This is a genomic window from Pseudomonas sp. NFACC39-1 (genome assembly GCF_900110355.1).
Taxonomy (GTDB): domain Bacteria; phylum Pseudomonadota; class Gammaproteobacteria; order Pseudomonadales; family Pseudomonadaceae; genus Aquipseudomonas; species Aquipseudomonas tehranensis.
On the sequence record NZ_FODL01000002.1, the window covers coordinates 279,484 to 336,806 of the forward strand.

Below are 57,323 nucleotides of genomic sequence, written 5' to 3' on the forward strand. Positions count from 1 at the left end.
CTTGCGCAACGTGGCGGTGGCTGTAGCGGGGTCGGCGGTAATCACCAAGACCATCGAGATGGACGCCGGACTTTCCGACGACGACATGGAAAACCAGCTCAAGATCGAAGCCGATCAATACATTCCTTATCCGCTGGACGAGGTGGCCATCGACTTCGAGGTTCTGGGCGTTTCACCGCGCAGCGCCGAGCGGGTCGAGGTCCTGTTGGCCGCCTGTCGCAAGGAAAACGTCGAAGTTCGCGAGGCTGCGCTGGCGCTCGCGGGGCTGACGGCCAAGGTGGTCGATGTGGAGGCCTACGCGCTGGAGCGCGCCTTTGGCCTGCTCGCGACGCAACTGGCCGCGTCCCAGGAGCGGTTGACGGTGGCGGTGATCGACATCGGCGCCACCATGACCACCCTGAGCGTGCTGCATAACGGGCGCATCATCTATACCCGCGAACAGTTGTTCGGCGGTCGCCAGCTCACCGAGGAAATCCAGCGCCGCTATGGCCTGTCACCCGAGCAGGCCGGGCAGGCCAAGAAACAGGGTGGCCTGCCGGATGATTACCTCGGTGAAGTCCTGCAACCTTTTCGCGAGGCCCTGGTGCAACAGGTATCGCGGTCCTTGCAGTTTTTCTTCGCCTCGGGCCAGTACAGTGCGGTGGACCACATCCTTTTGGCCGGAGGCACCGCCTCGGTCGCGGGCCTGGACCGGCTGATCGAACAGCGCCTGGGCACCCCAACCCAGGTGGCCAATCCGTTTTCCAACATGGCCCTGGGCAGCAAGGTCAATGCCGGTGCCCTGGCCAGTGACGCACCGGCCTTGATGATTGCCTGCGGGCTGGCCCTCAGGAGCTTTGACTGATGGCGCGGATCAACCTTCTTCCCTGGCGAGAGGAGCTGCGTGAGGAGCGGCGCAAACGCTTTTTGCTGGCATTGGTAGGCGCATTGGTCGGTGCGACGGGCCTGACGCTGATTGCGGTCCGCTACCTGGACAGTGCCATTGACCACCAGGTGGCCCGCAACAGTCATATCAGCGAGCAGATTGCCGTGCTGGACGAGCGCATCAAGCAGATCAGCGAACTCAAGGCCCGCCGCCAGCAACTGCTGGAGCGCATGCGCATCATCCAGGACTTGCAGGGTAACCGGCCGGTGAGTGGGCGCATCTTCGATCAACTGGCCCGCACCCTACCTGATGGGGTGTATTTCACCGAAGTGAAGATGGAAGACAAGACCCTCTCCATCAAGGGCGCGGCGGAGTCGAACAACCGGGTCTCGGACCTGATGCGTAACCTGGACTCATCGGACCTGTTCGATGCGCCCAGCCTGACGGAAGTCAAGGCCACCACGGCCGGTCAGCTCGATCAGGCCAACGTCTTCCAGCTGACGGTTCGCCAGACCCGTCCGGCCACTGTCGAGGACGCCCAATGAAGCCGGGAGAGTGGTTCGAAGCGCTGCGCAAGATCGACATCAGTGACCTGGATACCAACAACATTGGCTCCTGGCCGATGCCGGTCAAATGGTTGACCGGCATCCTGCTGGTCATCCTGGTGTTGGGATTGGGCTATAACTTTGCCTTGAGTGACCTGGAGAACCAGCTGCAACAAGTACGCGGGGAAGAAAGTACCCTCAAGGCACAGTTTGCGGGCAAAGCTCACATGGCCGCTAACCTGGAGCGTTACACCGAACAAATGAAGCAGATGGAAGCCTCCTTCGGCGTGCTGTTGCGGCAATTGCCCAGTGACACCGAAGTGCCAGGCCTGCTGGAGGACATCACCCGCACCGGTCTGGGCAGTGGCCTGGAGTTCGAGGAGATCAAGCTGTTACCGGAGGTCACCCAGCCGTTTTACATTGAACTGCCGATCCAGATCACCGTGACCGGCGACTACCATGACCTGGCAACCTTCGTCAGCGGCGTTGCCGGACTGCCACGGATCGTCACGCTGCACGATTTCGACATCGCCCCGATGGAGCCCGACGCAGGGGCGAAACTGCGCATGAGCATCCAGGCCAAGACCTACCGGTACAACGAGCAGGAGGTGCAGCCATGAACCCGGCCTGTCGCATTTTCCTGCTGGCAGGGCTGGTCGTGCTGGCGGGCTGCAACAACGATAACGGTTTCAGCGACCTGGACGCCTACATGAACGAAGTGCGGCTGCGCCCGCCCGGCAAGATCGAGCCAACGCCGACGTTCCGGCCCTACGAAACCTTCACTTACCGCGCCGCGGACCTGCGCAGCCCGTTTTCACGGCAGGTCAGGGTGGATCAGGCCGGTCGCCAGAAGGGTACACGCAACGTCCGGCCCGACCCGACCCGGGTCAAGCAATACCTGGAAGGCTTCAACATTGAGCAGTTTGAAATGGTCGGGACGATTTCCAACGTCAGCGGCTCCTTCGCGCTGCTGCGCGGCGCGGGCGGGGTGCACCGGCTCAAGGTCGGTGACTATCTGGGACGCAACGACGGGCGGATCGTCGGCATTAGCGCCACCCAGGTCGATGTGGTCGAAATCGTTCCTGATGGCGAGGGCGCCTGGCTGGAACGGCCACGGACCATTCCTCTGAAAGAGCACTCAATAGTGGAACTCGAACAATGAACAGGTTTTTTTCAGCCCTCGGTATTTCGCTATGGATAGCGCTGCTGTCGCCGATGGTTCATGCGGCCAATCTGAAAACGCTGGATGTCGCGGCGCTGCCGGGGGACCGCATCGAGTTGAAACTCACCTTCGACGGGCCGCCCCCCGCGCCTCGGGGCTACACGACCGAGCAGCCGGCCCGGATCGCTCTGGATCTGCCGGGGGTGACCAGCCAGCTGGCCCGCAAGAGGCATGATCTTGGTGCTGGCAATGCGCGAAGCGCCACGGTGGTCGAGGCGGCTGATCGTACCCGTCTGATCATCGGCCTTACCCAGCTTGCGCCCTATACCGCGCGGGTCGAGGGCAACAGCCTGCTCGTGGTGGTCGGCAAGGGAGCTGTTGCCAGCGCTACTGCCCAGGCGCCACGCCCGGCGGCTCCCAGCGCTGTGCCCGCCAGAGCCAGTGCACCGGTGGGCAAGGCGATCCGCGGGGTAGATTTCCAGCGCGGCACCCAGGGCGAAGGCAACGTGGTGATCGATCTGTCGGACCCCTCGATCGCCCCGGACATCCAGGAGCGTGAAGGCAAGATCATCCTCAACTTCGCCAAGACCCAGTTACCCGAACCGCTGCGAGTGCGCCTGGACGTCAAGGACTTCGCCACCCCGGTGCAGTTCGTCAATGCCAGTGCCGGCGCCGACCGGGCCACCATCAGCATCGAACCCAGCGGTACTTTCGATTACTCCACCTATCAGACGGACAACAAACTGACCGTCAGTGTCCGCCCCATGACTGTCGAGGATCTGCAAAAACGCGATGCCAGCCGCGAGGCCTACAGCGGTGAAAAGCTGTCCCTCAACTTTCAGGACATCGAGGTGCGCTCGGTCCTGCAACTGATTGCCGATTTCACCAATCTCAACCTGGTGGCCAGTGACACCGTGCAGGGCGGCATTACCCTGCGCCTGCAAAATGTGCCTTGGGACCAGGCGCTGGACCTGGTGCTCAAGACCAAGGGGCTGGACAAGCGCAAGGTCGGCAATGTGCTGCTGGTCGCCCCCGCCGACGAAATCGCAGCCCGTGAGCGCCAGGAACTCGAATCCCAGAAGCAGATTGCCGACCTGGCGCCGCTACGGCGTGAGCTGTTGCAGGTCAACTATGCGAAGGCTGCGGACATTGCCAAGCTGTTCCAGTCGGTGACCAGTGCCGAAGCCAAGGCCGATGAGCGCGGCACGATCACGGTGGATGAGCGAACCAACAACATCATTGCCTATCAGACCCAGGACCGGCTCGACGAACTGCGCCGGATCGTGGCGCAGTTGGATATCCCGGTGCGGCAGGTCATGATCGAGGCGCGGATTGTCGAGGCCAACGTCGACTACGACAAGAGCCTGGGCGTGCGCTGGGGTGGGTCGATACAGAAGGGCAACTGGAACTCCTCCGGGGTCACCAGCGGCGACTCCACCACCATCGGCACGCCGGGCAGCACCAGCACCAACCAGCCGTTTGTCGATCTGGGCGCGTCGGGCAATACCTCCGGCATCGGCATCGCCTTCATCACCGACAATGTACTGCTGGACCTGGAATTGACGGCCATGGAGAAAACCGGCAACGGGGAAATCGTCTCCCAGCCCAAGGTGGTGACGTCCGACAAAGAGACGGCAAAAATCCTCAAGGGCACGGAGATTCCTTATCAGGAAGCCAGTTCCAGTGGTGCCACCTCGGTGTCGTTCAAGGAAGCCTCGCTGTCCCTGGAGGTGACCCCGCAGATCACGCCGGACAACCGCATCATCATGGAGGTCAAGGTCACCAAGGATGAGCCGGACTACCTGAACAAGGTGCAGGATGTGCCGCCGATCAAGAAAAACGAAGTCAACGCCAAGGTGCTGGTCAATGACGGCGAGACCATTGTGATTGGCGGGGTTTTCTCAAATACTCAGAGCAAGGTCGTAGATAAGGTGCCATTTCTTGGCGATGTGCCGTATCTTGGCCGCCTTTTCCGGCGTGATGTGGTTTCGGAGAAAAAATCCGAGCTGCTGGTGTTCCTCACTCCGCGTATCATGAATAACCAGGCGATTGCTGTGAGTCGTTGATTCTGTGCGAAATTTGATTCTTGTTGGGCCGATGGGCGCTGGAAAAAGCACCATCGGCCGTTTGCTGGCCAAAGAGTTGCGCCTGCCATTCAAAGATTCCGACAAGGAAATTGAATTGCGCACGGGTGCCAATATCCCATGGATCTTCGATAAGGAAGGCGAGCCCGGCTTTCGTGACCGCGAGCAGGCGATGATCGCCGAATTGTGCGCGTTCGACGGTGTGGTGCTGGCCACCGGTGGCGGCGCGGTGATGCGCGAGGCCAATCGTCGGGCATTGCATGCCGGTGGACGAGTGGTCTATCTGCATGCCTCCGTCGAGCAGCAGGTGGGTCGCACCGCCCGGGATCGTAACCGTCCGCTGTTGCGCACCGCCGACCCGGCCAAGACCCTGCGCGACCTGCTGGAGCTGCGTGACCCGCTGTACCGGGAGATCGCTGATCTGGTGGTGGAAACCGACGAGCGGCCGCCGCGGATGGTGGTGCTGGACATTCTTGATCGCCTCCAGCAACTGCCACCCCGTTAATGCGTCGCGGGAAATGCGCTATCCTCGGCGTCCCGTCATGGCCCGCCGGGACGTGGCTGATGGCCATCGATTGACATCACAACAGGCACCGTGGACTTTCGTTAATTGCAGGCAGGACGCCTGATTCCATCTTCACTGTGGGGACACATGCAGACACTTAAGGTCGACCTGGGCGAGCGCAGCTACCCGATTCACATTGGCGAAGGTTTGCTGGACCGGCCCGACTTGCTGGCGCCGCATATCGCCGGACGGCAAGTGGCGATTATCTCCAACGAGACCGTCGCACCTTTGTATCTGGAGCGTCTGACCCGCAGCCTGTCGGCTTTCTCGGTCATTTCCGTGGTGCTGCCTGACGGCGAAGCCTTCAAGAATTGGGAAACCCTGCAGCTTATTTTCGATGGCCTGCTGACCGCGCGGCACGACCGCCGCACCACGGTGGTGGCCCTGGGCGGCGGGGTGATCGGCGACATGGCCGGTTTCGCCGCCGCTTGCTATCAGCGCGGTGTTGATTTCATCCAGATCCCCACAACCCTGTTGTCCCAGGTGGACTCGTCGGTGGGCGGCAAGACCGGGATCAACCATCCGTTGGGCAAAAACATGGTGGGCGCTTTCTACCAGCCCAACGTGGTGCTGATCGACACCGCGACCCTCAATACATTGCCCGCCCGCGAGCTGTCTGCTGGGCTGGCTGAAGTCATCAAGTACGGGCTGATCTGCGACGAACCGTTCCTGGGCTGGCTGGAAGAAAACGTCGACCGCCTGCGTGGGCTGGATCAGGCTGCGCTGACCTACGCTATCGAACGTTCCTGTGCGGCCAAGGCTGCGGTGGTCGGTGCCGATGAGCGCGAGTCGGGCGTGCGCGCCACGCTCAACCTGGGCCATACCTTCGGCCACGCCATCGAAACCCACATGGGCTATGGTGTCTGGCTCCATGGCGAAGCGGTTGCGGCCGGTACGGTCATGGCCCTGGAGATGTCCGCGCGTTTGGGCTGGATCAGTGAACAGGAGCGCGATCGCGGTATTGCTCTGTTCCAGCGCGCCGGGTTGCCGGTGATCCCGCCCGAAGAAATGACCGAAGCCGATTTTCTCGAACACATGGCAATCGACAAAAAAGTGATCGACGGTCGCCTGCGTCTGGTGCTGCTGCGCCGCATGGGCGAAGCTGTGGTGACCGACGATTATCCGAAAGAGGTTCTACAGGCCACGCTGGGAGCGGATTATCGCGCCCTGGCTCAGCTTAAAGGTTAATAAGATTCCGATGACTAGTTTGCATGCCGACGAGGCTTTCCTCGGCCATTTCCAGTTGAGTCATGACCCTTTCGCGCCACGGGTTCCAGGCTTCAAGTTTTTCCCCGCCCAACGCAAACCGGTTCTGGGCCAGTTGCATCACCTGGCGCGTTACAGCCAGTTGTTGCTGGTGGTCACCGGCCCGCAAGGCAGCGGCAAGACCTTGCTGCGTCAGGCCCTGGTGGCCAGCACCAACAAACAGTCGGTGCAAAGCGTGGTGGTGTCGGCCCGCGGCGCTGGTGATGCAGCCGGTGTGTTGCGTCAGGTGGCCCAGGCACTGAATGTCGCCCAGGCTGAAGTCGGTGCGATTCTGGATCAGATCGTGCAACTGGCGCTGACCGGGCAGGAAGTTTATCTGCTGGTGGACGATGCCGAGCAACTCGACGAGTCGGCCCTGGAAGCCTTGCTAGCCTTGGCTGCCGGTGCGCCGGAAGGCCGTCCCCACGTCTTCCTGTTTGGTGAGTCGTCGCTGATCGCCGATCTGGAGCAGCTGAATCTTGAGCAAGAGCGCTTCCACGTCATTGAGCTGGCGCCCTACACCGAAGAAGAAACCCGTGAATACCTGGCCCAACGCCTTGAAGGCGCCGGTCGGGGCATCGAACTTTTCACCGCGGATCAGATCTCTGAGATTCACGAAAGCTCCGATGGCTGGCCTGGAAATATCAACCAGGTGGCCCGCGACGCTCTCATCGAAGTCATGATTGCCAGCCGCTCAGCGGTAAAGCGTCCAAGTATGGGGTTCAACATGCCGAAGAAACACGTATTGGCGATTTCCGCCGTCGTCGTGGTCGCGATTGCCGCCGCCTGGCTGATGCCGGGTCGCAGCAAGGCGCCGACCACCGGCGCACCCGCTAACGAGCAGGCACAACTGCCTCTGGGCCAGGACGCAGCGCAGCCCAATGGCGGCGCTCCGGAGGTGGAGTTCGCCGGTAACACCCAGCCGATGCCGCTGCCGCTGGTCGGCCAGTCGCAACCGGTCATGCGCAGTCCCTTGGCGGAGGCCGCTGGCGGTATCACCGAGGGTGACGACGGCGCGCCACCACCGATCGATGACACCAGCGATACGCCGCCAACCGTGACCACCAGCGCCCCACCGGCGGGTGTGCCGGCTGGCCCGGCACCAACTCCAGCGCCAACCCCGGCGCCCGCTCCGGCTGCCAAGCCTGCGCCGGCCCCCGCCCAGGTGGCCACGGCCAAGCCTGCTCCAGCCCCGGCAACCAAGCCGGCCACCCAGGCCGCTGGCGGTAGCTGGTACGCCGGTCAGGCTCCAGGCAGCTACGTGGTACAGATCCTCGGCACCAGCTCCGAAGCGTCTGCGCAAAAATTCGTCAAGGAGCAGGGCGGCGAGTACCGTTATTTCAAGAAAATGCTTAACGGCAAACCGCTTTATGTCATCACCTACGGCAATTTCGCCAACCGTGATGCAGCCGTTTCCGCCATCAAGGCCTTGCCAGCGAAGGTTCAGGCTGGTAAACCTTGGCCTCGCACTGTCGCCAGCGTCCAACAGGAACTGGCAGCAACTCGCTGAAGATTCGGCGGCCTTACCCAGGCCGCCTCTCCCGGCACCTCAAAATTTCCGCAAGGGCGAGCGACCTTTCAGGCCGCGCGCCTTGTGGTGTCTGCGTCACAGTAGCGTTTGAGTCGCAGCGGTCGAACCCAAAAAAGTTTTGACTAGCACAGCGTATAGCTTTAAACCTTTCACAAATGCGACATGGATTTGCGACGTTTCGTCGTCAAATTTGTGAGCCCTTGTGTCGGTGTGTACAATGACCTCCCTTTTGCCCCCGCAAAGCTGGCGTACGTTCGGCGCGGCACGCAACTGGCTGAATTGAAAAGAAATTTGCCTCGATAAGAGGCAGCCTGGTGAGAAAGTGTCTATGAAAGCAGGTCTGTACCAACCAGATGAATTCAAGGATAACTGCGGTTTCGGCCTGATTGCTCATATGCAGGGCGAACCCAGCCATACCCTTTTACAAACGGCCATTGAGGCCCTGACCTGCATGACCCACCGCGGTGGGATCAACGCCGACGGCAAGACCGGTGACGGTTGTGGCTTGCTGATTCAAAAGCCTGACGAGTTCCTGCGTGCCGTTGCCCAGGAAACGTTTGGTGTGACCCTGCCCAAGCAGTACGCGGTGGGCATGGTGTTCTTCAATCAGGACCCGGTGAAGGCCCAAGCGGCTCGCGAAAACATGAATCGCGAGATCCTGGCCGCCGGCCTGCAATTGGTGGGCTGGCGCAAGGTGCCGATCGACACCAGCGTCCTCGGCCGCCTGGCCCTTGAGCGTCTGCCGCAGATCGATCAAGTGTTCATCGCGGGCGAAGGCCTGAGCGATCAGGACATGTCGATCAAGCTGTTCAGCTCCCGTCGTCGTTCGTCCGTGGCCAACGCCGCCGACACCGATCACTACATCTGCAGCTTTTCCCACAAGACCATCATTTATAAAGGCCTGATGATGCCGGCGGACCTGACCGCCTTCTATCCGGACCTGAGCGACGAGCGCCTGAAAACCGCGATCTGCGTGTTCCACCAGCGCTTCTCCACCAACACCCTGCCGAAATGGCCGCTGGCCCAGCCATTCCGCTTCCTCGCCCACAACGGCGAGATCAACACCATCACCGGCAACCGCAACTGGGCGCTGGCCCGTCGCACCAAGTTCGCCAACGATCTGATGCCGGATCTGGAAGAGCTCGGCCCGCTGGTCAACCGTGTGGGCTCGGACTCCTCAAGCATGGACAACATGCTGGAACTGATGGTCACCGGTGGCATCGACCTGTTCCGTGGCGTGCGCATGCTGGTGCCGCCGGCCTGGCAGAACGTCGAGACCATGGACCCGGACCTGCGTGCGTTTTACGAATACAACTCCATGCACATGGAACCGTGGGACGGCCCGGCCGGTATCGTCATGACCGACGGCCGCTACGCCGTGTGCCTGCTCGACCGTAACGGTCTGCGTCCGGCGCGCTGGGTGACCACCACCAACGGGTTCATCACCCTGGCTTCGGAAATCGGTGTCTGGAACTACCAGCCCGAAGATGTTATCGCCAAGGGCCGCGTGGGGCCGGGCCAGATCTTTGCCGTGGACACCGAAACCGGCCAGATCCTCGACACCGACGCCATCGACAACCGTCTCAAGTCTCGTCATCCGTACAAGCAATGGCTGCGCAAGAACGCCCTGCGCATTCAGGCGACCATGGAGGACAACGATCACGGTTCGGCTTTTTACGACGTCGATCAGCTCAAGCAGTACATGAAGATGTACCAGGTGACGTTCGAAGAGCGTGACCAGGTGCTGCGTCCGTTGGGTGAGCAGGGCTACGAAGCGGTCGGCTCCATGGGCGACGACACGCCGATGGCCGTGCTGTCCCGGCGCGTGCGCACACCGTATGACTATTTCCGCCAGCAGTTCGCTCAGGTGACCAACCCTCCGATCGACCCGCTGCGCGAAGCGATCGTGATGTCCCTGGAAATCTGCCTCGGTGCCGAGCGCAACATCTTCCAGGAGTCGCCGGAACACGCCTCGCGTGTGATCCTCAGTTCGCCGGTCATTTCCCCGGCCAAATGGCGCTCGCTGACCAACCTCGACCGCCCGGGCTTCCAGCGTCAGGTCATCGACCTGAACTACGACGAAAGCGTCGGCCTTGAAGCGGCGATCCGCAACGTGGCCGATCAGGCTGAAGAAGCCGCGCGCGCCGGTCGCACCCAGATCGTGCTGACCGACCGTCACATTGCCCCGGGCAAGTTGCCGATCCACGCTTCGCTGGCCACCGGTGCGGTGCACCATCGCCTGACCGAAAAAGGCCTGCGTTGCGACTCCAACATCCTGGTGGAAACCGCCACCGCTCGCGATCCGCATCACTTTGCGGTGCTGATCGGTTTCGGTGCCTCGGCGGTGTATCCGTTCCTGGCCTATGAAGTGCTGGGTGACCTGATCCGTACCGGTGAAGTGCTGGGCGACCTCTATGAGGTGTTCAAGAACTACCGCAAAGGTATCACCAAGGGCCTGCTCAAGATCCTCTCGAAGATGGGAATCTCGACCATCGCTTCGTACCGCGGTGCGCAACTGTTCGAGGCCATCGGTCTGTCCGAAGAAGTCTGCGAGCTGAGCTTCCGTGGCGTGCCGAGCCGCATCAAGGGTGCGCGTTTCGTCGACATCGAAGCCGAACAGAAAGCCCTGGCGGCCGAAGCCTGGAGCCCGCGCAAGCCGATCCAGCAGGGCGGCCTGCTGAAGTTCGTCCACGGTGGCGAATACCACGCCTACAACCCGGACGTGGTCAACACCTTGCAAGCCGCCGTGCAGCAGGGCGACTACGGCAAGTTCAAGGAATACACCTCGCTGGTGGACAACCGTCCGGTGTCGATGATTCGCGACCTGCTCAAGGTCAAGACCCTGGATACGCCGCTGGACATCAGCGAAATCGAGCCGCTGGAATCGGTGCTCAAACGCTTCGATTCCGCCGGTATCTCCTTGGGCGCCCTGTCTCCGGAAGCCCATGAAGCCCTGGCTGAAGCCATGAACCGCCTCGGCGCGCGTTCCAACTCCGGCGAAGGTGGTGAAGACCCGGCGCGCTACGGCACCATCAAGAGTTCAAAAATCAAGCAGGTGGCTACCGGCCGCTTCGGTGTGACGCCGGAGTACCTGGTCAACGCCGAAGTGCTGCAGATCAAGGTTGCCCAAGGCGCCAAGCCCGGCGAAGGCGGTCAACTGCCCGGCGGCAAGGTCAACGGCCTGATCGCCAAACTGCGCTACGCAGTACCCGGCGTGACTCTGATCTCACCGCCGCCTCACCACGACATCTACTCGATCGAAGACTTGTCGCAACTGATCTTCGACCTCAAGCAGGTGAACCCGAAGGCGCTGGTCTCGGTGAAACTGGTGGCAGAAGCCGGCGTTGGCACCATCGCCGCCGGTGTGGCCAAGGCCTATGCCGACCTGATCACCATCTCCGGCTATGACGGCGGCACTGGTGCATCGCCGCTGACCTCGATCAAATACGCCGGCGCGCCGTGGGAACTGGGCCTGGCCGAGACCCACCAGACCCTGCGCGGCAACGACCTGCGCGGCAAGGTCCGGGTACAGACCGATGGCGGCCTGAAAACCGGCCTGGACGTGATCAAGGCGGCCATCCTCGGCGCCGAGAGCTTCGGCTTCGGCACCGCGCCGATGATCGCCCTGGGTTGCAAGTACCTGCGTATCTGCCACCTGAACAACTGCGCTACCGGCGTGGCGACCCAGAACGAAAAGCTGCGCAAGGACCACTACATCGGCACCGTCGACATGGTGGTGAACTTCTTCACCTACGTCGCCGAGGAAACCCGCGAGTGGCTGGCGAAGCTGGGCGTGCGCTCGCTCGAAGAGCTGATCGGCCGTACCGACCTGCTGGAAGTGCTCGAGGGCCAGACCGCCAAGCAGCATCATCTGGACCTGACGCCGTTGCTGGGTAGCGATCTCATCCCAGCGGACAAACCACAGTTCTGCCAGGTTGATCGCAACCCACCGTTCGACAAGGGCGAGCTGGCCGAGAAGATGGTCGACATGGCCGCCTCGGCGATCAACGACCTGAGCGGTGCCGAGTTCGATCTGGCTATCTGCAACTGCGACCGTTCCATCGGCGCGCGGATCTCCGGTGAAATCGCGCGCAAGCACGGCAACCAGGGCATGGCCAAGGCGCCGATCACTTTCCGCTTCAAGGGCACCGCAGGCCAGAGCTTCGGCGTCTGGAACGCCGGTGGCCTGAACATGTACCTGGAAGGCGATGCCAACGACTACGTGGGCAAGGGCATGACCGGCGGCAAACTGGTCATCGTTCCGCCCAAGGCCAGTGTCTACAAGACTCAGGACAGTGCGATCATCGGCAATACCTGCCTGTACGGCGCCACTGGCGGCAAGCTGTTCGCCGCCGGCACCGCGGGCGAGCGTTTCGCCGTGCGTAACTCCGGGGCCCACACTGTGGTGGAAGGCACCGGTGATCATTGCTGCGAGTACATGACCGGTGGTTTCGTCTGTGTCTTGGGCAAGACCGGTTACAACTTCGGCTCTGGCATGACCGGCGGTTTCGCCTACGTGCTCGACCAGGACAACACCTTCGTTGACCGGGTCAATCACGAACTGGTGGAAATCCAGCGGATCAGCGGCGAGGCGATGGAAGCCTACCGCAGCCACTTGCAGCGCGTGCTGGACGAATACGTCGAGGAAACCGACAGCGAGTGGGGTCGTGAACTCGCCGAAAACCTCGATGACTATCTGCGCCGTTTCTGGCTGGTCAAGCCCAAGGCTGCCAACCTGAAGTCGTTGCTTTCCAGCACCCGTGCCAACCCGCAGTGATATGCGCCTGAAGAGTTTGATGAGGTTTTAACAATGGCTGAACGTCTGAGTAACGACTTCCAGTTCATCGATGTCGGGCGCAAGGATCCGAAGAAGAAACTGTTGCGTCAACGCAAGAAAGAGTTCGTGGAAATCTACGAGCCTTTCAAACCCCAGCAGTCGGCCGATCAGGCCCACCGCTGCCTGGGTTGCGGTAACCCATACTGCGAATGGAAGTGCCCGGTGCACAACTTCATTCCCAACTGGCTGAAGCTGGTGGCCGAGGGCAACATCCTCCAGGCCGCCGAGTTGTCCCATCAGACCAACACCCTGCCAGAAGTCTGCGGCCGGGTGTGTCCGCAGGATCGTCTGTGTGAAGGTGCGTGCACCCTCAACGACGGTTTTGGTGCGGTGACCATCGGTTCGGTGGAGAAATACATCACCGACACCGCGTTCGCCATGGGCTGGCGCCCGGACATGTCCAAGGTCAAGCCGACCGGCAAGCGTGTCGCCATCATCGGTGCCGGCCCGGCGGGTCTGGGCTGCGCCGATGTGCTGGTGCGTGGCGGTGTAACCCCGGTGGTGTTCGACAAGAACCCGGAAATCGGTGGCCTGCTGACCTTCGGCATCCCCGAGTTCAAGTTGGAAAAGACCGTGCTGAGCAATCGTCGCGAAGTCTTCACCGGCATGGGCATCGAGTTTCGCTTGAACACCGAAGTGGGCAAGGACGTGACCATGGAGCAACTGCTCGAAGAGTACGATGCCGTATTCATGGGCATGGGCACCTACACCTACATGAAGGGCGGCTTTGCCGGCGAGGACCTGCCGGGCGTCTACGACGCGCTGGACTTCCTGATCGCCAACGTCAACCGCAACCTGGGCTTTGAAAAGTCGCCGGAAGATTTCGTCGACATGAAAGGCAAGAAGGTCGTGGTGCTCGGCGGCGGTGACACGGCGATGGACTGCAACCGCACTTCGATTCGCCAGGGCGCCAAGTCGGTGACCTGCGCCTACCGTCGTGACGAAGCGAACATGCCCGGCTCGCGCAAAGAAGTGAAGAACGCCAAGGAAGAGGGCGTGAAGTTCCTCTACAACCGCCAGCCGATCGCCATTGTCGGTGAAGACAAGGTCGAGGGCGTGAAGGTGGTCGAGACCCGTCTCGGCGAACCGGACGCCCGCGGTCGTCGCAGCCCCGAGCCGATCCCGGGTTCCGAAGAGATCATCCCGGCCGATGCCGTGGTCATCGCCTTCGGCTTCCGCCCAAGCCCGGCGCCGTGGTTCGAGCAGTTCAGCATCCAGACCGACAGCCAGGGCCGCGTCGTGGCCCCGGAACAGGGCCAGTACAAGCACCAGACCAGCAACCCGAAGATCTTCGCCGGCGGCGACATGGTCCGAGGTTCCGATCTGGTGGTGACGGCGATCTTCGAAGGCCGCAATGCGGCTGAGGGGATTCTGGATTACCTGCAAGTCTGACTCGGTCCCGAGCTGAAATGCGGTAAAAATGTGGGAGCGGGCTTTGTGGGAGCAAAGCTTGCTCGCGATTCAGGCGCCTCGGTACCCAAGAGACCGCAGTGTTTTCATCGCGGGCAAGCCTTGCTCCCACAAAATGGCTCCCACAGTTGTTTTGTAGTGTCAGGGAGGCTGTGCTGCACCGCGACAAATTGCCCCGATAGATAAAAGGCACGGCTCTTGCCGTGCCTTTTGCGTCGCGCTCTGAGAAAATGCCCGCACTTTTTTTCCGGATGCCGACATGACTGCCCTGAAGAACGACCGTTTCCTCCGCGCCCTGCTCAAGCAACCCGTAGACGTCACCCCCGTGTGGATGATGCGTCAGGCCGGTCGCTACCTGCCGGAATACCGCGCCAGTCGGGCCAAGGCCGGCGACTTCATGAGCCTGTGCATGAATCCCCAGTTTGCCTGCGAAGTCACGATGCAGCCGCTGGATCGCTACCCACAGCTCGACGCAGCGATCCTGTTCTCCGACATTCTCACCATTCCCGACGCCATGGGCCAGGGTCTGTACTTCGAGACAGGCGAAGGCCCGCGCTTCAAGAAAGTCGTCAGCACCCTGGCCGATATCGAAGCCCTGCCGATTCCCGATCCGCAGAAGGACCTGGGTTATGTCATGGACGCGGTCAGCACCATCCGTCGAGAACTCAACGGTCGCGTGCCGCTGATCGGCTTCTCCGGCAGCCCCTGGACCCTGGCCACCTACATGGTCGAAGGCGGCTCGTCGAAAGACTTCCGCAAGACCAAGGCGATGCTCTACGACAACCCGCAAGCCATGCACCTGTTGCTGGACAAGCTGGCGCAGTCGGTGACGTCCTATCTCAACGGGCAGATCCTGGCCGGCGCGCAAGCGGTACAGATCTTCGACACCTGGGGCGGCAACCTCTCGGCGGCGGCGTACCAGGAGTTCTCCCTGGCCTACATGCGCAAGATTGTCAGCGGCCTGATCCGCGAACATGAAGGTCGCAAAGTCCCGGTGATCCTGTTCACCAAGAACGGCGGCCTGTGGCTGGAAAGTATCGCCGATGCCGGTGCCGACGCTTTGGGCCTGGACTGGACCTGCGACATTGGCAACGCCCGCGAGCGTGTTGGCAGCAAAGTCGCGCTGCAAGGCAACATGGACCCGACCGTGCTTTACGCCAAGCCCGAGGCCATCCGCACCGAAGTCGGGCGCATCCTCGCCAGCTATGGCAAGGGCAGCGGTCATGTGTTCAACCTCGGCCATGGCATTACGCCGGAAGTCGATCCGGAACACGCCGGTGCTTTCCTGCGCGCGGTGCATGAGTTGTCGGCGCAATACCACGACTGATCGTAGCTCGCTCATCCAGCCTGTCGGGATTCGTTCCAGACAGGCTTTTTTTTGCCTGCTAATTATTCAATGAAACAAGTTGGCTATCTTTATCGGTTTGCCTGTTTTCGTTTGTTTAATAACTAACTTTGCCTGTAAGAAGTTTTTCTTCTGAGCTCGGAAAAATAGATTCAGGGATTGTTCCTTCTATTTTGAGAGATTTTCCCTACATAGCGATTGCCCAAGTTTCCATTAATGTTTCGGCGCTTGCCAGGTACAGCGCTGTGCGATCCAGTGCGCCTTCCAAGATGAAGTTTGTTAAATCTCCCAATCTCGATGAGTAGTCTGGAATTTATATGAAAACCAACTTCCACCAGCACAAGGTGCTGACGGGTTTTGCTTGCTCGTTAGTTATGCTGTCCACCGTGGGGACATCCCAGGGTGCATTTGCCCATGGTTATCTTGAAGTACCGCCCTCACGTGCCTTGTTGTGCCAGCGAGGTGAAAACAAGAACTGTGGCGGCGCGCAATACGAGCCCCAGAGCACGGGCGAAACCTTCCAGGGGTTCCCCAATGGCGCAGGCGGTGCGCCCCTCCAGGGCCCGGTCGATGGCAAGATCGCCAGCGGTGGTAACCCCTTGTTTTCCGCCCTCGATGCCCAGTCGGCTACGCGCTGGAACCTGACTGAACTCAGGGAACGCAACATCGCTTTTCAATGGCAATACACCGCTGCGCATCCGGCGACCAGGCATGAGTACTTCATTACCCGCGATGATTGGAAGCCCAACGAACCGCTCAAGCGCGTGTCGTTCGATAGCACGCCATTCTGTACGGTAGAGGGCGCCCATCAGCTTCCGGAGGCAGGCGCCAAGCACCATTGCGTGATTCCCGACAGCAAGTCGGGCCATCACGTCATCCTGGCGGTGTGGACGGTTGGCGACACCGATAACGCGTTCTATGACCCGGCGGATGTGAACATCCTCGCCGAAGCGGCCTTGCCGGGTGGCTGGTTACCAGTGGGCAGCATTGCCCCCGCCGCGCCGTTGCTGGTGGGCGACAAGGTCAAGGCCCGAGCCTTTTCAGCCGCTGGTGAGAATGCTGAGTACAGCGTGGAGATCAGCATCGATCACGCTGAAGAAGGTCGACCGGAAAACTGGTCGTTCAAGCTGGCCGATGCCATCAACCGGGCCCATACCCTGGTTCGTGCCGGTATCCGCGATGAGCAGGGCGACATCACCCCGATCAAAGGCATCAACAAACTGTATGCCCAGCAAGAGACCGGCGTGAGCCGGTATGAAGTGCAGTTGCAAATGCAGGAAGACCCTGACGCCAGCATGACCATCTCCTCTTTGCAGCCGGAGTATGTGCTCGACAAGGGCCGGGTCGACATGACGTTCACGGTGTCGACCAACCGCAGGATGAACCTTGAAGCCACCCTGTTCGATGAAAAGAACAAGCCGGTCGGCGTCGTAACCCAGGCTGTGGGCGAAGGCAGCAGTGGCCTGAGCATGGCGGTCCGTAGCGCGCCGGGTGCCCATACCCTGACGCTGGTGGGCACCACCGCGGACGGCAGGACCACGCGCCAGGAAACCCGGCAGGTCCCCCTGACCGGTGAAGGTGCGGGGATCGAGTACGACTTCGTATTTCCCGAAGGCATCAGTGACTACGCCGCCGGTACGACGGTATTGCAGCCCAAGACGGATGAAGTCTTCCAGTGCAAACCATTCCCCGCGTCTGGCTATTGCAAGCAATACAGCCCTTCGGCGAACGGTTACGAGCCTGGCATCGGTGCCCATTGGCACATGGCCTGGGAAAAGCTCTAACACATGAGGCTCAGGGCTTCAGGCCATCCTGGGGCCCTGCAAGGGTGAGCAGGCAAATGAAGGCTTTTTTCCGGGCCGGCGGTGGCCTGCCGAAGGCGGTACTGGTGTCGGTGACTTTGCTCTACGGGATTTTCCTGGCGGGGCAGGAGTGGCGTTTTCGGCAGGAGCTCAGGCGCGAAGTGCCAATGAGTGCGGCGCCGGTCGTGGTTCAGGGCGGCGCTGTGCTCAACGTCCAGGCGGTGGCCAGTGTGCTTGGTCTGGCCGCTCGAGAGGCCACGGCCCTCAGCGCCGAACCGATCACCCTGCAGGCCAGCTTCGTCAACGGCGCAGGATTGTCACGGGCATTGCTGGCCGATGCCACGGGGACGCGCATTTATCAGGTCGGTGAGCGCCTGCCCGGCGGCAGCGTGTTGCGCCGGGTCGATGCGACTCATGTGGTGTTGTGGCGCAACGGACGGGAGGAGCGGGTGGCCTTGCAGCGCACGGGCGAGTCGTTCCTGCGTCGACTGCCTCCTGGAACCGGGGGGCAGCCTCCGTCTGGTTCCTCGCAATACCTACACCCGGTCGCCGGGTTATCAGAGTGATTTGAATCGATGAATAGTTTGATCCGGGGCCGTGCGTTGCACGCCCTGTTGTGTCTCGGGCTGTTTGCCGCGCTGGTGCCGTCGTGGGCGCAGGAGGCTCAATGGCAGTTGGCGATGAACAATGCGGAACTGCGCGATGTCGTCGAGGAGATGTCGGCGATTCTCGGCCAGACCGTGGTGCTCGACCCGCGCGTCTCGGGACGCATCACGGTCATGTCTCGCCAGGCGCTGGATCGCGAGGGCGTGCGGCGGCTGTTCTATTCGGTGCTCGATGCGCACAACTTCACCGTGATCGACGAAGGCGAACGGATCCTGATCACGCCGGTCGCCGATGCGAGGACGCGTGCCGGTCTCGACGACGCCAAGGACACCACCCCGTCCCAGTACGTCACCCGGGTTCTCGAGTTGCAATCGAGTATCGCCGCCGATATCGCCGGGTTGGTTCGGCCCCTCGTGTCGAACAATGGTTACATCGGCCCTTCGGTTTCTTCCAACGCCTTGGTGGTGACCGACACGGCCGCCAATGTGCGACGTATCACCCAAGTGGTGCGTCAGTTGGACTCGGGACGCAACCGCAGTCATGTCGTGCTGCGCTTGCGTCATGCCCAGGCCGGGGATATCGCGCCGGTCCTGGAAGCATCCGGCGGCAAGCGCGAGGGGGATGCGGCGGGTTCCGTGATTGCCGATCCCCGCAGCAACCACCTGGTGATCATCGGCGCGCCGATGGTGCGCCAGCGCCTGCTCGATCTGGCCCGGGCGCTGGATGTTCCGGCGGCTGCCTTCCAGGATAACGCGCGGGTCATTCGCCTTCACCACAGCGATGCCAGGCAGCTGGCCGAGGTGCTGGAAGCCGTCGGGCAAGAGAAAAAAACCACCGCGTCCCTGGGCGGCCAGCGGGATACCGGTGTCGCCAACCCGTTCATGATCAAGGCTGACGAAAGCCAGAACGCCTTGGTGCTGATCGCCGAGCCCGCCCAGGTGCGTACCGTCGAGAGCATCGTTCGCGAACTCGATCAGCCTCGTGCCCAGGTACTGATCCACGCGGCCATCGTCGAGATTTCCGGGGATACCTCCGAAGCGCTGGGGGTGCAGTGGAATCTTAATACCGGCAACGCCTCAGGGTTCATCAATTTTCCGGGAACCAACATTCCGATCATGGGTGGGCTGGACGCCAATGCCCTGAAAAACGAAGCGCAAGGCGCGGTCCTGCGACTCGGAGGCGACCGTTTCAGTGCGTTGGTCTCGGCATTGGCGAGCAATACCCACAGCAATCTGCTGTCCACGCCCAGCCTGTTGACGCTGGATAACCAGGAAGCGGAAATCATCGTGGGCCAGAACGTCCCGTTCAAGACGGGCTCCTACGCCACCAACAGCAGTGGCGCGGACAACCCGTTCACCACCGTGGAGCGCAAGGATGTCGGCATCAGCCTCAGGATCAAGCCCTACATCAATGAAGGTTCCACCCTGCGCCTCGATGTCCAGCAGGAAGTCTCGGACATTGCGCCGGCTGTCTCCGGCGTGGATTCCTCGGACCTGATTACCAACAAGCGTGCCCTCAAGAGCACGATCCTGGCGGACGATGGTGAGATCATCGTGATCGGTGGCCTGATTCGCGACAGTGTCCGTACCCAGGAAAGCGGCGTGCCGCTGTTGCGCAGCATTCCCTACCTGGGCGCGCTGTTTCGCTGGACCCGTGATACCCAGACCAAAAGCAACCTGATGGTGTTCCTGCGCCCGACCATCGTGCGCAGCAAGGAAGGCCTGGCCGATGTGAGCCGTCAGCGCTACGACGCGCTTCGAGAGCTGAGCAAACCCGGTTCACGGAAAAATAATTCGCTGTTGCTGCCTCGGGACGCCCGCGAGTTGTTCGAACCGTCCGCCGACGCGCCGCTGGCAGAGCCGCGTCAACAGAATCCGGGGGCCCTGTGAGTGATCCACAGGCCCCGTTGCCCTTTGGTTTCGCCCGACGCCTGGGCGTGCTGCTGGAAGGCGAGGGCCCGACCTTGCGCCTGGTGATGCGCCGCGACACGCCGTTGACCGCGCTGGCCGAGGTTTGGCGCTGGTGTGGTCGGGAGTTGCCCATCCAGGTGCTGGAGCCGACGCAGTTCGCTACGCGCCTGGCTTGCGTTTACCGCCAGGGCCAGAGCGCCGCCGAGCAGGTTGCCCAAGGACTGGACGAGGAGCTGGACCTGCTCAGCCTGGCCGATCAAGTGCCGCAGACCACCGACTTGCTGGAACAGCAGGGCGATGCGCCGATCATCCGGTTGATCAATGCCCTGCTCAGCGAAGCGGTTCGCGAACACGCCTCGGATGTGCATCTGGAAACGTTCGAGCAATACCTGTCGGTGCGCATGCGCATCGACGGCCAGTTGCAGGAAATGCTACGCCCGCGCCGGGAGCTGGCGAGCCTTTTGGTGTCGCGGATCAAGGTCATGGCGCGCCTGGACATCGCCGAAAAACGTGTGCCCCAGGACGGGCGCATGGCGTTGCGGCTGGCCGGGCATGAGGTCGATGTGCGGGTCTCGACCCTGCCTTCAGCCCATGGCGAGCGAGTGGTGTTGCGCCTGCTCGACAAGCAGGCCGGGCGCCTGGATCTGATCCGCCTGGGCCTACCTGATGACACGCTGGCAAACCTGCGTCGGTTGCTCGGCAAACCCCATGGCATCGTGCTGGTGACCGGCCCCACGGGCTCGGGGAAAACCACCAGCCTGTACGCGGCGCTGAGCAGCATCAACGATCAGAGCCGAAACATCCTCACCGTCGAAGACCCGATCGAGTATCACCTGCCGGGTATCGGCCAGATGCCGGTCAATCCAAAAGTCGACATGACCTTTGCCCGTGGCTTGCGAGCGATTTTGCGTCAGGACCCGGATGTGGTGATGGTGGGCGAGATCCGCGATCGCGAGACCGCCGAAATCGCGGTGCAGGCGTCCCTGACCGGTCATCTGGTGCTCTCGACCCTGCACACCAACACTGCCGTAGGCGCGGTTACGCGACTGAGGGACATGGGCCTGGACGCCTATCTGCTGGCCTCGTCCCTGGCGGGCATTGTGGCCCAGCGCTTGTTGCGCACCTTGTGTCCATCTTGCAAGACGCCCTATGTGGCCGACGCTGCAACCTGTCGTCGCCTTGGGCTCGACGCCGACGCCGCGCCACGGTTGTTCAAGGCCCGGGGCTGCGAGCAATGCCAGAAAGGTTTTCGCGGGCGTATAGGCATCTATGAACTGGTGAGTGTCAGCACCACGTTGTCGCAACTGATTCATCAGGGCGCCCCTGAGCAGGCGCTGACCCTTGAGGCGCGCAAAACCTCCCGCAGCCTGTTTCAGGACGGGTGCCGGCGGGTTCTGGAAGGCCTGACCAGTGTCGATGAACTGCTGCGCATCACCCAGGAGGATTAGCCCCATGCCGACCTTCGACTATCGAGCAGAGGATGCCCGGGGCCGACGCTGTAAAGGCCGCGTGGAAGCCGACAACCCTCGTCATGCCCGTCAGTTGCTGCGCGAGCGCGGCTTGCTGCCCAGCGAGCTGCACGAAGTGAAGGCGCAACGAACCCTGGGCGCCCGGCACGCCGGGGGGCGTTTGAGCCCGGCGGATCTGGCGTTGCTGACGTTGCAGCTGTCCACCTTGATTCAGGCCGGCCTGCCCCTCGAAGAGGCCCTCGGCGCCGTCGCCCAACAAAACCAGAAGCGGCGGGTTGCCAGCCTGCTGTCGGCGGTACGCGGTCGTGTGATGGAAGGTCACGCCCTGGCCACGGCGCTGGCGGCGTTTCCCCAGGCGTTTCCCGAGCTGTTCTGCGCCACGGTTGCCGCCGGCGAACAGTCCGGCCACTTGGGCCTGGTGCTGGAGCAGTTGGCGGCCTACACCCAGGCACGCCAGGCATCGCGCCAGCGCATTCAACTGGCTTTGGTGTATCCGCTGATTCTGATGCTGGCCTGCGCCGCGATTGTCGCCTTCCTGTTGGGTTACGTGGTGCCGGATGTGGTGAAGATATTCGTCGACAGCGGCCAATCGTTGCCCTGGCTGACCGAGGCGCTGATCGTCCTGAGTGACGGATTGCGTCGCTATGGCTTGTCGCTGCTCGGGCTGCTGGTCGGGTTGCTCGGGTTGTGGCGCTGGAGCCTGCGCCAACCTGCGTGGCGCCTGCGCTGGCATCGTCTGTTGCTCAAGCTGCCTGTGTTGGGTGAGGTGCTGCGGGCGATGGAAGCGGCCCGATTCGCCAGCACCCTGGCGATCCTGAGCAAAAGTGCCGTGCCGCTGGTGGATGCCCTGCGCATCGCCGCGCAGGTGATCGGCAACCTGACCATCCGCGCCCGCATGGCTGACGTCGCCCGTTCGGTCCGCGAGGGCGGGACGCTGACCCGTGGCCTGGAGCTTGGTGGGGATATTCCGCCACTGATGCTGCACATGATCGCCAGTGGCGAACGGGCCGGCGAGCTCGACAGCATGTTGGCCCGGGCCGCCGAACAACAGGAGGCCAGCCTCGCGGCGCGTATCGCGCTGGTGGTGAGCCTTTTCGAACCGGCCATGCTGGTGCTGATGGGCGGCGTCGTGCTGCTGATCGTCATGGCCATTCTGCTACCGATCCTGAGCCTCAACCAATTGGTGAATTGACCCATGAAACTTCAGCACAACCGACCTGCACGCCTTCAGCGCGGCTTTACCCTGATCGAAATCATGGTGGTGGTGGTCATCATCGGCGTCCTGGGCGCCATTGTGGTGCCACAGTTCATGAGCCGGCCCGACCAAGCCAAGGCCACGGCCGCGCGAACCGATATCCAGGCGATTGCCACGGCCCTGGAGATGTACCGCCTGGACAACTATCACTATCCATCGACCCAACAGGGCCTGGAGGCGTTGAGCAAGCGTCCCTCCGGCACACCCGCGGCCAGTAACTGGAACCCCCAGGGTTATCTGAAAAACCTGCCGGTCGATCCCTGGGGCACGCCCTATCAATACCTCAACCCGGGCCTCAAAGCGACCGATGGCAGCTATGACCTGTACTCCCTGGGCGCCGACGGCTTGCCGGGAGGTGAGGGGATGGCGGCCGACATAGGCAATTGGGCACCATGAAAATGGGACGAGATTGTCGCGGATTCACCTTGCTGGAGCTGATGATTGTCATCGTCCTGATCGGAATGCTGGCGGGCATGGTCAGCCTGGCCAGCGGTCCGAGCCCGGCGCGCCAGGCCCGACAGCAGGCCGAGGATTTCATCCGCGTAGTGCAGCAACTGCGCGAACGGGCGGTGCTGGATGCCCGTGAATATGGCCTGCGCCTGCAGTCTCGCGCCTACCAGCCAGTACGGCTCGAAGACCGGGGCTGGACGGCGGTGACGTCTTTGCATCGGCTGCCGGAAAACCTGACGCTTGGGCTTGAGCAAGATGGCCAGATCCTGCCGCTCGACGATGTCCGGGACACACCGCAACTGCTGATGCTCAGCAGTGACGAAATCAGTCCGTTCAGGCTGTCCATCAAGGTTACCGGACAGACCCTGTTGCAGGTGTCGAGCGATGGCGTGGCGGAGCCGTTCGTTCATGAATAGCACCGATTGCCGAGGGTTCACGCTGCTGGAAGTCATGATTGCGCTGGCGGTTTTCGCAACGATGGCGGCGGCGATGCTGTCGGCCAGCCAGTTTGTGCTCAAGCAAAGCGTCGTGCTGGAGGAGCGTCTCTTCGGTGCCTGGCTGGCGGACAACCAACTGAGCGAGCTGCGCCTGCAAACGGCGACGCCAAAGGGGCAACAGCGTTTGAGTCGAGACCTGGGCCAGCGCAACTGGATCCTGCAGCAACATATCGTCCCGGCCCGCGATCCGCGCCTGCTCAAGGTCGAGATCCAGGTCAGCCGTGCCGGCAGTTCGTCCGTTGCCCACCGCACCACCGGATGGATTGGCAACCGTCATGAATGAACAGTCGGGTTTCACGTTATTGGAGCTGGTTATCGCCATCGCGCTGTTTGCCTTGCTCGGCCTGGCGGGTTGGCGTCTGTTCGAGGGTGTCGTGCGTACACAGCAGGGAACCGGCCAGCATGAGCGCGACATCAGGAGCCTGCAGCGTGCCGTGGGGGTGATTGAGCGAGATGCCTGGCAGGCGGTCGCCGGCTCTGTCGAACTCGCGTCGGGGCGCCTGCAATTGCACCGTAGCCATTGGCGCAATCCACTGGACTTGCCGCGCAGTGAACGGCAAGTCGTGCAGTATCGACTCGAGGGGGCCGCGTTATGGCGCGACAGTCGCGGCGAAGGCCCGGCTGGCCTGCAGCAGCAGAAACTGTTGGATGACGTACGCAGCCTGAGCTGGCGACTGTTCGACCCGGAACAGGGCTGGTACACCGAAACGCGGAACGAGCAATCGCCTCTGGCGTTGGAACTGGTCGTTTCGACGGGGCGTTTCGAACAGATTCGTCGAGTGCTGCTATTGCCGGGCGCCTTGCCATGACTCGACAACGCGGCGCGGCGCTGATCAGTGTGCTGCTGGTGCTCAGCCTGGCGTTGCTCATCACCGCTGGCATGCTACGCAGTCATCGCCTGCTGTTGCAGGGCAGTGCGCAGCAGTTGCATCAGGTTCAGTTGCGTCAACTGGGGCTGGCCGGTGAAGCCTGGGCCCAGAGCGTCCTGCAAGACAGTGCCAACGCGCCATCGGGGCAGGTGGACTTGAGCCAGGAGTGGGCCCGGCAAGAGCCGGCGTTCGAAGAAGAGGCCGATATCCGCGTCGAGATCCAAGACCTCTCCGGGCGCCTTAACCTCAACGCATTGACCACCCAGGGACAGATCGATCAGCTCACGCTGGACCGCTGGCCGCGATTGCTGGCCTTACTGGATCTGCCCGAACTGTCCTTGCCCCAGGTCGGATTGATACAGGAGTTGAGTCAGTTGCGCCTGTTGCCGGGCATGGACGGCCAGACACTGCGGCGCCTGGAACCCTGGGTGGCGGTACTGCCCCGGGACGCTCGGCTGAACGTCAATACCGCGCCGCGACTGTTGTTGATGACCCTGGACGGTATGGAACAGGCGTCGGCCGACGCGCTGATCAACCAGCGTCCTCACACGCCGTACCACAGTGTGCCGGCATTCACGAATGACCCTTTGCTGGCCGGCCTGGGCATCCGCGGCCATGGGCTGGGCGTGAGCAGCCGCTGGTTCCGGATCAGGGTGGACGTGGCCTTCGCAGACCGTCACCTGCGGCTGGTCTCGGACATCGAGCGCCACCCTGATACCGGTCGCTGGACTGTGCTTCAGCGTCGTTTCCAACCCCTGCTTCCCAGCGAGTTCCATTGATGAAAACCTGGCTTTACCTCACCGTCGAAGGCATGGACGCCCTCAGTCCAGACTGGCCGTGCTGTGTCTGGTCGGTCGCGGCCGAGCGCCGCTGCCTGCCCCTGCACGAAGCTGCCCAGGCGTTGCGCGGGCGAGTCGTCGACGTGCTGCTGCCGATGGAGATGTGCAGTTGGTTCCAAAGCGATCCATGGCCTTCCCGACGCCAGCCAAAACCCCAGGCACTCGCGTTCGCCATCGAAGAACAGCTGAGCGAGAACCTGGAAGCGTTGCACATCTGTGCCAGTGTTCGAGACCGTCGGCAGCGTTACGCGGTGATGGTGACTCAACGGGCCAGGTTTCAGGCGCTGCTGGCGTTGCTCGCGGCGCAGCAAGTGGATATGCGCGCCATGCATGTCGATGCCGATCTGTTGCCCAATGATGCGGCCTTTGGCGTGCGCTGGTTTGGTCGCTGGTTGCTGGGTGGCGCCCTCGCGGCACGCCTGTCACTGTCGGCCCGGGCCCTTGCCACGCTCAAGCCTGACCTGCCCGAGGACATCCATTGGCTGGACGAGGAGCGGGACCGCCCGGGTATCGATGAGTGGTTGCTGGCCGCTGATGGGAATCCCATCGACTTGTTGCAGGGGGAGTTCCGTCAACGCCGACAGCGTCTGCCATGGCGTGGCATGGCGGCTGGTGCGTTCGGATTATGCTTGCTGACCTGGGGCGCCAGCGAAGCTCGCATCGGATTTCTTGAACACGAAGCCCGGATTTTTCAGGTCCAGAGCGAGCAGCGATTCCGGTTGCTGTATCCCGATCAAGAACGGATTGTCGACCTGGCGGCGCAGCTCCAGGCGTTGCAGAGTCGTCGCGAGCAAAGACGGGAGACTCGGGTCGCGCGTCTGGTCCAACTGACGGAACAGGTCATCGGCGCCAGCGACGTCGAAGTACTGCGCATCGATTTTCGGATCGATGACGGCTGGAAAATCCGACTGTCCGCCAACAGCTTCGTCGAGCTGGAGCAACTGCGCGAACGTGGGCTTAAAAGCGGACTGCCCCTCACCCTGGTCAACGCCAGCAAGCAGAGCGATCGGGTTCAGGCCACCCTCGCACTGGAGAGCAATTGATGGGTTTCAAGGAATGGCAGCGCTGCAAACAGGTCTGGGAAAGTATGTCGCACCGTGAGCAACGGTTGCTGACGGGGCTTGTCGGACTTGTGTTGGTCATTGTGAGTTACACCTCGATCTGGCAGCCCACCCGACATCGGCTCGACCTGGCCGAGCGTCAGTATTGGCAGCAGGCCGAACTCGCTGCCCGGATCCAGCGCCTGGAGCCCACCGGCGCTACGACCGCTACGAGCTCTTTGTCCGTCAGGATCAACGACAGTGCGACGGCAGCGGGGCTGGAGCTGGCGGAGCTGGAGATCGACGGTGATTCGTTGCGGCTTGCCGTCAGTGGCGATGCCAATCGACTGCTCGACTGGCTGGACCGGCACGAGCGGGACGGCGCCACCTTGCAGGTGCTGAGCCTGGAAGTGCGCAACGGTGTCCTGGACGCCCGGATGGTGTTGGGGCAATGATTTGAACGGCGGGCCAGCGCCTGAACAGTGTCCGCTCAAACCTGAGCGTTGCCCGGCAACAACGGCAACTTCGCCAGTTTCACCGCCACCAGCAACGCCAGCACCAGCAAGCCGCCAATGAACAGGCCGACACCGTTCCATCCGCCCAGATGCCAGGCTACCCCGCCAGCCGTACCTGCGACGCTGGAGCCGGCGTAGTAGCTGAACAGGTACAACGACGAGGCCTGTCCCTTGGCCTTGATTGCGCGGCGACCGATCCAGCTGCTGGCGACCGAGTGCGCGCCGAAGAAGCCGAAGGTGAACACCAGCATGCCCAGGATCACCAACCACAGCGGCGTGGTCATGGTCAGTGCAAGACCGGCCAGCATCAGCGCGATAGTCGCCCAGAGCATTTTGCGACGGCCGTGTTTGTCGGCCAGTGCGCCGACTTTCGCCGAGCTGTAGATACCCGACAGGTAGACCACCGAGAGCAACCCGACGAAGGCCTGGTCCAAGTGATAAGGCCCGGCCAGCAGGCGATAGCCGATGTAGTTGAACAGCGTCACGAAGGCGCCCATCAATACGAAGGCTTCGAGAAACAACAGCGGCAACCCGGCGTCGCGAAAGTGCATGGTGAAACCGTCCAGCAAGCTGCGCGGATGCAGCGAGCGAGGGCGAAAATTGCGCGACTCGGGAAGCATCCTCCAGAACACCGCCGCCGCAATCACGGCCAAGCCACCGACCACCAGCATCGCGACATGCCAGCTGACGAAGTCAATCAGTACCCCGGCGATCAAACGGCCGCTCATGCCTCCGATAGCATTGCCGGCGATATACAGGCCCATCGCCAGGCCAATGTGCTTGGGATGGATTTCTTCGCCCAGATAGGTCATCGCCACCGCCGCCACGCCGCTCAGCGACAGCCCCACCAGGGCGCGTAGCACCAGCACACCCTGCCAGGTCGGCATCATCGCGCTGGCGATGGTGCACAACGCTGCGGCAAACAGTGCCGCAACCATCACTGACTTGCGGCCGATGCGATCGGAAATCGGGCCGGTGATCAGCAGCCCGACGGCGAGCAGGCCGGTCGCCACCGACAGGATCAGACTGCTCTGGGCGGCATTGATGGAAAACTCTTCGGAGAGCAGCGGCATCATCGGTTGCACGCAATACAACAGGGCGAAGGTCGCAAAACCGCCACAAAACAACGCCAGCACCGTACGCATGAACAACGGCGTGCCTTTTTCGATGTAGATGTCTTTGCGTCCGGGGATGCCATCATCGGCAAGCGGTGGAATTTCATGGGCCAGTGGGGCGACAGCAGTTTTCACGATGGACCTCGCAGGAGCACGGCCAGGCAGGCAATGGAAAAAGCATATAGGCGGTTAATGTTTGTATCCAATATATTGTTCGACCTGTTTAAGAGTTTTTACGACCTACTGGATGGCCCATGGAACTGCGTCACCTGCGTTACTTCATTGCCGTTGCCGAAGAACTGCATTTCGGGCGCGCCGCGCTGGCGCTGGGCATCTCCCAGCCGCCGCTTAGTCAGCAGATCCAGGCGCTGGAGCAAGAGATTGGTGCGCGGCTGTTCAATCGCACCAATCGTCGCGTCGAACTGAGTGAAGCCGGACGTTTGTTTCTCGAAGAGGCTCGACAGGTGCTGGCCCAGGTCGACAAGGCCGCCGATGTCGCTCGCCGCGCACAGTTGGGCGAACTGGGCGAGCTGAAAATCGGCTTCACGTCATCGGCGCCTTTCAACTCCACCATCCCCCAGGCGATTTTCACGTTTCGCCAGCGCTTTCCCGCCGTCCACCTGAACCTGCGGGAAATGAGCAGCACCCAAGTGGCTGACGCCCTGGTGGATGAGGCAATCGAGGTGGGCATCATGCGCCCCTTGCCGCTGCCCGACTCTTTGCAGGAGATCGAATTGAGCCGCGAGCCGCTGGTGGCCGTGCTCAGTTCCAAGCATCCACTGGCCCAAGGCAGCGAAGACGGTCTGTTTCTCTCGGCGTTGGCCCAAGAGCCATTCGTGTTCTTCCCCCGCAGCTACGGCAGCGGCCTGTACGCGCAACTCCTGACGCTGGCCCGCGACGCCGGCTTCAGCCCGCACTTCGCCCAGGAGGCCGGTGAGGCCATGACCATCATCGGCCTGGTGGCGGCCGGGGTCGGAGTGTCGGTCCTGCCGGCGTCCTACCAGCGCATGCGTATTGACGGCGTGGTCTATAGACCGCTGCTTGACCCGGCGGCGGTGTCGGCGGTGTGGCTGGTGCAGCGCAAGGATCAGCGTTCGCCGATGGCGAGGGCGTTTGTGGCGTTGTTGACTGATAGGGGTCAATCTCTCGCGCCGGAAGAAGCCTGAATATTTGAATGAATCGGCCGATAACCCGTTGTTCGACCAACAAACCATGGAGAAACAGGATGTTCAAGCAGTTGACCTTCACCGCTTTGCTGGCAGTTGCCGCGCTGACCACAGGCTGCGCTTCGGTAAAAATGGCGGATGACACTCAGGATGCTCAGGCAAAAACATTCCAGACTGTTCCCGACAAATCCAACATTTACCTTTATCGCAACGAAAGCATGGGCGCCGGAGTAAAAATGCCGGTAACGCTCAACGGTAAACCTGTAGGCCAGACCGTCGCTAAGTCGTACTTGATGCTGTCAGTACCGGCTGGCCAGCAGACCTTGGTGTCATCAGCGGAAAACGACTCTGAGCTCAAGCTCAGCACAGAAGCCGGAAAAAACTATTTCGTCTGGCAGGAAGTGAAAGTGGGCTTCATCAAGGCACGTAACAACCTGCAGGTAGTTGATGAAGAAACCGGTCGCGCCGGGGTGGCTGAAAGCAAATTGATTCAAGCCCAGTAACTCGACTGGCTGCACCGAGCTGTTGTTGAAGGGCGCCTAAGGGCGCCCTTTTTGATTGTAGGTTTTCTGGATGAGTGATTCTTACGTCGGGCCCCGCTGTCGCAGCCAGAGCGAAGGCGACTCGATGCAGACTTGAGCAGGTGTAGCGCAGGAGCTACACTGCACAGCATGACGGAGATTATTCGAAGTTCTACCTTTTCCGGCTGGCTCTCAAAGCTGGCCGATAGCCGTGCCAGAATTCGTATTCAGGTTCGAGTCGATCGCATGGCTGACGGGAATTTGGGAGACGTCAAAGCCCTGGGGGAAGGTTTGAGCGAAGCCCGTATCGATTACGGTCCGGGCTATCGAATTTATTTCATGCAGCAAGGCCGGCAATTGGTCATTCTTCTGTGTGGTGGTGATAAAAGCAGTCAAACTCGCGATATAAAACAAGCCAGGCTCATTGCGAAATCCTGGCAGGAGCAAAACCCATGACCGAACAATTCACTCGCTGGGACTCTGCCGAGTACCTCAAGACCGAAGAGGACATGGCTAACTACCTGGATGCATGCATGGAGGAGGCTGGAGACGATCCTGCCTTCATCGCCAAAGCCTTGGGGACCATCGCACGCGCCCGCGGAATGACCCAAGTGGCCCGTGATGCCGGACTGTCTCGGGAAAATCTGTATCGCGCCTTGTCGGGGGAGGGAAATCCTGAATTTGGCACTATTTTGAAAGTAGTCAAGGCGTTGGGGCTGAAGTTGCACGCCAGCACCTGAACAGATCAGCACGATGGCTGACGAGTTGACCTATTGTTGAAGGGCGCCCAATGGCGCCCTTCTTCGTTCATGGCCGCGGCATCGGCCCGGTACAAATCGGGCAGGAGAGTCGTCCACGAACAACGTTTTACTTAACCCTCCCAGACCGTCGCCGGCCTATTGACGTGATAGTCATAAAACCCTTGGAGGGTCCAGGTATCGCCCTTGCGTTCAAAGGCAGCGCGCCATGCGCCTCTGCCACCTCCGGGTGACAGTTGCGCCATGTCGTACCAGTAATACCGGTTGATGCGCTTGGTGGTGACTCGGCCCGCACGAATGTCAGCCATGATTTCCGTTATTTTTGCTTTTGCTGCTTCAGTAAAAGTGTCATATGACATCTGTGATTCTGCCAGCAGGCTTGTGCTTGTCGTAAATGGGTCTGTTGCAGCCGAGGCCTCGGGGAGAGCAGCAGACTCGGTAACAGCAGTCGGTTTGCCGGTCACTTTCTTCGACGGGACCCGGGTGACAATCTCGATATCAAACGCATCATAATGTGAGAGTTTTTTGGTGAAGTTTTTAACGTCCTCTTCGGTGATCAACATCGTTTTTCGCAGCGACTTGCCTTTGTTGACAATGAGATAGGGAATTTTGTTGTTCCTGATTTCCGTCAGGAGGCCGGGTTTGTGTCTTTTTTTCATCTCCTCCCGGAAAATCTCGAGCTTTTTGCTTTTGTACTGCGCAAAGTTTTCAGGCGTTTCCTTGAATTTTTCCCTGGCGGCTTCTACTTCCGGTCCCTCCCCTGGAAAGTCGCTCCCCAGTTCGGCCCAGACTCTGTTTTCGGCAGCGGCGACCACGTCATGGATATCATTCTGTATCTTGGTCATGGCGGCTTTCTTTTTTCCCTGTTCAGGGATGATCGTAATGAATAGCGCGCCGGTGAGATTGTCTGGCAGGGACGACATCATCATCTTGAAGTTGCCTTCGCTGTCGAAAAGTTCCCTTTTGAGCGGCAGGGTCATGTCGAAGATTTTTATTTTTTGGGCCGACGTGAACGTGGTGCCTTGGGATTCGATATCTCGGGTGCAGAATTCTACCGCCTGCCATACGTTGTATTTGTACAGAAGATTTTCGTGTGGAACCTTATGTTGTGCGAGACCGTGCAGTCCTTTATTTATATAGTTCAGGCGTGATCGATAAGTGTCTATGTCACTTACGTTTATGTCATTCATGCTTTCGCGCAGGATGCGTCCGGCCAGTTCCTCGGGCATCGCGTTGATGACTTTCCTTGCCGTTCTGAGCACTTCGCGCGAGGGCCAGTGATGATCGACCAGAAGGGCCTCCACCAATGCGTTATAGGTCCTCTGTTCCGGGGTTTCCGGGGTGCGGCCGAACAGACTTTCGACGATACCGCCCCCGCGCAACCGTCCCGGTTGTTCGACGTGCCAATGGCCATAGTTCCAAGTCATCCTTCGCTGATGGGTACGGTTGTCCGGGGCGTAGATGATCTGCTGGCCTTCTTGTACCGCAGTCTTGTAGTAACCGTTCCCCAGCTTCAGATACCCTTGCCCGCCGGCATCCCGATACCGGTCACGACCCTCGGGCACCAGCCCTTTGCCGTTGAAACCTTTGAGCAGGAACGGTTGCAGTGCCGGGTCCGGTATACGGGGGAGCGAAGACAACCTCGGACGCTCCATGCCCCGCCGCCGCGCCGCGCGAGCCATGATCAGGTCTTGCCCGCCCTCTGCCAGTACCTCACCCAGCCCGCTGATAAAATCCCCTGCCCATTGGCTGAAGCTGCCGTCTTCATCCTTGATCGCCGACACCGCGGCGCCGCCGGCCATCGTCGGCAGAATCGTGCGTCCCAGGACCCCGCCCAGGCGACCCGCATAGAACATTGCCATCGCGCCGGTCAGTAACATGACCCCGTTTCGGCGCCCTTGCTGCGCAGCCGTGCTGTCGCGCTCGGCATGGGTCACCGTCAGCGCGTCAGCTGTTTTTAGGGCGTGGGTTATTTGCGTCTCGTGCAGTGTTTTAAGCAGGTTTCCTTTAACCACGGGCGAATAGACACTGGATGCAAAATCGTCCTGGACCCTGTGTTTGATCCATGAGAAGGCCGGTTGTGTGATCTTCTTGATCTTCTCGTTGAGTGTCAGGGTTTCCGACGCCGGTACCAGGCTGGCAAGCTGATCGGCCTGCTCCGACAGTGGCAATTGCGAGATCAGCCATCGGCTCATTTCCAGCGTGGTGGTGAGCGTCTGCACCAGGGCCGCTTCCAACTCCCGGTCGCTTCCCGCATCTACGTCCCGGAACGTTTTGCCGTCCGGTGCCCCAGGTGTGTACAGCGTCAATGAAGGCCGGCTCGCAAGTTTCTTTACCCCGAATGCCAGCATCTCTTTGAGCACGCTGTCGCCCCACTGTATTTGTCGGACTACGACCTCGTGCCCGTTGACAGTGCGACGCCCCTCGGACTCAGGAGTGTCCAGCGCCGCCAGCACCAGGTTCAGCCCGGTATTGTCCTTGTCGTGTCTCAAGTCGCCCGAGATATGGGCGGCCCAGGCCTGAGCCCGTATCTGTTTCGCTTTCACGGACATCCACTCAGCCTGCCGACGGCGCGCCGCGAGCTGCAGTTCGGCCGGTAGTCGGCCCCCTACGTTGGCTCGTTCAATGACCTCCACGATCTGCGTAAAACTCAGCGGTCCTTCTACCGTAACGTGAGCGGCGTTGCGTTCGTCGGGGGTGAGGTTGGACATCGCCCACTCCGTCAGGGAGCGCCGGTCGTCAACTATCGCCTTGATCTTGTTCAGTGTGACCCCGGAACCAAACGGGGACTCGCCCGTCGGTGCATGGGGGTCGACGATCTGCTTGCGTATGCTCAGAGAAATCTGGTCCGGGTCGGCCGGCGCGTATTTTTCCTTGATGAAGTCGGCAAGCAGCGTGCGGATCCGGTCCTGGAGAGCGTCGTGGGTAGCCAGGCCCACCGGATCCGGCGGTGGTGATTTGTCTTCCACGGCTTTTTGCAGGTCCTGCACCGCCCTCCACCAGGCCACGCGCTCGCTACCGGTTACATTCGGGTTGGCGTGCAACCAGTCGTCGAGCTTTTTTTGATTCAACCGCCATTCTCGCTCGTCCATGGCCCCCGCCAGATCCACCCTGTCCCGCAGGTTCGCCGCCGCGTCCATCCGGGCCAGCCAGTTGCTGAGTTTTTCTCCCTGTGCCGGACCGCCCAGCAAAACGTTGCTCATGGCTGTTTTCTGCTCTGCCCGCAATTGAGTGACCAAGCGGGTAAGGAAGCTCTCTGCTATTGGCGCCGTGTCCACCTTGTCCTGAGCGTTGTCGTCCTTTGCCAGGCTGCGCTTCAACGTCGACAGGTCAGCATATGTTTCCAGTGGGTCGCCTGGGCGATAAAGCACCGCGCTTGCGGAGTTGTCTTGATTGTCATGCTGCGTCAGCGCAACGGCGTATGGCATCGGGACCTCGAACCCCCATCCTTCGGGGGTGATACTCAGGCTGTAGACCCCGGGTCGGAAACGCTCCGCCAGTTTGGCGCGAGACGCTGCATCCGGCGCCGACAGCCCAAGGTCCGTCAGCGCCTTGTGCATCGGCAGGCTCAGCATTCCGTCGAGCCGATGCAGATGCGCTTGCGCCTTGAGTTGTGCAGCGAACTCATCCGTAAGCCAGTCGCTGACGTTGCGGCCCTGGCTGAAGGGGGCAGGTTTATCCCAGAAATCATCCAGCGCCTGTGTCAGGAGTTGTTCATAAGCCTGCGGCGTGATGTGTAACAGCCGCTTGATCTCTTCCTTTGCGTTACGGCTATTCAGCGCCGCCGGCATCTGCGTAAGGCTGTCCTTGCCGGTGATGAGGTCGATGCTGCCTGATTCGAGAAAGAATTCGCGCGCATTCAACTGTCCAGCAACCGCACGCCAGAACAGTGTCTCGAGGGGGGCGGTATCCGTCACCGTCCGTTTGAAAACGGGTCCGTCGGCGGTGCGCTCGGAACTGGGAGTAACCTCGTCCTGTAACCTGCAAACCAGGATTTCTTCGACTGACACGCTGCCCGCCAGGGTGGGGAAGGCCCTTGTGAACCAATCCTCCAAGTGCTGCGCAGCCACCTTCGAGCCGTGTGGGACGGCGTCATTCAGGCGGATCATCTGCTGTTGCGAGGCGTTGAGTTGCTCTATCAGCTGTGCGCTAGCGGTTTGTATCGGGTTGTTCTCCTGCATGTTCTCTTCCTGAAAATAATCGGAAGGAACAACTTATTGAAGATGCACAAGGAAAGGGCGATATATAGATACCGCACATTGACGTATCCGCTGCGGTACGAAAAAGTGCCGACATTCAATACGCACACGGGTCTTTATTTGTTTCGTAAAAACGCCAGAATGGCTTCGCGGGTAAGCTGGGTTTTTTCTTCCAGTGGCCAATGCCCGGTATTGTTCAAGATCAGAGAGTGCGGTTGCGTAGTAATATGTTTGACCTGTTCGGCCAAGGTCTTGCCTCTTGAATGGTCACCACCCAGGGTGAGCACCGGCGTGGTCAACTTATGCTTGGCGAACGCCTGGTTGTCATTCACATCCTGTTCTACCCAGGCTGCATAAAGTTTGAAGGCCGCCTCCATACGTCCGGCCCGGGAATAATCCCTCACCAACGCCTCCTGAATCCAGTCAGGCACTGTAGGGTTACCTGGGAATACAAAGTCCTGAAAAAACATATTGAGATAGGTCTTTTCCCGACCTTGGATCATGTGGATGGCGGTCTTGCCGAAAAAGCGAAAGTGCCATTTGCTTGCAATACCGGCTGCGGGGTTTCCGTTGTAAGCAGTTTCCCACCCTGGGATGCCCGGAATAAATCCATCCATCAAGATAATGTGTTTGGTTTCATCCGGATAAAGCGCTGCGTAGGCATAGGCAATAATCAGCCCCATGTCATGGCCGATAATGTCAATGTGTTGAAAGCTCAAGTGAGCGATCAACCCACGCAAGTCGTGCGCCATGCTTTTTTTATCGTAGCCAGTATCCGATACCTCTGTTTTTCCAGCGCCCCGATAATCGGGAACGACAGGGGTGTAACCCGCACGCATCAGCGTCCCCATCAACGCTTCCCAATTGCACCAGCTTCCCGGAAATCCATGCACCAGCAACACCGGATGTTCGCCATCACCACCGATGAGATAGTGAAAACGGATGCCGTTGACATACGCATACTCACTTCTAAAAGTCGCCCCATCCACAACGATACTGCTGGGTGTTTTTGAAGCGGCTGACTGTTCCGGTAGTGGTTTTTTGTTCATGTGGTATCCCACCTTGAACTCAATAAAAAGCTGAGCAGCAGCTTCCATGGCTAAGGCGATGGTATCGAAGCGTTAACCCGCCTTACTCTTTTTCAGGTTCTAAAAGATTGAAGCCATCCGAAATCTGTCGGTACTGTCAAAGATAACAGTCCCGACAAACGGCAAGAGTGCTTGTGGGGCGCGGCATCTGTGGTTACCTCCGAATCACTGCCAGCGCCGGAAAATCAACGAAGTGTTGACCCCGCCAAAAGCAAAGTTGTTATTCATCACGTACGTGTTGCTCATCGACCTGAACTCGTTGCGCAGGTAGTCGAGTTTGCCGCACTGGGGATCGACCTCATCGAGGTTGAAGGTGTGCACGTAGCGATCGCGGTTCATCATTTCGATGCTGAACCACGATTCCAGGGCTCCGCAGGCGCCGAGGGTATGCCCGAGAAAGCTCTTCTGCGAGCTGATGGGCATGTGTTCGCCAAACAGGCTGCTGGTGGCCAGGGTTTCGGCGATGTCGCCCTGTTCGGTGGCGGTGCCATGGCCGTTGACGTAGCCAATGGCAGACGGCTCGAGGTTGGCGTCCTGCAGGGCCAGTTCCATGGCCCGACGCATGGTGCTCAGTTCGGGACGGGTAGCGTGTTGACCGTCGGCGTTGCTGCCGAAGCCGACGATTTCGGCATGGATTCGCGCTCCTCGGGCCAAGGCGTGTTCCAGCTCCTCAAGTACCAGCATGCCGGCGCCTTCACCGATCACCAGACCATCGCGGTCCTTGTCATAGGGGCGCGGGCTGGTCTGCGGTGCATCATTTTTCAGGCTGGTGGCGTACAGCGCATCGAAGACCATCGCTTCGGTCGGGCAAAGTTCTTCCGCGCCACCGGCGAGCATCAGCGGCAGGCGACCGAACTTGATCGCCTCATAGGCATAGCCGATGCCATGGCTGCCGCTGGTGCAGGCGCTGGAGGTGGGGATCAGCCGTCCGGTAAGCCCGAAGAAGATACTGATATTGGCCGCCGTGGTGTGGGGCATCATCCGTACATAGGAGTTGGCGTTCAGCCCTTCGGCCACGCTGTTGAGCAACATGTTGCCGAACGCCTTGATCTCGTCGGTACTGCCGGTGGACGAGCCACAGGACACGCCCATGCGCCCGTCCTTGATCGACTCATCGCCCAACAGCCCCGCATCAGCCAGGGCCTGTTCCGCGGCGCCGACGGCCAGGCGCGATACCCGGCCCATGCTGCGCAGTTGTTTGCGCGTCCAGTGGGCCGGGACCTGGAAATCATCGACAGGTCCGGCCAGGCGAGTGTTCAGCTCGGTGAACCGGTCCCATTCATCCATGCGTCGTATGCCGCTGCGATTGGCGGCGAAGTTGGCGGCGATGGTTTCCCAGTCGCTGCCCAGAGAGGTGATGCCGGCCATGCCGGTAACGACGACGCGCTTCATCAGCACAGGCCTCCGTTGACGGCCAGGACCTGCCGGGTGATGTAGCCGGCCTCGGCGGACATCAGGAAATTCACCGCGCCCGCAACTTCTTCCGGGGTGCCCATGCGTTGGGCCGGGATCATTTTCATCAGTTCTTCCACGGGCACGTTTTCATCGAGCATGGCAGTATCGATCAGTCCGGGCGCGACGCAATTGACAGTGATCTTGCGCTTGCCCAACTCGATTGCCAACGCCTTTGCCGCGCCGATCAGGCCGGCTTTCGACGCGCTGTAATTGACCTGGCCGCGATTGCCGATCAGCCCCGAAACGGAGGTGATACAAACGATTCGCCCAGCGGCGCGTCGACGGATCATCGGCATCATTACCGGGTGCAGGACGTTGTAGAAACCGTCCAGATTGGTCCGCATCACCACATCCCAGTCGTCCTCGCTCAAGGCCGGGAATGCGCCGTCGCGGGTCAGTCCGGCGTTGAGCACCACGCCGTAATAGGCGCCGTGGGTTTCTACATCCGCCTCGAGAATGGTTTTGCACGCGCTGCGGTCCGACACATCGAATTGCAACACTCGGGCATTGCGGCCCAGGGCCTGGATTTCGACCTGGACGGCCTCAGCCTCGGCGCGTCCGCTGCGGCAATGCAGCACGATGTCGTGCCCGGCCTGGGCCAGGCGCAGGGCGATGGCACGGCCGATGCCACGGCTGGAGCCGGTGACCAGTACGGATTCAGTCATGGCGTATTTCCTGTTGCGGACGGTTCATGAAGGTAATGAGCTGGCTGAGGTGGCCGGAACACATTCAACCGGGCCATGGCATGAATGCCCGGGGCGTTGATGTGGCATTCGAACACGCCCATGCCGTTGTCGTCTTCCAGCGAGCGCAAACCGTGTATGGTCAATTCGGTCCCGGCCGGGAAAAATTCGACATTGCATTCGAACTTGCGGGTGCCGAGCAAAAAACCCAGCTCCACGGCGTCGCCGCGACGGCGTGCATGACAACCGGCAAACGCGGCGACGCTTTGGGCCATCAACTCAATGCCGACCCAGGCAGGCAGCCCGCCGTCGTCGCGGCTGAACAACCCGTCGGGCTTGACGGTGGCGAGGGTGTGGATTTGCTCATCATCGAACGCCAGGACGCGGTCGATCAGAATCATGTCGCCGGCGTGGGGCAGCAGTTCGGCGAGCGGCCAGTCAATCATGGGGCGTCTCCGATAATCAGGCTGACGTTGTTGCCGCCGAAGGCGAAGGAGTTGCTCATCAGGCGGCGCGGTGCTATCGGGTTCAGGCGGGTGCTGGTCGTTACCCACTTCAACGCCGGCAGTTGAGGATCGGCCTGGCCGTCCCAGACATGAGGCGGCAAGGCCTGGGCAGTGTTTTGCGCACTCAGGCTCAACCAGCAGAACGCCGCTTCCAGCGCCCCGGCGGCCCCGAGGGTATGGCCGGTCATGGGCTTGGTCGACGAACAGGGCACTCCTGCTGGAAACAGCCCGGCCACTGCCTGGCTTTCCATGGCGTCGTTGTGTTGCGTGGCGGTGCCGTGCAGGTTCAGGTAATCGATCTGGCCGGGTTGCAGGCCGGCGCGACGCAAGGCTTTTTCCATGGCCTGGCGGGCGCCGCGACCACTGGGCTCCGGCGCTGAAATATGGTGGGCATCGGAGCTGGCGCCGTCACCCAGCAAGGCTATTGGTGCCGGGTGCCCCGGCGTCCTGCTCATGAGAAACAGCACGGCGGCCTCGCCGATGTTGATGCCGCTGCGGTTGACCGAAAACGGATTACAGCGCTCGCCCGATACCGCTTCCAGGGCCGAAAAGCCGTTGAGGGTCAGTTTGCACAGGCTGTCCACGCCACCGCAAAGCACCGCATCGCACAGGCCCAGGTCGAGCAGGCGGCGGGCGCTCATTAAGGCCCGGGCGCTGGATGTGCAGGCGGTGGATATCACATAGGACGGGCCGCTCAGCTCCAGCCAGTCGGAAAGGAAGTTGGCCGGCGCGCTCAGTTCCTGTTGCTGGTAGTCGTAGCCGTCGGGAAAGTGCTGCTCGCGAAGGTAATGGGCAATGCCCTGGCTGGCTTCATCGATGCCCGAGGTGCTGGTGCCCAGCACGATACCGATGCGAGCGCGACCGTAGGTCTGGATGGCCTGATCGATCTCACCGCGAATCTGTAGCCCCGCTTCGAGCAACAACTGATTGTTGCGGCTGCGATGCGCGATCAGCGATTGCGGTATGCAAGCGAGCTCACCGGGCACCGAGGCCACCGGCAATTGGCGCTCGGCCACCCAGCCATCCTGCACGCGCACGCCGCTGCAGTCGCCGGCAAACAGGTTGCGCGCCACTTCATCTTTACCCCGGCCTAGGGCGCAAATCACCCCCAGGGCATTCAAATAAGCGGTCATGGGGTGCTCTCGGTCAACGGCATGATGCGGTAGTGCGGGCCTTCGTGCAGGCCCAGTTCAAAATTCAGCGGTTGCTTGTAGCGCACTTGCCAGCGTTGGCCCAGGGTTCGTTGCCGAGCCTCTTGCCGGGCGGTGGGGTAGTTGCCCGGCAGTTCGGTTTCGGGCGTCAGGGCAAACAGCAGCGCGGCGAAAAGCTCACGGGCTTCGGCATTGGGTGGCAGCAGTCCGTCGGCTTGCCATTGGCCGTCCACCAGGCGTTGGCGGGCCAGGGGAATGCCCAGCGGGTCCATCATCGACCAGCGGATGCCGGCGCCTTCGCGCTGGATCACCAGCAGCCAATCCTGGCGCTGTCCGGCCAGTTGCCGCTCGACATGCAACTGCAGCGGCAGTGCCAGGGTTGGTGTGCGTTCCGGCAGCGGCGCTTGACTGGCGCAGGCACTGAGCAACAGCAAGCAGCCAAAAAGCAGCGCACGAATCATTCGACAGTCCCTTCAACGGGTTTACGGGCCACTACATTGATCAGGGTTTCCTCACGCTCACCAAAGGGCCGCGGGCGGCGCAGGCCGAAGCGTTCGAGAAGGCCGAAATCCTTGGCGCGGCTCCACCACAGATAGGGATACGAGACGTTGGCGGCCTCGAACTGGAAACCCTGACTGCGGATCATCTCCAGGTACTGCGCGGCACTTTTCTGCACATGCATGGGATGACGGAACAGCCAGCGGATCACCCAGGTATCGATGTAGGCCGCAGTGGACTCCGCGAACATCAGATAGCCGCCGGGCTTGAGCACGCGATAGAACTCGGCGAGGGCTTTTTCCTGCTCTACTAGGTGATGGAAGGTTTGATGGCAGAACAGCAGGTCGACGCTGTCATCAGGCACCGTCAATGTCGCGCAATCGCTGCCGATCAGTTCCACGGCCATGTCTTGGCGTGCAGCTTCCGCCAGGCTCAGGTCCAGGCTATGGGGGTCGGCGTCGACGCCGATCAGGCGTTGCGGGGCGAACACCTGGCGCAGGTATTGGAACGATTTGCCCTGGCCACAACCGGCATCCAGCAGCACCGGGGCCACCGGCAACGGGCCGCTGAATAGGTTGCGCAGGTCATTGATCGCCACCCGCAGGACATGGTGCTGCCAGGTGTGGCTGCGCAGGAACCAGAAGCCGAAGCGGGTCTCTTCGACGTAGTTGTCGCTCAGGTAGCTCATGGCTGCTTTCTCATGGTGCCGGGCTCGCACAGATTTCCGACAGCATGCGCAAGCGCCGCTTGGGTTCGCTGACGAACGGATTGCGCTCATCCCAGGCGTACCCGGCCAGGATCGCGCTGATCATGCGGCGAATGTCTGGTGAGCCGTCGGTGTAGAAAATCACATCCTGGAAGGTGCCGGCGTACCAGCCTTCGACGTAGCAGCGGAAGGTATCGACGCCCCGTTTGAGTGGCTCGGCGAATTCGCTTTGCCAGTCCACGCTTTCGCCTTGCAACTGACGATGCAGTACACCCGCCGCCATGCTCGCTGAGCGCATGGCGATGGTCACGCCGGAAGAAAACACCGGGTCGAGGAATTCCGCGGCGTTGCCCAGCAGGGCGAACCCGGGACCATGCAGCGTTGTGACATTGGCCGAGTAACCGCCGATGGTTCTCGCCGGGGTGTCCCACACGGCATTCTTCAACACACCGGCCAGGCTTGGGGTTTCGTCGATGAAACCGCGCAGGCAGGCGTCGAGGTCGTCGGTACACCCGGCGAAATGCTCTGCCGCCGCGACCACACCCACCGAACAGCGCCCGCCACTGAAGGGAATGGTCCAGAACCATACGTCGCGTTTGCTTGGGTGGGTGGTGATCAGGATTTTTTCCCGATCGAACGCCGGGGCGTCGATGCGATCTTCAATGTGGGTGAATACCGCTTGGCGTACCGGGAAATTCGACGGTGCCTCAAGGTCCAGCAAGCGCGGCAGGACCCGGCCATAGCCGCTGGCGTCGAGAACGAAGTCGGCTTCGACCAGGTACTCGCTGCCATCTTCGCGCTGCACGCCCAGTTGTGGGCTGGCAAGTGTGAAGTCGACGCGGGTGATGGCCTGCCCATAACGGATCTCGACACCTTGCAGCGCCGCCTGATCGGCCAGCAGCTTGTCGAAGTCGGCGCGCTGCACCTGGAAGGTGGTGGGCTTGCCTTTGCTGAAGGTATCGCCGAAATCGAAGGCGCTGTAGCGCTCGCCCCAGGCGAACGCCGCGCCGTTCTTGCGCTGAAACCCGGCGGCATTCACCGCGTCGAGCATGCCGGCCTCTTCGACGAAGTCCAGGCAATGGGACAACAGGCTTTCGCCGATGGAAAACCGAGGGAAATGCTGGCGCTCAATGACTAGCACATCGTGGCCCTTGCGCTTGAGCAGCGCGGCGGCGATAGCGCCAGAGGGGCCTGCGCCGATGACGACGACCTGTCGACGTTCCATTTCAACTGTTGGCACTGGAGCTCCTGGCCGGGACGGCAATCGAGGGAATACGGTGGAAGCCGGCCAGGGCCGGCAGCAATGTCGCGATCAGGCCCATCAGCATCAGCGCAAAGTACAACGCCGGACTGATGAGCTGTTGTTGTAGCAGCAGGTTGAGGAACACGATTTCACTCAAGCCGCGAATATTCAGCAAGACACTTTCGCGCCAGCGACTGGCGCCAGGGAATGAGGCCCCGGCCCAGCCCAGTCCCAGCCAGTTGCCCAGCAGTTTGCTGGCGATGGGTAACAGCAGCAATGCGCCGATCTGCAGCCAATCGAGGCGACTCAGGGCGCTATGGACGTTGATCTGCACGATGCCGAAGGTGAGGATCAGCGGGATCGCCAGGTAGGTCTGCAAACCTTGCATCCAGTTCGCGTTGAGCGGCAACACCAGCGGCACCTTGAGCGCGGCCATGCACAGCAGATAACCGATGTCGACAATCAGCGCGTTGAGCCGGTAGTGTTCGGCCACCACCAGCAGGGCGAAAAAGATCCCGCTGTGCAGCAGCGGCTGGCGCAGGCCAAGCAGTCGCAACAGCAGCGGCACACAGGCGCCGGTCAACGGCAGCAACAGGCTGGCCAGGTGCAGGCTGCCTTGGGCCAGGGCGAACAGGCTCCAGCAGATCAGGTCGATCAGAATCGCGGTTTGCACCAGGCGCCGTGTGGCGGCGGGCGGGTAGTCGATGTGACGCAGGTACAGGTACAGCACCGGGATGGCGGTGATCGCAAACAGCAGCCCCACCGCCAGGGAACTGATCCAGGGCTGTGGCGGCAGCAGCCAGAGCCCGGTCGCCAAACCGCAGGCGAAGGGAACGCCGAAGCTGGGCAGGGCGACTTTCACGCTCTGGCGGTCCAGCCGCAGGTCGATCACGTCGCTGAGGATGTGCCCCAGCAACAGGGCGAAGGCGAGGCTGTAGAGAGTGCTCAGCCACACCGGCGCCACCAGTTGCGCGCCGCTGAGCTGCCAGCCTGGCTCGATCCAGAAGTACATCAACAACGGCAGGCCAAACGTCGCCAACAGCAATTGGCTGACAATCGGGATTAGCCCGAAGCGACGGCCTATGACTGTCGCCATTGCGAACAGCCCCAGGGCCATGATCCAGAACATGAGGATGATCACTGGGCGGGCTCCGTAACCGCTGCCGCGTGGGCCTGATGCCCGGCCCACGGCGCCAGCATGAAACTGAAGGCCAGCCCCAGGCTGACCGCCAGGCCGAAGTTGCTCACCGCCGGCGTGCTGGAAACTGCCAACAGGCCGAACGACAACCAGGTGGTGACTGCCGCCAGCAGGGTGCCCAGCAGGCTCACCGCAGCGCCGCCAATCTGTTCGCGCATCAGGATCGCGTAATCGACGCCGATGGCGGTGACCAGCAACAGACCGAACAGCCCGAAAAGGGTCAGCGGCTGGCCCAGCCAGCCGAGGCTCGCCAGGCTGCACAGCGCCGCCAGCAACGGCAGGGCGACGACGCGAAGGGCACCGCCGACGCCGAACGGCCAGGTCAATAACAGCAGGATGAGCACGCAGGAGGCCAGTTTCAATTCGGCGGCGCTGACTTGCGTGGCGGCAAAGACCCGGTTCAGGTCCCCCAGGCGATCGACCAGTTGTACGCCGGGCAGATCCAGCGTCTGGACCCTGAGTAGCGCTGCATCATTCAAACCTTGCAGGCTGACGACCGCCGCCACGCCGTCTGTCGTTGGACCGAGCCAGAGTGTGCGGTACGGTTCGGCCAGGGGGCCGGTCAGCGCGGTATCGATGTCGGTCACCGGCAAGGCCTGCAATTGTGCCAGTTCGGTTTGCAGTGCGCTGACCGGAACGCCCAGGTCCAGCAGCGGTTGCCAGAACGCCGGCAACCGGGCCAGGGCTTCACGCACTTTCTGCTGTTCGGCGGGTGGGCTGAGCAGTTGGTTCAGCGACAGGTAGCCCTCCAGCTTCTCCAGACCTATCAACTGCTCCAACCGCTCGTTGAGCACCGTCTGACGCTCCAGCAGGTGTGACTGGTTATCGGCGCGGATCAGGAAGAACTGGCTGGTGGGTTGGAAACCGGTGATACGGGCGATGGCCTGGGCTTCGTCGGTCAACTGCTCGGGCGTGCCGATCCATTGGCGGATGTCGTTTTTCGTGGTCAGTTGCCAGAGGCCGCCGGCGCAGAAGATCAGCAAGAGCCCCAACAAGACCGGTGTACGCACCCGCGCCAGCAACGCTTCGCGCGCCCTGAGCAGGTGTTCGCACAGCCGCAGCGGCCACTGGGCCGGGTGTAAGTCCACGCCCTTGAGCAGCGCCGGCAAGAGGCAAACCGCTGTCAGGTAAGCACCGATCAAACCGGCGGCGGAAAATATCGCGATCTGGGTCAGGGCCGGGAAAGGCGTCCAGGCCAGGGCCAGGTAGCCGATGCAGGTGGTCGCCAGGCTCAGGCTCAGCCCCGGCAGGGTCAGGCGCAGGGCCGACCAACTGCGCCACGGTTTGAGGCTCCAGCTTTTGGACAGGTAGTGCAGCGGGTAATCCACCGCCACACCGATCAGGCTGGAACCCAGCACCAGGGTCATGACATGCATGCGACCGAACAGCGCCACGCAGGCCACCGCCCCGAACAGAATGCCCACCAGTACCGGTACGAATGCCAGCCACGCTCGCAAACGTCGGAAGGCCAGCAACAGCAATAGCAAAATGCCGATTGTCGCCCCGCCGCCGACCCAGGTGATTTCCCGCGAAGCCTGTTGTTGACCACTGGCGGCGTACAGCAGGCCGCTGGCCGCCAGCAATTGCCCTTGGGTCTGGCCCGCCTGAGCACGGCTGCGTTGCAGCAGGTCGGCCACTTGCAGCGGCAGGTCCATGTCGAAAGCGTTGCCATGGGTGCGGGCTCGCAACAGCACCCAGTGTTTGCCGTCGGCTTCAGCGATCAGCGCGCCGCTGCCCACGTCCAGCTGTATCGCTCCGCGTTGGGGCTGGCTGTTCTGGATGCGCCCGGTCAGGCCCAGCCAGTCGTCCTGGCTCGGCACCAGGCTGAAGCCGCTGAATGGATCGAAGAGCGCCTGCACCCGTTGCTGGATGAAAGCCTGGGGCTGATCGATCAGTTGTTGCCGATCCGCTGCCGAGAGCATTGCCAGTCGCCCTTCGAGCAATTGCGTGCGCAAGGCCGGCAGGTCGGCCTGCAACGTCCACTGGACCTTGTCGAACAAACCGCTGGCCTGCCACTGCTCGCCAAGGGTTTGCGCCAGAGTGATCGCCTGTTGGCGCTCGGTGTGCCCGACCAGTAGCAGCACCTCGCGGTTGAGGGGTTCTTGCATGCGTTGTTCGGCGATGAGCTCAAGCGCATCAGGAGCGGTACCGGGCACCAGCTCCATGAGGTTGGCCGACAGCGGCGCGCCATTGCGCCACTGCCAGCCGGCCAGCGCAAGCACCGCCAACAGCAGAATCAGGAACAGTCGCGGAAGCCTGTGTTCACTCGGCAAAGTCATGTTGCTCCGCTTCGCTCAAGGCTTTCGCGTGGGTGCTGTCCTGCATGCGCAGCACGGTACGGTCACCCTGGGTTTCCAGCAGTTCGATGCGCTGCACCAGTTCGCCGCCATCGATGTTGATCTGCTTGAAGATTTGTTTGAGCAGCATCGAGCGCGGGGTCAAGGTGAGTTTCCACTGCTGCGGTTGGCCCGACAGACTGAGGTCGAAGTCCCGCTGCAGGCCGCTGCTGTCGCCCTGTAACACCGCAAGGAACAGACGATTCTGCTCGGCACCGGCACTCTTGTTCGGCAGTGTCTGCCAGGTGCCGCCATCGCGCCGGGCGATTCCCTGGGGGGTGATGCGGTAATCCTGCTGCAGCGGGGTTTGCAGCAGCCACAGCAGGCCATGGTTTTTTGCCAATACGAAGCGGCCCTTGCTGGTGAGCGGCTGGGGCAGGGCGCGCAAGTGTTTTTCCTGGATGAACTGGCCGTGGATCACGTCCGGGCGCGCCAGTTGTTCGCTCAACTGTTGCAAATCGAACGCCTGGGCAAAGGGCGACAGGCCCCCCAGCAGCAGCCAGATGAACAGGCGCTTCACGGTAGTTTCCTCTCGACGGCTTGGACAAAGACCCGCGGTGAGGCCAATAGCATTTCGCGACTGGCGACGTCCACCGCCACTTGCACCGAGCTGGCGCGGGTCAGGCGTTCGCCGGTGCTCGCGTCGCTGATCAGGTAATTGATCTTCAGGCGGTTTTCCCATTCCACCAGGCTGGCGCGCACGGTCAGGGTCTGACCGAACACGGCGCTGCGCACGTAGCGCAGTTGCAGGTCGATCACCGGCCAGGCATAGCCGGAGGCGAGCATGTCGTTGTAGTTGTGGCCGATCAGGTCGAGCAAGGCGCAGCGGGCCACTTCCAGGTACTTGACGTAGTGACCGTGCCAGACCACGTTCATCGAATCGACATCGAAAAACGGCACCACGATCTGCGTTTCGACGTGCAACACCCCTTGGCTACGCATGCAGCCTCCAGTGTTGCTCGGCGATGCGTTGCAGGCACAGGCGCAATTCGCCTTCCAGAGCCCGGTCTTCGATGACCGGCGGGAAATCCACAGCCAGTTGTTCGTGCATGTCGGCCAGGGCCGGCGGCAGCGGTCGGGCATCTTCGGCACGGCTGCGCAGCCACACGCCCTGGTTGGCGGCCAGCAGTGTCGCGGCGGCCACTTGTTCGGTCAGTTCCAGCACGCGGATCGCATCCCGGGCAGCGATGGTGCCCATGCTCACTTTGTCCTGGTTGTGGCATTCGGTGGAGCGCGAGAACACGCTGGCCGGCATGGTGTTTTTCAAGGCTTCGGCGGTCCAGGCGCTGGTGCCGATCTGCACCGCCTTGAAGCCATGGTTGAGCATCGCTCGCTCGGCGCTGGCGCCGGACAGGTTGCTCGGCAAACCGTGGTTGTAGCGTTCGTCGACCAATAGCGCGAGCTGGCGGTCCAGCAGATCGGCGACGTTGGCCACCAGATTCTTGAGGCTGTCCATGGCAAAGGCGATATGCCCGCCATAGAAATGCCCGCCGTGCAGTACGCGCTCGGCTTCGGCATCGATGATCGGGTTGTCGTTGGCGCTGTTGAGCTCGATTTCGATGAATGAACGCAACCAGTTCAGACTGTCGGCCAGCACCCCTAGCACGTGGGGAGCGCAGCGCAGGGAGTAGCGATCCTGCAAGCGATGCAGCGGCGCGGTGGGGGCGTCGATCGCCAAGTCCTTGCGCAACCACGCGGCCACTTGCATCTGCCCCGGATGCGGCTTGGCGGCGAACAGGCGCTCGTCGAAGTGCTCCGGGTTGCCTTGCAGCGCGACCACGTTCAACGCGGTGATGCGGGTCGCCAGTTGCAACAGGTAGTCGGCGCGGGCGAAGGCCAGGCAGGCCAAGCCGGTCATCACGGCGGTGCCGTTCATCAGCGCCAGGGCTTCCTTGGGGCGCAGTACCAGCGGCGTCCAGCCCAGTTCGCGATGCACATCGGCGGCGAGCCGACGTTCGCCACGGTACATCACTTCCCGTTCGCCGGAGAGGGTGGCGGCGACGTAGGACAGGGGCGTCAGGTCCCCACTGGCGCCCACCGAGCCTTCTTCCGGAATCAGCGGCAGGATGTCATGTTCGAGAAAGGCCTGGAGCCGCTCCAGCAGTTCCACGCGCACCCCGGACACGCCGTGGCACAGCGACTGCAAACGCGCGGCCAGCACGGCGCGGGTGGCCTGCGGGTCCAGCAGTTTGCCCAGGCCGCAACCGTGGAACGTATACAAGTGACGGGGCAGGGCCTCGACGTGGTGCAACGGCACGGCCACCACGCAGGAGTCGCCGTAACCGGTGGTCACGCCGTAGATCACGCCTTCCTTGTCCAGCAAAGAGTCGAGGAATTGCGCACCCTTGGCGATGCGCTGGCGGAATGCCGGATCATCCTGCAACCGCGTCTGCACCTGACGATTGGCCAGGGCCAGTACGTCCTCGATGCGCAAGGGGTGTTCGCCGAAAGTTACCGGCTCAAGAGTGGGCATCGTCATCGGTCTTCCAGAAAGGGTAAAAGTTGAACCACTGTTGCGGTGCCTGGAGGCAATAGTGCGCCAGGCGCTGGGCGTAGAGGCCGGCCCAATGGGTGATGACCTGCTCGCGGTCGCTGCGTTTCCACACCACGGCCTCGGCGAAGGGTTCGAGGGTGACTCGATAGCGTCCCTCGTGCTTGAGGCACATCAGCAGGTTGATCGGACATTTGAGCAGCCCGGCCAGCAGCCAGGGCCCTTGGGGAAATGCTGCCGGGCGCCCCATGAAGTCCACGGTCACGGTGCGTGCGCCGTGCAGCGGGATGCGGTCGCCGGCGATCGCCAGCCACTCGCCGCGCTCCAGGCGTTCGCTCAGTTGCAGCATGATCACCGGGTCCAGCTCGCTGACCTGGATCAGCCGCAGATGCGTGGCGCCGGCTTCCCCCAGCAAACGATTGAACTGTTCGGCGTGCTTGGTGTGCACCAGCACGTTCATGGTCACTTTCTCGCCCAGCTCGGCCAGGGCCCGGCACATTTCCAGGTTGCCCAGGTGCGCGCCCACCAGCATCTGCCCACGGCCGTCGCGCAGGTGATTGCGCAGCAATGCCGGATCGACGATTTCGATCTGTTCCAGGCTCAGTTTGCCATTCCAGACGTCGAGCTTGTCCAGCAGGGAGTCGGCAAACGCCATGAACTGCCCGAACACTCGCCAATGGCTGGGGCGCAGCTCGGTGCGGCCGCTCCAGTCGGCCAGGTGCTGCTGGTATTGCCAGGCTGCCTGCCGGGCGCTGCGGCCGAAAATGAAGAAGTACAGGACGATGCCATAGAGCAACGGGCTCAATAAGCGGCGGCCCAATACCTTGGCGGCGAACGCAGTGAGTTTCATCAGCCAGAAACTGCCGCGCTCCTGGCGGTCGGCCCAGTGCTGCTTGTCTGTCTCAAGGCTCATGTTCGCCACCGTCGCCAGAGAATCAGGGGAGAGCGCACCAGCATGCCGAAGAACAACCGGGTGTGCATGCTGGAAATCAGTACGTTGTCGTGGAACAGGCGAAAGTGCGAAACCCCGTCCAAGGGGTAGTGAACCCGGGTACGCAACCAGCGCATCGGTTGATTGCGCCAGGCCAGGCGCACCAGGATGTCGGAGTCGAAATCCATGCGCTTGCCAATGTTCGCCGAATCGATCAGCGTCAGGACCGGTGGCAAGGGGTAGACCCGAAACCCGCACATCGAGTCGCGGATTTGCAGGGACAGGCTGTTGATCCAGACCATGACATGCGTCAGGTAGCGTGCATACAAGCGGCCTTTGGGTACGCTTTCATCGTATTGCGGATAACCGCAGATCAGCGCCTGCGGGTGGGCGCGGGATTGCTCGATGAAGTTCCTCACGTCGCCAAGATCGTGTTGCCCGTCGGCATCGACCTGCAGGGCGTGGCTGAAGCCCAGGCGCGACGCTTCCCGCAGACCGGTCATCACCGCGCCACCTTTGCCTTGATTGATTGCCAGCCTGACCAGATGAACCTGCTCGCCCTCGGCCAGCCGCTCCAATACCGCCGCGCAGGCCGGGCTGCTGGCGTCGTCCACCAGCACGCAGGGCAAGCCGTTGGCGAGCAGTGCCTGCACCACGGTCGCGATGGCGGTTTCGTGGTTGTAGACCGGGATGACGGCGCAGGGGTTATGCATAATTTCCGTCCAGCCCCATTCCATTGTGGCGAGGGGATTTATCCCCGCTCGAGTGCGAAGCGCTCGTCATCGGGCGGTGTCGTTGCGCAGCTTTTGTGGTTGCTTCGCAACCCAGCGGGGATAAATCCCCTCGCCACAATGGAGCGGTGTTTTTGCATGAATCAATCATCGGTCACCCCCAGGACGATCCGCCCACTCGAACAGGCCGCCGTGTCATTGCGATAAGCGAAGTACAGCTTGCCGCGCTCGCGGTCGAAACGCAGGTGCAGCTGGATTTCATCGCCGGGGCGCATCAGTTGCTGGAACTTCAGCACTTCCATGCCGAGGAACCGCGGCGGCAGGTCCATCAGTTGTCGGCCCAGGCTCAAGGCCCAGTCGACCTGCACCACACCGGGCAGTACCGGTGCGGTGGGAAAATGGCCGCTGAAATACGCCAAGTCCGGGGGCACTAGCAGTTGCAGGCTCCACTGCCCGTCGGTTTCGACCTGTTCGAGCACTTGCGGGGCTTTGGGGCGCGCAGCCATCAGCAGGGCTTCGACTTCGGCCTGGGGCAGCTTGCCTTGGGCGTTGAGCGGCAACTGCCGCAGCCAGCGCCAGCGCCGAGGCAAGGCGAGGGTTTCGCAGTGTTCGCTCAAGTGACGGCGCAAGGCCTCGGTCACGGCGCGTCGACCCAGGTTGCGCAAGGCGTGCAGGCCGCTTTCGCTCAGCACCAGCAGCGCCCCGAGGGAGGCGCGATTTTCCTGGACCACCCCCATTCGGGCTTCGCTGACCCAGTCGTGGGCCATCAACGCCTGTTCCAGCATGGGCAGTGAGATGCGTTTTTCTTCAAGCTTGACGATGCGATCCAGCCGTCCGAGCAGTTCGAAGCGTCCATCCTCGGCTATCCGCGCCGCGTCGGCGGTGTGTTCCACATGTCCGGCCGGCAGATAAGGTGAGGCGATCAGCAAGGCGCCGTCACTGTCCTGGCTCAGCTTTACGTCGGCGAAGGGCTGCCATAAGCCTGCGCCCTGACGCCAGGCGATGCCACCGGTTTCCGAACTGCCAAAGATTTCTGTTGGCCATTGCCCCAGTCGCTGGTGCAGGCTTTGGGCCGCCTCGGTCGGCAAGGCTCCTCCAGAGGAAAATACCCGGCGTACGCAGCTCAATGCTGGCCAGTCGAGGTTATCGCCCATGCGCTTGAGCAAGGCCGGGCTGGCGACCCAGGCAAAAGCCGGATACTGACGGCTGGCGCGTTGCAGGTCTTCGGGAAAGGCCAGTTGCCGGCGCACGAATGTACGCCCGGCGCACAGCGGCCACAGCACCCGAAACAGCAGGCCATAGATGTGCTGGGTAGCGACGCTGCCGATCATGCAGGCCGGGCCCAGGTCGGCGCCCCACAATTGCTCCAGAGCCTGGACTTCGTTACTCAACTGACGCAGGGTTTTCTCGATGCGCTTGGGCTCGCCGCTTGACCCGGAGGTGCACAGGCTCAGGCAGCACTGATCGAGGTCCAATTCAGTGGCCTCAAGGGGGGCTAGTCGCAGATCGTCGAGACGGATGTCCGTGGGTTGATCGGTCAACCACAGGTCGACGTCCGCCGACCAGCGCTGGCGGGTCTGGGCTTGCAGGTCGGCGGGAAGCAGGACGCTGGCCCCGGCGCGCCAGGCACCGAGCAGGGCCACCGCCAGGTCGGCGGCGTCTTCCAGGTGCACCGCCAGGCGCCGTACGCCGCGGGCCTGCAGACCGGCGGCCAGGCTCAGCGCCGCGTCCCGCAGTTGCGAGTGGCTCAGCGCCGGGTCGACGGCCACAGCACGTTCCGGCTGGGCTGTGAGCAACATCTGCTCAAGTGTTATCCAATTCATGGGCGGCCTCTTACCCGTTGTCGTATAAGCCATTCAATGGCAAACAGCAGCCCCATCAACCCGTAGGAAATCAGGCCGGTGTACAACATCCACCAGCTCAGCGGCGCCCAGAGGGTCAGGGCGGCGGCGAGCAAGCCGTTACACAGGAAAAACACACTCCAGACCACCGTGACCTGGCGGGTATACACCACCGCGTTGGCCGGTAGCTGCGGTTCGCGCAGGCGCGCCAGGCGCTCGACCATCGGCGGGCCGTATTTCAGGCTCAGGGTGAACAGCCCGAGCATGAAGGCGCTGATCAGCACCGGATACCAGCGCAGCAGGAGCGGGCTGTCGAACAGCGCGAGCAATACACTGAAGGCAATCGCGGTAACCGCCATCCAGCGGCTGCCGGGCCCGCCTTTGCCGAGCAAAGCCCGGGCCAGCCACAGGCTACCCAGCAGCAGGCCGAACTGCCATGGGGCGAAATGCTCCATGCCGAAATACACCGCAAAGGGGTACAACAGGCCCACCAGCAGCAGGCCTAGGCCAATCAGCCGGGTCATGCGGCCGGTTGAACCAGTCGATAGACCGCCTCGACCACGTCGTTGACGGTGCGCACCGACTTGAATTCTTCGGCGGCGATCTTCTTGCCGGTCTGGCGCTTGATGTGATCGATCAGGTCGACCGCGTCGATGCTGTCGATTTCCAGGTCCTGGTACAGGTTCGATTCCAGTGTCACGCGCTCAGGGTCCAGCTCGAAAAGCTCGACCAGAGCATCGCGCAGGGTGTTGAAAATGTCGTCACGAGTTTGCATGGTCCGGTCTCAGGCTACGCGATTTGCAGTGACGAAGGCCGCAAGGCTTGCCACATTGCTGAAATGGTTGCGGGTGTCCTTGGCATCGGCATCGATCTTGATGCCGTACTCTCTCTGGATCGCCAGGCCCAGCTCCAGGGCATCCACCGAGTCCAGGCCCAGGCCTTCGCCGAACAGGGTCTGATGGTCGCCGATATCGTCGGTGCTGATGTCCTCCAGGCCGAGGGCGTCGATGATCAGCTGTTTGATGTCATGGTGCAGATCGCTCATCTTCGGCGAGCTCCTTGATGTAATAGTGATGCAGAAAATCGTTGAGCCTGCGCGAAGCCTGCGGCGCAGGGCCGAGCGCGGCGAACGCCTGTGGATCTATATCGGCCCCCACGCGGAAACTGAAGTGCACGCGGCGCTGAGGGATGCGATACCAGGGTTCGGCCTTGGTCAAAGTGGTGGGGCTGACCTTGATGGTCACCGGAGTGAGGATTTTCGCACCTCGCAGCGCGATGGCCGCTGCGCCCCGATGAAAGGCCGGCGGTTGGCCTGGCCGAGTACGGGTGCCTTCGGGGAACACGATCAGGCTCTGGCCGTCCTGCAGGGCGTTGCTGGCGGCATCGAGCATGTCCATGCTGCCGTCGTTGCTGATGTATTGGGTCGAGCGCAGCGGGCCGCGGGTGAAGGGGTTGTCCCACAGGCTCTGCTTGACCACGCAGTTGGCGTCGCGCACCAGGCCGATCAGGAACACCACGTCGATCAGCGACGGATGGTTGGCGATAATCATTTGCCCGGGGCGACCGAGTTTCTCCGCACCGTCGATCTGGTACGTGAGCACGCCGGTGCGGGCCATGAAACGGATAAAGAACCAGAACAATCGCCCCACGGTACGGCGGGCTCGCAGGCGGTGGGCCTGGGCGTCGCCGGGCAGCCAGGTCAACAGTGGAAACACCAGCAATCGCAGGCACAGCCCGCCCAGCCCGAACAGGACGAAGCTTGCCGCGGTCGCGATCAGGCGCCAGTAGTAGGCGTCGCGATGTTTACCGTTCACCGGTTGCGTTGCCAGGTCCATACACGATTCTTCCAGGCATGTTGGCAGGTGGATAGGTTGTTCAGCAGCGTACGCAACAAACCCAGGGCATGGGGCCAGTCGCTGGCGGGCCTTTGATCGGTCTGGGTGGACAGGTCCAGTTGCCAATCGTCGCCTGGAGTCAACAGCAAGCCCACTGCATAGGGGAAGGGCACATCGTTGACCCAGGGAGCGTAGACCTGGGGTGGCTGCTCTTCGGCGATCACCAGCAGCACCGCCGCCGCTCCCTCGTTCAGCAGCGCGACGGCTTCCAGGATCCCGTGTTCCAGCCCGTCGCCCGTGGCCGCCAGGGCGGTCATTTCGCTGGTTTCGCCGCGCAGGATCGACCACAGCCCGATCACGGCGTTATGCACCGACAGGCTGAATTGAGTCGGCGATAACGGTTGGTTGGCTGCCAGGTCCTTGAGGATCTCAAACGTGCGCGGGGTTTCGCCATGGCGGGAAATAAAGACCAACGGCAGGTTCGGCCGGCCTTCGGCCAGTGGCCAGCCGACGCTGAAAGCCATCCGCGCCAGGCGACTGAGGCGACGGCGCTGCATGGCTGGCAGAAACGAAACGTCAGGGGCGGCATCGCTGGCGGGCAACACGACCGGCTGTCGGCTCCATGCCTGCCAGTCGTCCACGCTTTCGAGCCCAGGGGCCCACGCGCGCCATTGGGCGATGTTGAAATTGATCACAAATACACCCCACCCCTGCGGGCTTTTATTGTCACGGTTCAGTGGTTTGACCCGCGTCCAACCCTGCATGGTCTTGCGACCCAAGTGGCGCGCATTATCCGGGTGCGGTTGGCTTGTAGCAAATGCTGGTTACATTTTGCTCAGCGAAATGTACCGGTTCGTTCGTCCAGGCGCAGACAAGAGCCATTGTCGCGATTATGACGGGCATGTCTGTCGGATGTTTCTCTGATTATCGAGGTGAATGGATGCTCCATTGTTCGAAAAAGCCACCGACCTTGTGGTCCGGCCACACCGAAGGTAGCGAAGCGGTATCGTGGCCTACTACACTCGGGAATCTTTGATACACGGAGGTTTTGACATGCGGCGCGTGGTGTTCAATCAGAAAGGTGGCGTGGGCAAGTCCAGCATCGCCTGCAATCTGGCAGCGGTCAGTGCCAGCGAGGGGTATCGCACGCTGTTGGTGGACCTGGATGCCCAGGCCAATTCCACTCAATACCTGACGGGCCTTACCGGCGACGACATCCCCATGGGTATCGCCGATTTCTTCAAGCAAACCCTGTCGTCCGGGCCCTTCTCGAAAAAGAACAAGGTGGATATCTACGAAACGCCATTCGACAACCTGCACGTCATCACCGCCACCGCCGAGCTGACGGATCTGCAACCCAAGCTTGAGGCGAAACACAAGATCAACAAACTGCGCAAGTTGCTCGAAGAGCTGGATGAGGATTACGACCGGATTTATCTGGATACCCCGCCCGCTTTGAATTTCTATGCGGTTTCGGCACTGATCGCTGCTGATCGTGTGCTGATTCCCTTCGATTGCGACAGTTTTTCACGTCAGGCGTTGTACGGGCTGTTGGCGGAAATAGAAGAACTCAAGGACGACCACAACGAAGGGCTTGAGGTCGAAGGCATCGTCGTCAATCAGTTCCAGGCGCGGGCCAGCCTGCCGCAGCAGATCCTTGACGAGCTCATTGCCGAAGGCTTGCCGGTTCTACCGGTGTACCTGAGCAGCTCGGTGCGCATGCGTGAATCCCATCAGGCGAGCTTGCCACTGATCCATCTGGACCCGCGTCACAAGCTGACCCAGCAGTTCATGGAGTTGCATAGCTTGCTGGAAAGCGCCTGATTCTGGTCTGTGCCAAACCAAGGTGGGAGCGGGCTTGCTCGCGAATGCGGTGTATCAGACACATCGATGTCGACTGACACACCGCATTCGCGAGCAAGCCCGCTCCCACATTCATCTCATGGCTTCAGATCCCCTGGCTACGCAACCAACTCATCAACTGCGGCAACGGCAATGCTCCACTCTGGCGCGCCACTTCGCGGCCGTCCTTGAACAGAATCAGGCTGGGTATCGAGCGGATCCCCAACTGCGCCGATAGCGGCTGATTGGCTTCGCTGTCGAGCTTGGCCAGACGGCATTTGCCCACCAGTTGCGTGGCGGCCTGTTCGAACACGGGCGCAAAGGACTTGCATGGCCCGCACCAATCGGCCCACACATCCACCAGTAACGGCAGGTCACCCTTGATCTGGCTGGCGTAGTCGCCTTGCTTGAGTTCGAACGGTTTGCTCAACAGCACCTGGGCCTTGCAGCGCCCGCACTTGGGCGCATCACCCAGGCGTTCGGCGGGGATGCGGTTGAGCCCGTTGCAGTGGGGGCAGGGGATCAGCATTGGGACAGTCTCCAGGAAAAAATCATCGGTACAGATTGAACACTATATAGAAACCACGGCAAAACCCCCTGTGGGAGCGGGCTTGCTCGCGAATGCGGTGTATCAGACATATCGATGTCGACTGACGCACCGTCTTCGCGAGCAAGCCCGCTCCCACAAGGGTTACGCGTTGCCGGTTATTTCGCGCTGGTCAGCGTGTTGTAGCTGGTCATCAGGTTGCGGTAGTCCGGGATGTGGTTGGAGAACAAGGTCGCCAGCCCTTCCACATCGTTGCGCCAGTCGCGGTGCAGCTCGCAGGCCAGGCCGAACCAGGTCATCAATTGCGCACCCGAGGAGGACATGCGGTCCCAGGCCGATTGACGGGTCAGCTCGTTGAATGTGCCAGAGGCATCGGTGACCACGAACACCTCGAAACCTTCGGCCAGGGCCGACAGTGCCGGGAAGGCTACACAGACTTCCGTGACGACCCCGGCGATGATCAGTTGCTTCTTGCCGGTGGCTTTGATCGCCTTGACGAAATCTTCGTTGTCCCAGGCGTTGATCTGGCCGGGACGAGCGATGTACGGCGCGTCCGGGAACAGGCTCTTGAGCTCGGGCATCAACGGGCCGTTGGGGCCGGTTTCGAAACTGGTGGTGAGGATGGTCGGCAGCTCGAAGTATTTGGCCAGGTCGGCCAGGGCCAGCACGTTGTTCTTGAAGCGGTCCGGGTCAATGTCACGCACCAGCGACAGCAGGCCAGCCTGATGGTCCACCAGCAGAACGGCGGCGTTATCTTTGTCGAGACGGTTGTAGGAAGTGGTCATGGCGTGAGTCCTCTAAGTTTTGGCTGCCGAACGGTTCGGCGTGGTTGAAGTTTTCAGTGTTGGTGTGTTGCTAAGCGATGGATATAGATTAAAACTGGCACCTTTGATGCGCTAGACTGCAAAAATCAGCCTTAGCGTTCTATTTGGAGAACGATCATCGAAGACCTCAACACGCTTTACTACTTCACCCAAGTGGTCGAGCACGGCGGTTTCGCCGCCGCCGGCCGGGCGCTGGACATGCCCAAATCGAAACTCAGCCGGCGGATTGCTCAACTGGAAGAGCGCCTTGGGGTGCGGTTGATCCATCGCACCAGTCGCCATTGCTCGTTGACGGAGATTGGCCAGGCCTACTATCAGCGCTGTCTGGCGATGCGGGTCGAGGCCGAGAGCGCGGCCGAAGTGATCGAACGCAACCGCTCCGAGCCCCAGGGGCTGGTGCGCCTCAGTTGCCCGACAGCGTTGCTCAACAGCTGGGTCGGGCCGATGCTGACCCGCTACATGCTCAAGTACCCGCGGGTGGAGTTGTTCATCGAGAGCACCAACCGTCGGGTCGACCTGATCCATGAGGGTTTCGATATCGCGTTGCGGGTACGTTTTCCGCCGCTGGAAAACACCGACATGGTCATGAAAGTATTGGGTAACAGCACTCAGTGCCTGGTGGGCAGCCCGGCCTACCGCGAGCGCCTGTCCTCACCCGCTTCACCGGCGGACCTGCACGGTTTGCCGAGCGTGCATTGGGGGGCAGCGCAGCGTGAGTACCAGTGGGAACTGTTCGGTCCGGACGGTGCCAGCGCGTTGATCCGCCATGAACCACGCATGGTCACCGATGACCTGCTGGCCCTGCGTCATGCGGTAT

The 57,323-nt window shown here is 61.6% G+C and carries 54 protein-coding genes (2 of these 54 only partly in view); 29 read left to right on the plus strand and 25 right to left on the minus strand.

Annotated features, from left to right (window positions below; translation table 11 throughout):
* The 23 genes from BMY45_RS05600 to gspM form a co-directional block, all read left to right on the plus strand.
* Positions 1-844 carry the 3' portion of a pilus assembly protein PilM gene (locus tag BMY45_RS05600; protein WP_047225968.1) on the plus strand. The gene continues 221 nt to the left of window position 1, outside the view, so only the last 844 of its 1,065 coding nucleotides appear in the window; its start codon lies beyond the left edge, outside the window; its stop codon occupies positions 842-844.
* Positions 844-1,410: a PilN domain-containing protein gene (locus tag BMY45_RS05605; protein WP_092395524.1), complete on the plus strand. Its 567-nt coding sequence runs from the start codon at positions 844-846 to the stop codon at positions 1,408-1,410. The genes BMY45_RS05600 and BMY45_RS05605 overlap by 1 nt, the downstream gene beginning before the upstream one ends.
* On the plus strand, positions 1,407-2,030 hold the full coding sequence (pilO, locus tag BMY45_RS05610) for a type 4a pilus biogenesis protein PilO (RefSeq protein ID WP_092395526.1): 624 nt from the start codon (positions 1,407-1,409) through the stop codon (positions 2,028-2,030). Before BMY45_RS05605 ends, pilO begins: the two co-directional genes overlap by 4 nt.
* Positions 2,027-2,572, plus strand: coding sequence for a pilus assembly protein PilP (locus BMY45_RS05615; RefSeq protein WP_092395528.1), 546 nt, complete (start codon positions 2,027-2,029; stop codon positions 2,570-2,572). Before pilO ends, BMY45_RS05615 begins: the two co-directional genes overlap by 4 nt.
* Entirely contained in the window at positions 2,569-4,638 is a 2,070-nt protein-coding gene (pilQ, locus tag BMY45_RS05620; protein ID WP_092395530.1) for a type IV pilus secretin PilQ, read from the plus strand. Before BMY45_RS05615 ends, pilQ begins: the two co-directional genes overlap by 4 nt.
* 4 nt (positions 4,639-4,642) lie before the next feature.
* A complete protein-coding gene (gene aroK, locus BMY45_RS05625; protein WP_003196983.1) occupies positions 4,643-5,161 on the plus strand; it encodes a shikimate kinase AroK in 519 nt (172 codons plus the stop codon).
* A gap of 147 nt (positions 5,162-5,308) precedes the next feature.
* Positions 5,309-6,409 carry a 3-dehydroquinate synthase gene (gene aroB, locus BMY45_RS05630; RefSeq protein ID WP_092395532.1) on the plus strand — a complete coding sequence of 367 codons (1,101 nt, stop codon included), beginning with the start codon at positions 5,309-5,311 and terminating at the stop codon, positions 6,407-6,409.
* Between the two features lie 10 nt (positions 6,410-6,419).
* Positions 6,420-7,976 (plus strand): AAA family ATPase, encoded by a 1,557-nt coding sequence (locus BMY45_RS05635; RefSeq protein WP_092395534.1) that lies wholly within the window; start codon positions 6,420-6,422, stop codon positions 7,974-7,976.
* Positions 7,977-8,325: 349 nt separating this feature from the next.
* Complete coding sequence (gene gltB, locus BMY45_RS05645) at positions 8,326-12,774, plus strand: glutamate synthase large subunit (protein WP_092395536.1); 4,449 nt, start codon at positions 8,326-8,328, stop codon at positions 12,772-12,774.
* Positions 12,775-12,807: 33 nt separating this feature from the next.
* A complete protein-coding gene (locus BMY45_RS05650) occupies positions 12,808-14,226 on the plus strand; it encodes an FAD-dependent oxidoreductase (protein WP_092395538.1) in 1,419 nt (472 codons plus the stop codon).
* 277 nt (positions 14,227-14,503) lie between these two features.
* Positions 14,504-15,571 carry a uroporphyrinogen decarboxylase gene (hemE, locus tag BMY45_RS05655; protein ID WP_092395540.1) on the plus strand — a complete coding sequence of 356 codons (1,068 nt, stop codon included), beginning with the start codon at positions 14,504-14,506 and terminating at the stop codon, positions 15,569-15,571.
* A 335-nt stretch (positions 15,572-15,906) separates the two neighbouring features.
* Entirely contained in the window at positions 15,907-17,373 is a 1,467-nt protein-coding gene (gene gbpA, locus BMY45_RS05660) for an N-acetylglucosamine-binding protein GbpA (RefSeq protein WP_092395542.1), read from the plus strand.
* Between the two features lie 56 nt (positions 17,374-17,429).
* Entirely contained in the window at positions 17,430-17,957 is a 528-nt protein-coding gene (locus BMY45_RS05665) for a type II secretion system protein N (protein ID WP_092395544.1), read from the plus strand.
* A 9-nt stretch (positions 17,958-17,966) separates the two neighbouring features.
* A complete protein-coding gene (gspD, locus tag BMY45_RS05670; RefSeq protein WP_092395546.1) occupies positions 17,967-19,886 on the plus strand; it encodes a type II secretion system secretin GspD in 1,920 nt (639 codons plus the stop codon).
* Complete coding sequence (gene gspE / locus BMY45_RS05675; RefSeq protein ID WP_092395548.1) at positions 19,883-21,355, plus strand: type II secretion system ATPase GspE; 1,473 nt, start codon at positions 19,883-19,885, stop codon at positions 21,353-21,355. The genes gspD and gspE overlap by 4 nt, the downstream gene beginning before the upstream one ends.
* A gap of 4 nt (positions 21,356-21,359) precedes the next feature.
* Entirely contained in the window at positions 21,360-22,568 is a 1,209-nt protein-coding gene (gene gspF, locus BMY45_RS05680) for a type II secretion system inner membrane protein GspF (protein WP_092395550.1), read from the plus strand.
* A gap of 3 nt (positions 22,569-22,571) precedes the next feature.
* Positions 22,572-23,027 carry a type II secretion system major pseudopilin GspG gene (gene gspG, locus BMY45_RS05685; protein WP_092395552.1) on the plus strand — a complete coding sequence of 152 codons (456 nt, stop codon included), beginning with the start codon at positions 22,572-22,574 and terminating at the stop codon, positions 23,025-23,027.
* On the plus strand, positions 23,024-23,497 hold the full coding sequence (gene gspH, locus BMY45_RS05690; protein ID WP_371913913.1) for a type II secretion system minor pseudopilin GspH: 474 nt from the start codon (positions 23,024-23,026) through the stop codon (positions 23,495-23,497). The genes gspG and gspH overlap by 4 nt, the downstream gene beginning before the upstream one ends.
* Positions 23,490-23,861 (plus strand): type II secretion system minor pseudopilin GspI, encoded by a 372-nt coding sequence (gene gspI, locus BMY45_RS05695; protein WP_092395556.1) that lies wholly within the window; start codon positions 23,490-23,492, stop codon positions 23,859-23,861. The genes gspH and gspI overlap by 8 nt, the downstream gene beginning before the upstream one ends.
* Positions 23,854-24,387 (plus strand): type II secretion system protein GspJ, encoded by a 534-nt coding sequence (locus BMY45_RS05700; protein ID WP_092395558.1) that lies wholly within the window; start codon positions 23,854-23,856, stop codon positions 24,385-24,387. The genes gspI and BMY45_RS05700 overlap by 8 nt, the downstream gene beginning before the upstream one ends.
* Positions 24,384-25,226 (plus strand): type II secretion system protein GspK, encoded by an 843-nt coding sequence (locus BMY45_RS05705; RefSeq protein WP_092395560.1) that lies wholly within the window; start codon positions 24,384-24,386, stop codon positions 25,224-25,226. The genes BMY45_RS05700 and BMY45_RS05705 overlap by 4 nt, the downstream gene beginning before the upstream one ends.
* Positions 25,226-26,329 (plus strand): type II secretion system protein GspL, encoded by a 1,104-nt coding sequence (gspL, locus tag BMY45_RS05710; protein WP_092395562.1) that lies wholly within the window; start codon positions 25,226-25,228, stop codon positions 26,327-26,329. The genes BMY45_RS05705 and gspL overlap by 1 nt, the downstream gene beginning before the upstream one ends.
* Positions 26,329-26,781 (plus strand): type II secretion system protein GspM, encoded by a 453-nt coding sequence (gspM, locus tag BMY45_RS05715; RefSeq protein ID WP_092395564.1) that lies wholly within the window; start codon positions 26,329-26,331, stop codon positions 26,779-26,781. Before gspL ends, gspM begins: the two co-directional genes overlap by 1 nt.
* A 35-nt stretch (positions 26,782-26,816) precedes the next feature.
* On the opposite strand, the gene BMY45_RS05720 is transcribed toward gspM, so the two are convergent.
* Positions 26,817-28,091 (minus strand): MFS transporter, encoded by a 1,275-nt coding sequence (locus tag BMY45_RS05720; protein WP_092395566.1) that lies wholly within the window; start codon positions 28,089-28,091, stop codon positions 26,817-26,819.
* 119 nt (positions 28,092-28,210) lie between these two features.
* Here BMY45_RS05720 and BMY45_RS05725 point away from each other — a divergent pair, with 119 nt between their 5' ends.
* The 4 genes from BMY45_RS05725 to BMY45_RS05740 all read left to right on the plus strand — a co-directional run bounded on the left by BMY45_RS05725 (position 28,211) and on the right by BMY45_RS05740 (position 30,383).
* Positions 28,211-29,122, plus strand: coding sequence for a LysR family transcriptional regulator (locus tag BMY45_RS05725; protein ID WP_092395568.1), 912 nt, complete (start codon positions 28,211-28,213; stop codon positions 29,120-29,122).
* A 59-nt stretch (positions 29,123-29,181) separates the two neighbouring features.
* Entirely contained in the window at positions 29,182-29,625 is a 444-nt protein-coding gene (locus BMY45_RS05730) for a DUF2846 domain-containing protein (RefSeq protein ID WP_092395570.1), read from the plus strand.
* Positions 29,626-29,793: 168 nt separating this feature from the next.
* Positions 29,794-30,099, plus strand: a complete 306-nt coding sequence (locus BMY45_RS05735; protein ID WP_092395572.1) for a type II toxin-antitoxin system RelE/ParE family toxin — start codon at positions 29,794-29,796, stop codon at positions 30,097-30,099.
* The gene (locus BMY45_RS05740) at positions 30,096-30,383 is read left to right on the plus strand and encodes an addiction module antidote protein (RefSeq protein ID WP_092395574.1); all 288 of its coding nucleotides are present in this window, start codon (positions 30,096-30,098) and stop codon (positions 30,381-30,383) included. Before BMY45_RS05735 ends, BMY45_RS05740 begins: the two co-directional genes overlap by 4 nt.
* A gap of 131 nt (positions 30,384-30,514) precedes the next feature.
* Here the strand turns inward: BMY45_RS05740 and BMY45_RS05745 are convergent, their stop codons facing one another.
* The 22 genes from BMY45_RS05745 to BMY45_RS05850 form a co-directional block, all read right to left on the minus strand.
* Positions 30,515-34,582: a dermonecrotic toxin domain-containing protein gene (locus tag BMY45_RS05745; protein ID WP_092395576.1), complete on the minus strand. Its 4,068-nt coding sequence runs from the start codon at positions 34,580-34,582 to the stop codon at positions 30,515-30,517.
* Positions 34,583-34,716: 134 nt separating this feature from the next.
* Positions 34,717-35,697, minus strand: a complete 981-nt coding sequence (locus tag BMY45_RS05750; RefSeq protein WP_256573624.1) for an alpha/beta fold hydrolase — start codon at positions 35,695-35,697, stop codon at positions 34,717-34,719.
* Between the two features lie 156 nt (positions 35,698-35,853).
* Positions 35,854-37,080 carry a beta-ketoacyl-ACP synthase gene (locus tag BMY45_RS05755; RefSeq protein ID WP_092395578.1) on the minus strand — a complete coding sequence of 409 codons (1,227 nt, stop codon included), beginning with the start codon at positions 37,078-37,080 and terminating at the stop codon, positions 35,854-35,856.
* Positions 37,080-37,808, minus strand: coding sequence for a 3-oxoacyl-ACP reductase FabG (gene fabG, locus BMY45_RS05760; protein ID WP_092395580.1), 729 nt, complete (start codon positions 37,806-37,808; stop codon positions 37,080-37,082). The genes BMY45_RS05755 and fabG overlap by 1 nt, the downstream gene beginning before the upstream one ends.
* Positions 37,805-38,272 carry a hotdog family protein gene (locus tag BMY45_RS05765; protein WP_092395582.1) on the minus strand — a complete coding sequence of 156 codons (468 nt, stop codon included), beginning with the start codon at positions 38,270-38,272 and terminating at the stop codon, positions 37,805-37,807. The genes fabG and BMY45_RS05765 overlap by 4 nt, the downstream gene beginning before the upstream one ends.
* Entirely contained in the window at positions 38,269-39,465 is a 1,197-nt protein-coding gene (locus tag BMY45_RS05770) for a beta-ketoacyl-[acyl-carrier-protein] synthase family protein (protein WP_092395584.1), read from the minus strand. The genes BMY45_RS05765 and BMY45_RS05770 overlap by 4 nt, the downstream gene beginning before the upstream one ends.
* Positions 39,462-39,944 (minus strand): DUF3261 domain-containing protein, encoded by a 483-nt coding sequence (locus BMY45_RS05775; RefSeq protein ID WP_092395586.1) that lies wholly within the window; start codon positions 39,942-39,944, stop codon positions 39,462-39,464. The genes BMY45_RS05770 and BMY45_RS05775 overlap by 4 nt, the downstream gene beginning before the upstream one ends.
* Positions 39,941-40,669, minus strand: a complete 729-nt coding sequence (locus tag BMY45_RS05780) for a class I SAM-dependent methyltransferase (RefSeq protein ID WP_092395588.1) — start codon at positions 40,667-40,669, stop codon at positions 39,941-39,943. The genes BMY45_RS05775 and BMY45_RS05780 overlap by 4 nt, the downstream gene beginning before the upstream one ends.
* Positions 40,670-40,679: 10 nt before the next feature.
* Entirely contained in the window at positions 40,680-41,927 is a 1,248-nt protein-coding gene (locus BMY45_RS05785) for an NAD(P)/FAD-dependent oxidoreductase (protein ID WP_092395590.1), read from the minus strand.
* On the minus strand, positions 41,914-43,059 hold the full coding sequence (locus BMY45_RS05790; RefSeq protein ID WP_371913915.1) for a cation:proton antiporter: 1,146 nt from the start codon (positions 43,057-43,059) through the stop codon (positions 41,914-41,916). Before BMY45_RS05790 ends, BMY45_RS05785 begins: the two co-directional genes overlap by 14 nt.
* An 8-nt stretch (positions 43,060-43,067) precedes the next feature.
* Positions 43,068-45,407 (minus strand): MMPL family transporter, encoded by a 2,340-nt coding sequence (locus tag BMY45_RS05795; protein ID WP_092395594.1) that lies wholly within the window; start codon positions 45,405-45,407, stop codon positions 43,068-43,070.
* Positions 45,391-45,984: an outer membrane lipoprotein carrier protein LolA gene (locus BMY45_RS05800; protein WP_092395596.1), complete on the minus strand. Its 594-nt coding sequence runs from the start codon at positions 45,982-45,984 to the stop codon at positions 45,391-45,393. The genes BMY45_RS05795 and BMY45_RS05800 overlap by 17 nt, the downstream gene beginning before the upstream one ends.
* Positions 45,981-46,406, minus strand: coding sequence for an acyl-CoA thioesterase (locus tag BMY45_RS05805; RefSeq protein ID WP_092395598.1), 426 nt, complete (start codon positions 46,404-46,406; stop codon positions 45,981-45,983). The genes BMY45_RS05800 and BMY45_RS05805 overlap by 4 nt, the downstream gene beginning before the upstream one ends.
* Entirely contained in the window at positions 46,399-47,943 is a 1,545-nt protein-coding gene (hutH, locus tag BMY45_RS05810; RefSeq protein ID WP_092395600.1) for an HAL/PAL/TAL family ammonia-lyase, read from the minus strand. The genes BMY45_RS05805 and hutH overlap by 8 nt, the downstream gene beginning before the upstream one ends.
* Positions 47,924-48,868 carry an LpxL/LpxP family acyltransferase gene (locus BMY45_RS05815; RefSeq protein ID WP_092395602.1) on the minus strand — a complete coding sequence of 315 codons (945 nt, stop codon included), beginning with the start codon at positions 48,866-48,868 and terminating at the stop codon, positions 47,924-47,926. The genes hutH and BMY45_RS05815 overlap by 20 nt, the downstream gene beginning before the upstream one ends.
* The gene (locus tag BMY45_RS05820; protein WP_092395604.1) at positions 48,865-49,599 is read right to left on the minus strand and encodes a glycosyltransferase family 2 protein; all 735 of its coding nucleotides are present in this window, start codon (positions 49,597-49,599) and stop codon (positions 48,865-48,867) included. The genes BMY45_RS05815 and BMY45_RS05820 overlap by 4 nt, the downstream gene beginning before the upstream one ends.
* Positions 49,600-49,760: 161 nt before the next feature.
* A complete protein-coding gene (locus tag BMY45_RS05825; protein WP_092395606.1) occupies positions 49,761-51,440 on the minus strand; it encodes an ApeI family dehydratase in 1,680 nt (559 codons plus the stop codon).
* The gene (locus BMY45_RS05830) at positions 51,437-51,982 is read right to left on the minus strand and encodes a COG4648 family protein (protein WP_092395608.1); all 546 of its coding nucleotides are present in this window, start codon (positions 51,980-51,982) and stop codon (positions 51,437-51,439) included. The genes BMY45_RS05825 and BMY45_RS05830 overlap by 4 nt, the downstream gene beginning before the upstream one ends.
* On the minus strand, positions 51,979-52,233 hold the full coding sequence (locus tag BMY45_RS05835; protein ID WP_030140951.1) for an acyl carrier protein: 255 nt from the start codon (positions 52,231-52,233) through the stop codon (positions 51,979-51,981). Before BMY45_RS05835 ends, BMY45_RS05830 begins: the two co-directional genes overlap by 4 nt.
* Positions 52,234-52,242: 9 nt before the next feature.
* Positions 52,243-52,503, minus strand: a complete 261-nt coding sequence (locus tag BMY45_RS05840; protein ID WP_047225937.1) for a phosphopantetheine-binding protein — start codon at positions 52,501-52,503, stop codon at positions 52,243-52,245.
* Positions 52,484-53,293, minus strand: a complete 810-nt coding sequence (locus tag BMY45_RS05845) for a lysophospholipid acyltransferase family protein (protein WP_092395610.1) — start codon at positions 53,291-53,293, stop codon at positions 52,484-52,486. The genes BMY45_RS05840 and BMY45_RS05845 overlap by 20 nt, the downstream gene beginning before the upstream one ends.
* Positions 53,269-53,988 (minus strand): beta-ketoacyl synthase chain length factor, encoded by a 720-nt coding sequence (locus tag BMY45_RS05850; protein ID WP_092396004.1) that lies wholly within the window; start codon positions 53,986-53,988, stop codon positions 53,269-53,271. The genes BMY45_RS05845 and BMY45_RS05850 overlap by 25 nt, the downstream gene beginning before the upstream one ends.
* Positions 53,989-54,346: 358 nt before the next feature.
* On the opposite strand from BMY45_RS05850, the gene BMY45_RS05855 reads away from it, so the two are divergent.
* Positions 54,347-55,117, plus strand: a complete 771-nt coding sequence (locus BMY45_RS05855) for a ParA family protein (RefSeq protein WP_092395612.1) — start codon at positions 54,347-54,349, stop codon at positions 55,115-55,117.
* A 124-nt stretch (positions 55,118-55,241) separates the two neighbouring features.
* Here BMY45_RS05855 and trxC read toward each other — a convergent pair whose 3' ends face one another.
* Together trxC and ycaC are read right to left on the minus strand one after the other, a co-directional pair.
* Positions 55,242-55,664 carry a thioredoxin TrxC gene (gene trxC / locus BMY45_RS05860; RefSeq protein ID WP_092395614.1) on the minus strand — a complete coding sequence of 141 codons (423 nt, stop codon included), beginning with the start codon at positions 55,662-55,664 and terminating at the stop codon, positions 55,242-55,244.
* Positions 55,665-55,840: 176 nt separating this feature from the next.
* Positions 55,841-56,467 (minus strand): isochorismate family cysteine hydrolase YcaC, encoded by a 627-nt coding sequence (ycaC, locus tag BMY45_RS05865; protein ID WP_092395616.1) that lies wholly within the window; start codon positions 56,465-56,467, stop codon positions 55,841-55,843.
* A gap of 156 nt (positions 56,468-56,623) precedes the next feature.
* Here ycaC and BMY45_RS05870 point away from each other — a divergent pair, with 156 nt between their 5' ends.
* Positions 56,624-57,323, plus strand: the 5' portion of a protein-coding gene (locus BMY45_RS05870; protein ID WP_218189640.1) for a LysR family transcriptional regulator. It continues 206 nt past the right edge of the window; the window shows 700 of its 906 coding nt (coding positions 1-700); the start codon lies at positions 56,624-56,626; its stop codon lies off the right edge, out of view.

Coding starts and splice junctions, on each gene's coding strand:
- gspM (WP_092395564.1), top strand. CDS start 26,329: ATGGGTTTCAAGGAATGGCAGCGCTGCAAACAGGTCTGGGAAAGTATG.
- pilQ (WP_092395530.1), top strand. CDS start 2,569: ATGAACAGGTTTTTTTCAGCCCTCGGTATTTCGCTATGGATAGCGCTG.
- gspD (WP_092395546.1), top strand. CDS start 17,967: ATGAATAGTTTGATCCGGGGCCGTGCGTTGCACGCCCTGTTGTGTCTC.
- BMY45_RS05615 (WP_092395528.1), top strand. CDS start 2,027: ATGAACCCGGCCTGTCGCATTTTCCTGCTGGCAGGGCTGGTCGTGCTG.
- BMY45_RS05765 (WP_092395582.1), bottom strand. CDS start 38,272: ATGATTGACTGGCCGCTCGCCGAACTGCTGCCCCACGCCGGCGACATG.
- gspI (WP_092395556.1), top strand. CDS start 23,490: ATGAATAGCACCGATTGCCGAGGGTTCACGCTGCTGGAAGTCATGATT.
- BMY45_RS05750 (WP_256573624.1), bottom strand. CDS start 35,697: ATGGAAGCTGCTGCTCAGCTTTTTATTGAGTTCAAGGTGGGATACCAC.
- BMY45_RS05745 (WP_092395576.1), bottom strand. CDS start 34,582: ATGCAGGAGAACAACCCGATACAAACCGCTAGCGCACAGCTGATAGAG.
- gbpA (WP_092395542.1), top strand. CDS start 15,907: ATGAAAACCAACTTCCACCAGCACAAGGTGCTGACGGGTTTTGCTTGC.
- BMY45_RS05735 (WP_092395572.1), top strand. CDS start 29,794: ATGACGGAGATTATTCGAAGTTCTACCTTTTCCGGCTGGCTCTCAAAG.
- pilO (WP_092395526.1), top strand. CDS start 1,407: ATGAAGCCGGGAGAGTGGTTCGAAGCGCTGCGCAAGATCGACATCAGT.
- BMY45_RS05840 (WP_047225937.1), bottom strand. CDS start 52,503: ATGAGCGATCTGCACCATGACATCAAACAGCTGATCATCGACGCCCTC.
- BMY45_RS05855 (WP_092395612.1), top strand. CDS start 54,347: ATGCGGCGCGTGGTGTTCAATCAGAAAGGTGGCGTGGGCAAGTCCAGC.
- trxC (WP_092395614.1), bottom strand. CDS start 55,664: ATGCTGATCCCCTGCCCCCACTGCAACGGGCTCAACCGCATCCCCGCC.
- BMY45_RS05730 (WP_092395570.1), top strand. CDS start 29,182: ATGTTCAAGCAGTTGACCTTCACCGCTTTGCTGGCAGTTGCCGCGCTG.
- BMY45_RS05755 (WP_092395578.1), bottom strand. CDS start 37,080: ATGAAGCGCGTCGTCGTTACCGGCATGGCCGGCATCACCTCTCTGGGC.
- BMY45_RS05665 (WP_092395544.1), top strand. CDS start 17,430: ATGAAGGCTTTTTTCCGGGCCGGCGGTGGCCTGCCGAAGGCGGTACTG.
- BMY45_RS05790 (WP_371913915.1), bottom strand. CDS start 43,059: ATGTTCTGGATCATGGCCCTGGGGCTGTTCGCAATGGCGACAGTCATA.
- BMY45_RS05740 (WP_092395574.1), top strand. CDS start 30,096: ATGACCGAACAATTCACTCGCTGGGACTCTGCCGAGTACCTCAAGACC.
- BMY45_RS05825 (WP_092395606.1), bottom strand. CDS start 51,440: ATGAATTGGATAACACTTGAGCAGATGTTGCTCACAGCCCAGCCGGAA.
- BMY45_RS05605 (WP_092395524.1), top strand. CDS start 844: ATGGCGCGGATCAACCTTCTTCCCTGGCGAGAGGAGCTGCGTGAGGAG.
- gltB (WP_092395536.1), top strand. CDS start 8,326: ATGAAAGCAGGTCTGTACCAACCAGATGAATTCAAGGATAACTGCGGT.
- BMY45_RS05845 (WP_092395610.1), bottom strand. CDS start 53,293: ATGGACCTGGCAACGCAACCGGTGAACGGTAAACATCGCGACGCCTAC.
- fabG (WP_092395580.1), bottom strand. CDS start 37,808: ATGACTGAATCCGTACTGGTCACCGGCTCCAGCCGTGGCATCGGCCGT.
- BMY45_RS05705 (WP_092395560.1), top strand. CDS start 24,384: ATGACTCGACAACGCGGCGCGGCGCTGATCAGTGTGCTGCTGGTGCTC.
- BMY45_RS05780 (WP_092395588.1), bottom strand. CDS start 40,669: ATGAGCTACCTGAGCGACAACTACGTCGAAGAGACCCGCTTCGGCTTC.
- BMY45_RS05795 (WP_092395594.1), bottom strand. CDS start 45,407: ATGACTTTGCCGAGTGAACACAGGCTTCCGCGACTGTTCCTGATTCTG.
- BMY45_RS05815 (WP_092395602.1), bottom strand. CDS start 48,868: ATGAGCCTTGAGACAGACAAGCAGCACTGGGCCGACCGCCAGGAGCGC.
- BMY45_RS05775 (WP_092395586.1), bottom strand. CDS start 39,944: ATGATTCGTGCGCTGCTTTTTGGCTGCTTGCTGTTGCTCAGTGCCTGC.
- gspL (WP_092395562.1), top strand. CDS start 25,226: ATGAAAACCTGGCTTTACCTCACCGTCGAAGGCATGGACGCCCTCAGT.
- BMY45_RS05650 (WP_092395538.1), top strand. CDS start 12,808: ATGGCTGAACGTCTGAGTAACGACTTCCAGTTCATCGATGTCGGGCGC.
- BMY45_RS05835 (WP_030140951.1), bottom strand. CDS start 52,233: ATGCAAACTCGTGACGACATTTTCAACACCCTGCGCGATGCTCTGGTC.
- gspG (WP_092395552.1), top strand. CDS start 22,572: ATGAAACTTCAGCACAACCGACCTGCACGCCTTCAGCGCGGCTTTACC.
- gspH (WP_371913913.1), top strand. CDS start 23,024: ATGAAAATGGGACGAGATTGTCGCGGATTCACCTTGCTGGAGCTGATG.
- BMY45_RS05830 (WP_092395608.1), bottom strand. CDS start 51,982: ATGACCCGGCTGATTGGCCTAGGCCTGCTGCTGGTGGGCCTGTTGTAC.
- BMY45_RS05725 (WP_092395568.1), top strand. CDS start 28,211: ATGGAACTGCGTCACCTGCGTTACTTCATTGCCGTTGCCGAAGAACTG.
- BMY45_RS05635 (WP_092395534.1), top strand. CDS start 6,420: ATGACTAGTTTGCATGCCGACGAGGCTTTCCTCGGCCATTTCCAGTTG.
- ycaC (WP_092395616.1), bottom strand. CDS start 56,467: ATGACCACTTCCTACAACCGTCTCGACAAAGATAACGCCGCCGTTCTG.
- hemE (WP_092395540.1), top strand. CDS start 14,504: ATGACTGCCCTGAAGAACGACCGTTTCCTCCGCGCCCTGCTCAAGCAA.
- BMY45_RS05700 (WP_092395558.1), top strand. CDS start 23,854: ATGAATGAACAGTCGGGTTTCACGTTATTGGAGCTGGTTATCGCCATC.
- BMY45_RS05820 (WP_092395604.1), bottom strand. CDS start 49,599: ATGCATAACCCCTGCGCCGTCATCCCGGTCTACAACCACGAAACCGCC.
- BMY45_RS05770 (WP_092395584.1), bottom strand. CDS start 39,465: ATGACCGCTTATTTGAATGCCCTGGGGGTGATTTGCGCCCTAGGCCGG.
- aroB (WP_092395532.1), top strand. CDS start 5,309: ATGCAGACACTTAAGGTCGACCTGGGCGAGCGCAGCTACCCGATTCAC.
- hutH (WP_092395600.1), bottom strand. CDS start 47,943: ATGACGATGCCCACTCTTGAGCCGGTAACTTTCGGCGAACACCCCTTG.
- BMY45_RS05805 (WP_092395598.1), bottom strand. CDS start 46,406: ATGCGTAGCCAAGGGGTGTTGCACGTCGAAACGCAGATCGTGGTGCCG.
- gspF (WP_092395550.1), top strand. CDS start 21,360: ATGCCGACCTTCGACTATCGAGCAGAGGATGCCCGGGGCCGACGCTGT.